This window comes from Cytobacillus oceanisediminis (assembly GCF_004366035.1).
GTDB lineage: Bacteria > Bacillota > Bacilli > Bacillales > Cytobacillaceae > Cytobacillus > Cytobacillus oceanisediminis_C.
The window spans coordinates 230,110-286,686 of sequence record NZ_SOEE01000006.1 but is presented as its reverse complement, the minus strand read 5'-3'; the positions used below and the strand labels follow the sequence as shown (position 1 = coordinate 286,686).

The following is a 56,577-nucleotide window of genomic DNA, read 5'->3' as shown; positions in this document are numbered from 1 at the left end:
GATAAAGCCGTTTTGTGCAAGCAAATTCAAAGCTTTGCGGATGGTTTCCCTTGAAGTGGAATACATCTCCGTCAATTCATGTTCAGATGGCAGAATGGATCTGGCGGGATACTTGCCTTCCTGAATTTTTTGGGCAAGCTCCTCATAAATCACTAAGTATTTATTATTTCTCATTTCAATCACCATTTCAGTCATGTTTTACACCATTCTACCATTTATTGTGACTGCTTTCATTTACCTGTTGGACAGCTGGATAAAATACCATCCTCCTTCGGTTATGACCGGCTTGAAGGTTTTTACTTTTAGCTTCAGCTCTTTAGCGATCTGATGTATATCCTCCTCGGTCGGGGTAGGATAGAGGTTTTCAAATGCAGAGAAGAAGCTGTTAAAAACACTTGAAAACTCTTCCCCTTTCTTCGAATGAAGAATGGGCGTGATAATAGTTATGGATCCTTTCCGGCTAAGCCATCTTTTCAAGCGGGATAGCAACTGCTTGCGATCCTCCGGCTGGATATAGTGCAGTAAATTATTGACCATAATTAAATCAGCCTGCTGATCAGGTGAGTATTCATGAACATCCGCTGTGACAATTTTAATGTTCGGAATATCTTTGCAATTGGTTCTGGCGGAATCTGCCACCTCTTCATTAATTTCAATGCCTGCCAGTTTTGCTTGGGGGAATTTTTGGCTGATTCTGCTTAAATAGCCGCCTTCCCCGCAGCCAATGTCGATGATCCTTTCCATTTTGTTTTTTTTTATGGTTTTCATCAGACGCGGCAGTGCAAGCTGTTCAAGCAGTGACGACGTTCTCGCTACGGTAGGTCCATGCTCTTCATGATCAAAAGTGTTTTTCTTATTGGAACGGAGCAGTTCTGGATAAGAGAGTAGAGTCGGGATATGCAATTCCATCATTTCCTTCAGGATGATTCCTGTAGATCGGGGGTTTTTCGGCGTGGACGGAAGGCTGAATTTAGATGCTGTCTTAATTTTATCCTTTCCTTTCTTTTTCAAATGGCGGATCGAAAGCCCCACCTCCACCCACCTTAAAAGCAGCTCCTCCTGAAGATTTCTGCTTGATGCCACCTCTTTTACCGTTTTCCAGCTGCGGAACTGGGAAAAAAGGTCAAGCTCGAAGCCTACATACGCATGCCAGCTGTACAAAAACGGCTGGTTCTTTTTCATCCAATTTCGTGCTTTTAGTAATCTCACATATTCATTTATCATACTGTTCAACCTTCTTCCAGGGATAGTCATCTTTTTCTGTATAAAAATAATGGCTTTTATCCGCCGCTGATAATTCTGGTCTTCTTGCCGGCAGCATACCTGCCTGAATCAATCGATCCCACAGGCTCTCTGGCCAATATCCGAGGCCTGAAACATTCAGCATTTGCTTATATTGCAGGGTTTTATCTCTTTCAATCTGCTTCAGGCCTTTACGGCGTATTCCAGTAATAACCCGGTTAGAATAGGAATACGCTATGGCGGATAAATGGCTGAGACTGATCATATTTTCAGCCCGGGGCTTCCGGACTTTTTCATACCACTTAAGCTTGTCCGGCGAAATTCTTCCGCTCGTATACATCTCAGCAAGCAATTCACCAAGTATATCCGCATCCTGAATCGCCATATTCATTCCTTCACCTGCCATCGGGTGGACCGTATGGGCCGCATCCCCCAAAATGGCGAGTCTTCCATCCACATATTTATCTGCATAAAAGGCTGTCGGAATCATCAGCTGAATATCCTTCCAGTTTTTCAGTCTGGTCACATACCCCTCCAATTCCGGCAAAAGCTCTAAATAGTTTTTATGGAAATGGTGAATTCCTTTCTGGAGATGTTTCTTATAAGTGCCCTCAGGAATTAAATAGACTGACCGTACTTTCGCATCCGGCAGTGGAAATAAGCCAAGGAACCGTTCATCCTTAGAAATGATCTTCCCTTCCTCCAGTGATTGAGGCCGGGGGAACGTGACAGTTAAAAATTGATGATTATACTCAATCTTTTTAATCTTACTGTTCATTACTTTTCTTGTTATGGAATTCCTTCCCTCAGCACCTATAAAAAAGTCAGCCTTCACTGTCAGCTGCTCCTTTACATCCTTCCGCTTAACTATTAATTCTCCATTGTCATATTCTTTTGCCAGGGTCCCTGACAAATAATGAAAGCTTGGATATCGAAGCGCTCTTTTGAGAAGGATTCCTTTCAGCTTTTCATGCTCGATCATGAGGGAGTAATCATACTCCCCCGGCAGAATGCTATAATCCATGGCAAACTCTTTTTCCCCTTCCTCAAACGCAATTCGGGAAAATGAAAACCCATTCTCGCGGATTACATCCAAAGCATCTAGCCGCTTAAAAATTTTCAGGCTCTTCGGCTGCAGGAGTTCTCCCTTATAAACGGAAGATGGGGCATCCAGCTTTTCCAGAACGAGGACTTCAATATTGGCTCGAGCCAGCTTCAATCCAAGCGTCAAACCGCCAATCCCTCCGCCCACAATTGCAATCTCTGTATTCATGGACATGGTTCCACCACCTTTGCCTTTTATTTAACCTCCTTTTTAAAAAGCAAAACCAATGGATATGCTGATATTACAATGTCTGGAAAAAATTATTAGAACAAACTTTTGAAAATAGGAGTATGATTGTGGGAGACACCTATATTTTTCAAAATCCTGTATAATAGAGAGAGTTAAATCAATTAACGTTCCTTTTAGGGCGATATATAGCAATATTTTTTGGAGGCATTAAAATGAGAGAAATAGCAGTAGAACAATATATCCAAATGGACAACGCAATTCCGGTCGATGTCAGGTCTCCAATTGAATTTGAGGAGTGCAGCATTCCCGGTGCTGTCAATGTGCCGCTTTTCACTAATGAAGAACGTGTGGAAATCGGAACACTATATAAAAAAGAAGGATCTGATGCGGCTAAGTGGAGAGCGATGGAAATCGTTTCACCTAAAATTCCGTCCATGATGCAGAAAATCAGAGACCTGAAAGATGATGGCTTCCAGCCTGTCATATACTGCTGGCGCGGCGGCATGCGCAGTAAAGCGGTCACTACTTTTATCACATATGCCGGTATTTCAATCCCTCGTTTAACTGGGGGCTATAGAGCGTACCGTCAATATATACTTGAAAACACAGCAGACTTGATTCCTGAAAAAGCAGTTGTTCTGCACGGTATGACCGGCGTCGGGAAAACGGATGTGCTGAAGGTGTTAAGCGAAAAAGGATATCCTGCTATTGATCTTGAAGAAATGGCAGGACATCGTGGTTCAATCTTCGGATCCTTTGGCATGGGAGACGGCAGTACCCAGAAAACATTTGATGCACTATTGTATCAAGCCCTTTCTGAGGTTAAAGGTTCCCCTTATATTATTATGGAAGCTGAAAGCAAGCGAATAGGAAAGGCTGTTCAGCCGGACGAGCTTCTTGATACCAAAAAAACTGGTATTCATATTGATATGTTTGCAAGCATGGAGTCCCGTGTGCAACGTATCCTCCGTGACTATGTGGAACCTTATCAAAGAGAAGAATGGTTCAAGCCGAAAGTGGATGAAAGCCTCGTGTTTATTAAAAAACGTCTGAAAGATACTGAAATCCGCGAGCAACTGGATGAATCAGCTGAAGCAGAAAACTACGAACTGTTTATCAAGCTTTTATTAGAACACTATTACGATCCGCGCTATGCCTTTAAACAGCATGACTATGAAGGCCAATTCCACCACGTAAATGCGGATGATGTGGAAGCAGCTGCACAACAAATTATTCATATTATTGAAAACCAAAATGCTCCCGTCCTCTGACGCGGAGCATTACTTTTTGCGAGCGACAAAAGATATATTTTTATAAAACATAGATAACTAACTATTTAATTCGGTTAACACTGTGGTATGATGATAATAATATTGAACAAATCGTTCTTAATATGGAACTAGATATATGATATAATCCTATTACATACAAAATAAGGTGTGTGGTATACGATGATCGGTGATCGTGTAAAAAAACTTCGCCAGGAAAAGAGAATGTCCTTATCCGAGCTTGCGGACCAGGCCGGTGTGGCAAAATCATATTTAAGTTCGCTTGAGCGCAATCTGCAAACCAACCCATCGATTCAATTTCTTGAAAAAATCGCGGGTGTTCTAAATGTTCCCGTGGACCATCTGATACATGAGCAGATCAACAAGGAAGATCTTGATTCTGAATGGATGAAAATTGTGAAGGAAGCGATGGAGTCTGGTGTTTCAAAGGAGCAATTTCGGGAGTTTCTGGATTTTAATAAGTGGAGAAGCGGACAAAAATCATAGATGCAATGAGCCTGAATGTACAGGCTTATTTTTTTTGGAAAAATAAAAAGCATTTCCATAAAGAGGTGCCCCTAACAGAAATACTTTACCCTTTACCATATGGATATTAAGTTTCGATCAGAACCTCATTGGCTCTGTTATTATGTAAAAACTCTCTAATTTCTTCCCTTTGCAGGCCTAAGTTCTTTGCTTCCATAATTAACTGCAGCCACTCCAAATCAATTCCTTCGACCTTTACATTTTGCTCTGTCAAAATTCTCCCCCCCAGGATACGTATCGTATTCCAGGCAACCCGGCCATCGTAGTATTATTTAATACCTTAGACCCGTGACTTTGCGTCCTCATCTTTCAATGAGTTTGCCTTTTTCTGTGCCTATCGTCTCAAAGAAATATTTTCCATAGATGTATTCTACTATGACCGTATTGCTAACGTTGTCATTTTTTGTAATTACAGTTAATTATTTTAATATTAAATTAATTTGTTTTTCGACAATATTCTTTTAAAACGGCCTCAGATTTAATACTTAATCAATTGTCCTTTTATTCGAGTAGTAAGAAAGGCCGATTCTTTTTCTATAATTCTTATATACTTGCTGAAGGGAATATGAGTGTGGAATCTTCTTTTTCTTGCAAATAATATGGACTGGTTCTCGTGTCATAGCATTAAGAAAAATTTCGCTCGTCAATTCATTTCCACAAACTGGGCACAGCCATTCTCCGGTTTCACTGCTACTGAAAGATGAGCTATTGCATTTTTTGCATTTTTTTTGATACATAGGAGTCCTCCAGCTAAGAATTGTATTAATACAGTATCCTAAATAGTTTCACTAATTGTAACGAATAATGAAGCAACCCAAGAAACTGAAGCAAGAATGCAAATGTGTACAAAATCGCAGCTCCAGCTGCCAGAAGGAAATCTTAGAAATCGAAGTAATAAATAAAGAAAATATGATTAGAAGCCTCGAAAGAATGATTCTGAGCAAAAGAAATAGTAAGAGATTATGGTCATAAAGATTGCGCATTAGTGGGTTGCATTCTTCTATTTCATTAAAGTCGTAGCCGATTGCAGTAAGGAATGTATCTAGTAACTTAATAAAAGCAAGATACTAAATCAGTGTTTCATAAAAACATCAAATTTTGTCTAATATATCTATTTACTAATTTTCGATCTAGACTCGCTTTTTTTGCGCTCACTATTCAATTCTAAAACATTTCCTAAACCTTTATATCCTACTATATGTAACAGGTTAATATTCATACTTTATAAAAAACTTTATTAATATAAATATAGGTCATCTGGATTATTATTTAAAATTGTAAATTCAGCCGTTTTTTCGTTTTAAAGAACACTTTTCGTTCTTTTTCTAAGAATATCTCGAGAATTCTCATTATTTTGTATTTTTTATTGAACAATTTGTTCTTTATAATGAAAATATCTTATATTTTATGATAAGGGAGTATTATGCCTATGATAGGTGGCCGGATTAAAACCTTAAGAATTAAGAAGGGATACTCAATTAATGAGCTTTCTGACAAAGCGGAGGTATCCAAATCGTATTTGAGCTACATTGAGAGAGGCATACAGGAGAATCCTTCATTGCAGGTTTTATCGCGAATCGCCAGGACACTGGATGCTAATCTTGAGGATCTGCTGGAAGAGAACAAAGATGAAATTACCGACTTGTCTAAGCTGGATGAGGAATGGGTTTCCCTTGTCAAAGAAGCTATTAGACAGGGAATCACGAAAGAGGACTTTGCCTATTATCTGGAGTTCATTAAATTTAAGAAGATGAAGGGAGGTAAAGCATAATTGAAGGTCAGAGGCCGTTTGCTGATTATTGCTGCCTCCTTCCTTATCCTAATCGGAGGCGAATTGGTCCTTTTCTCGCTGCAGGAACTGTATGCTCAGGAGAAAAAAAACAATGATTCCTTAGCCCAGGCACAAGAAAGAATTCAAAGAGAAATGAACAAAGAAAGCAAAAGCGTTCTCCAAACAGAACACCCAATTGATGTTTCCTTCGAGCAGGGTGAAGCCATTGGCATTTTTAAGATCCCCCGCTTGAAAGCTGAACTCCCGATTATAGAAGGAACAGATGAGGATGAGCTGGATAAAGGGGTCGGTCATTACTCCACAACTGTATTTCCAGGGCAGCATGATCAAATTTTATTATCAGGGCACCGAGATACGGTATTTCGCAGCCTCAGCGAACTGGAAATCGGGGATATTTTTCAAGTCAGCATGCCATATGGTGAGTTTACTTACGTAATTACAGATTCAAAGATTGTAGATCCGGATGATACCACCGTGATCCGTTCTACCGCTCCCGAAGAAATCCTTACCGTTTCCACCTGCTATCCATTCTCTTATGTGGGCAATGCCCCCTCCCGGTACATCCTGAATGCAAAGAACTCAAAATTAAGAGGCACTTCCAAAGGAAAGTGCCCTTTTTACTGCATATAGACAAACACCCTTCCCCCATATAAAAAACTGTACATATCCTTTACTATATGGGTTTCCAGAAGGGACAGATCCTAATAATCAATTTCTTAAGATTACTATTATATTTAGCCATTATCATCACAGCTATCATTCTATCAGTATAAAAAGCCAGACTCTTTGAGTCTGGCTTTCTCTTTACTTGTTCAAGCTAACAGCAATCTTAGAACCCACTTCGGCATTATGCTTCACTAATGCAATGTTCGCTGTCAAACTTCTTCCTTCTGTTAGTTCTTTTACCTTTCCTAGAAGGAATGGGGTTACCTTTTTGCCGGCGATATTGTTTTCTTTTGCTTCCTTTAGGGCAGATTCTATCACGTTTGTGATAAACGCTTCTTCCAGCGCATCTGTTTCAGGAATTGGGTTGGCAATGACAACGCCGCCTTTTAGGCCCAGTTCCCATTTAGTGCGGATCATTTCGGCCGCTTCTTCTGCATGGTCCACCCGGTAGTTCACGCTGAACGGACTTGTGCGTGTGTAAAAGGCAGGCAATACATCTGTTTCAAAGCCAACGACCGGAACCCCGTGCGTTTCTAAATATTCAAGCGTCAAACCGATATCCAGAATGGATTTCGCACCTGCGCAGATAACGGCAACATTGGTCATCGCAAGCTCTTGAAGGTCAGCCGAGATATCCATTGTAGTTTCAGCTTCACGGTGCACTCCGCCAATTCCGCCTGTGACAAAGACTTCAATGCCGGCAAGCTCTGCACAGATCATGGTCGCAGCAACGGTAGTCGCACCATTTTTCTTTTTCGCTACTAAATATGGAAGGTCACGGCGGCTTGCTTTTTCAACGTCCTTGCTTTGGGCCAGGAACTCCAGCTCCTCATCTGACAGGCCGATTTTAATTTTTCCGTTTATAATGGCAATCGTTGCAGGAACAGCACCGTTTTTGCGGATGATTTCCTCTACCTCTTTTGCTGTCTGAACATTTTGCGGGTATGGCATTCCATGTGAAATGATTGTGGATTCAAGGGCTACAACCGGTTTATTTGCTTTCTTTGCTTCTAATACTTCTTCTGAATACTCAAGCCATTTTTCTAACATGATGTCACTTCTCCTTAGTCGAAATATTGTTTGAATGTTTCCTGCAAGCGTGTGTTGTTTAGATTCGGGTTAACGGTTTCAAGGGACTGCAGAGCCAGCATGGAGCAGGACATGCCGATTTTACAGGCATCCTCTGTGCTCAGGCCCTTTAAATGGGCAAAAATAATTCCTGATACAAGCGAATCGCCCGCACCTGTCACATCAGCAATTTTCACCTTCGGAGGAAGCTGTACACCTGCTTCACCTGTGTTTGTAAAGTAAATCAGCCCTTTATCTCCCCGGCTGATGACGACTTTTTCAACACCTTTTTTCATAATTTTCTGTGCCGCTTTAAAGAAGTCTCCTTCATTGCTGATCTCTATCCCCGTTAGTGCTTCTGCCTCATTTTTGTTGGCAATCAGCCACGTAACACCCTTCATATCTTCCGGCAGATTTTTTATTTTTGGTGCTGAAACAGGCGTAATGCAAAGCGGAATGTTCTCTTCATAACACCTTGTAATAATCTGTTCTAAAACCTTTGGCGGGAAGTTTGTATCCAAGATCACCATTTCAGAAGATGCCAGGTAACCCCACTTTTTCTCGACAAATTCTCTGTTAACGCTTTCATAAATGGACATATCAGCGAGTGCTACAGCCATTTCTCCTTCAAGGTCAAGCACTGCTGTATAGGTACCGGTGGTGGACCCTGCCAGCGACTGTGAAGGAGTGACATCAGCAAAAGCTTTCGTATATTCAAGAAGCCATTCTCCTTCCGGATCATCACCCACTACTGTCATCAAACCTACATCACAGCCCAGCCTGCCAAGATTTTCAGCAATGTTGCGGGCCACTCCGCCGCAGGATTGGGAGCTTTCTGCAGGGTTCGATGTTCCGTATTGGAGCTGCCCTGTTGTCTGGATTTTTCTGTCCACATTGGCCCCTCCAACACAAAGCACTTCTTTCTTTTGCGGCAGGACATAAGCTCTGCCAAGAATTTTCCCCTGCTTGGTCAGTGAAGAGATATAGCCGGCTACAGCGGACCTGGAAAGTCCCGTTTTTTCAGCCAGCTCGTTTTGGGCAATAAAAGGATCCTCTTTAATCAGCTGCAAAATCAATATTTCTTTATCATTCATCATTGATCAGCCCTGTCTTTTTAAACTTTTGTCTATATTATAGACACTTGTTCAATTGTGTTGCAAGTATTATTTTTCTAAAAATTAACCTAATTTAGAAATCAATAAAAAAAGCCTCCCGCCATTAGCGGAAGACCAAACTTTACGCAGCATTATCATCTTTTTTAATATCCTTTAAATAATACTTTTCCGAAGTGAAAAACTCATTTTTCAGCTGTTTAACCTCTTTGCTTAGAAGGAGAACAGCCACGATGTTCGGTATCAAAATCATGGCAAGAGCCAGATCAAGGAACTGCCAGATTGTTTTTGCTGCTCCCACTGACCCAAGAACAATGGCAGCAATGTAAACGACTTTGATGGCTTTTCCGGCAAAAGAACCAAATAGGAACTCTGCCATTTTGGATCCATAAAAGACTACGACAATAATGGTTGAAATGACAAAGAATACCAGTGATACAGCAACAAGAATACCGCCGAATGATCCAAAATATTCCGTAAATGCCGCTGCTGTCAGGGCTGATGGATCTTCCATAGCTCCTTCCCTTGTCCACACTCCGGAGGATAGGACGACAAATGCTGTTGCAGTACAAACAATCAGCGTATCAACAACGATTCCAACAATTGCCCAAAATCCCTGGCGTACAGGGTGATCGGTTGTGGCTGCAGCATGGGCAATCGGAGCAGTTCCAAGTCCTGCCTCATTGGAATATAATCCTCGTGCAAATCCCCAGCGAATGATTTCGCCAATGGCCGCTCCGGCAAATCCGCCCATTGCAGACATTGGCTGAAACGCATAAGTGAAGATTAATTCCAACACTTCAGGAAGTTTGCCCAGATTCATCAATAAGACTACTAATGCCGCACCTACATAGATGAGAGCCATAAAAGGAACAAAGATTTCAGTGACCTTGCCGATTCTCTGAATCCCGCCAAACACAACTAAAGAAACAAGTACCGCTACAGCAATTCCGGTATACAATCCATCAATCTTAAATGTCTCTCCAACCGCAGCTGCTACTGCATTTCCCTGTACCATGATGCTTGGAATCAGTTCAATCATCAGCGCGAACGCAAAGATCACACCAAGCCACTTCATGTTAAGCCCTTTCGTCATGTAATACATAGGGCCGCCCACATATTCCCCATCTTCATTTTTTTCTCTGTACTTAATGGCTAATACACTTTCCGAGAACTTGATGGCCATTCCAATGAGCGCAATAACCCACATCCAGAATACGGCACCCGGACCGCCAAACATGATGGCTGCCGGTACACCTACAATATTTGCGGCACCAATGGTGGAAGCCAGCGCTGATGTGAGTGCCTGCAGCGGTGTAACGGTTCCTTTTCCCTTCGGCTTTTTAAAAACACTTCCAAATGTTTGCTTAAAAATATAAACCGGATAACGGAACTGGAAGAAACCAAGCAAAAAGGTTAAATACAGCCCGGTTCCGGCTAATAATAGGATGATGGGATATCCCCACAGCCATCCTGAAATATCTCCTACGACTTCTAATAACTTATCCAAAAAAATTTCCCCCTTATTGTTATGCACAGTTGCCCTTGTTACTCCATTCCCTTTCATTTGCCAGTTAAACACTTAGTTAGCAAAAGAATATGTAGGTAGACATATTCTTATTTTTCATGTATAGTTAGCTAGGTAATTAATTTAAGCAGGTGAATACAATGCACCCTAATCAAAGTGAATTTTTTCATTCCATTAACCAATTTACACGCCATTTTTCCAAAGTACTTAATGAAAGTTTAGTGCCGCTTGGTTTATATGCTGCTCAATGGACGATTATTTACCGTCTGAAAATTGGAGGCCCGAGCACTCAAAAAGAGATTTCTTCTTATCTGGGAGTTGAGGCTCCGACCATGACCAGGACATTAGCCCGTCTTGAGAAATCGGGCTGGATCACCAGAACAGCAGGAAAAGACAAACGTGAAAAATTGATTTCACTGACTGATGCAGCCATCCGGGAATACGACAATTGGCTTGCCTCCGTGCGATTAAGTGAAAGCAATGTCCTGCAGAATATTACGGAAGAAGAAATCAGCACGATGATCAGACTTATGGCAAAAATGAGAGAAAATATGGTACCAGGCACCTAGACCAGTTCACCAAATTGGTCTGAGTACCTGGTACTTCATTGTTAGGAGGACAACATGAAGAAACAGCCATTATGGACGAAGGATTTTTTGAGTATTTCTATTACGAGTTTTTTCTTATTTATGGGGTTTTATGTTTTGCTGACTACGCTACCTCTTTATATTTTGGATGATTTAAAAGGGGACGAAACACAGGTAGGCCTGATTATTTCGGTCTTTCTGATTGCTGCAGTAATCAGCCGGCCATTTACAGGGAAATGGATTGACGAGGTTGGACGCCGAAAGATCCTGCTGGCTTCCCTGATTGTGTTTGCCGTATCTTCCCTGCTTTATTTCTGGGCTGACTCTACACCTGCTCTTTTAGCACTGCGATTCCTGCACGGAGTTGGATTTGGCATGGCCACCACAGCTACTGGGGCTATCGTTGCTGATATTGTTCCGAATGAACGCAGAGGCGAAGGACTGGGCTATTATGCGATGTTCATGAATCTGGCCATGGTCATTGGCCCGTTTGCCGGTTTGACAATTGTTCAATATGCAAGCTTCACATGGATTTTTGCTTTATGTACCGTTTTATCTTTTATTGCTATAGTGCTGGGTGCTTTTGTTAAGATACCGCAAAAAGCAGAGAGTTCTGCGAAGCATCCAAAATTTACACTTTCAAGCTTATTTGAAAAAAATGCGGTTCCTGTGGCGATTTCGGCAGGCATCCTCGCTTTCGCTTACTCTGGAATTCTTTCCTTTATATCTGTTTATGCGAAAGAGCTTGATTTGCTTGAAGCTGCCAGCTTCTTTTTTGTGGTATATGCGGCATTCATTATTATGTCCCGCCCATTTACAGGCCGCTGGTTTGATGCGTACGGAGAAAATAAAGTGATCTATCCGGCCATTATTCTTTTTGCCGCAGGGTTATTTTTGCTCAGCCAGGCAAACAGCACCTTTGTGTTTCTGCTGTCAGGTGCGATAATCGGGTTGGGATATGGCACCATTGTTCCGAGTCTTCAAACGGTTGCAATCAAGCAGGCGGATCCCGCTAAACGCGGGCTTGCTACCTCGACCTTTTTCACACTCTTTGATACCGGAATTGGACTAGGATCCTATGTTCTTGGAATACTTGCTGTAGAAACAGGCTTCGCTTCACTTTATTTTATGCTTGCGGGCGTAGCACTGTTTGGATTGCTTGTTTACTACCTGCTTCATGGAAAAAAGACAGAGCCAAAAACCATTCATTCAGAAGCAAATCTTCCCTTTTAAGAGCCCATGTGCGGCTCTTTTCTTTTGGCAGTCTGAAATTATGTATATTTTCTGAATTTTTTTCGTCTTTTTTGTGAACCTTGGCATATAATGTAATTAATACCTTTTGGGAGGTTCGCTGATGACCATTGTTCATGTATTGAATTTTTCTATTCCAATTGCCTGTGTATTTCTATTTGGTGTAATGGTGGATCGCATGTGCAAACCGGATGGCACGGAACAGAAAGCAAATGAATAATTTTTTTCACTTCAAAGCGACTGGATCACAGCGCTTTTTTTATTTCACTGCAAAAAAAACCAGCCCGCTAAGGCTGATTTCCCGTTCTTGGCAATATTAAAATTTCTACCCGTCTGTTCTTTGCTCTGCCTTCCCTGGTATCATTTCCAGCAACCGGCTGGAATTCCCCAAACCCTTTGGCACTGAACCATTTAGGGTCCAGCTGGTCATTTTTCAGGATTATTTTCATAAAGTTGACTGCGCGCATCACACTGAGCTCCCAGTTGGACTCGAAGTTTGAGTTGCGGATCGGGACATTGTCTGTATGGCCGCTTATGATAATGTTTCTTGGCGGGTCCATGATGAGAAGCTCCGCGATTTCACTTGCCATATTTAAATCCTGCGCACGGACTTCTGCACTTCCTGAGCCGAACAGGACATTATCCCTGATAGACACAAGCAGTCCTTCTGTGGTTAAAGAGGTTTCCAGTTTATCCGCCAGGTTTTGATTTTCGATAAAAGCGTTGACTCTTTGCTGCAACTCTGCCAGTTCTTCCTGATCGGCAGCCTGCTTCAGCTTTTCTTTCTCTAATTCATCCAAAGCTGCCATCTCCTCCAGATCCTTGCTTGGCTTTTCGGACACCGCATCAGTGGATTGCATTTGGCCTTCTGGCATTGGACTTGGGAATTCAAATACCCCTGTTCCCCCTGAAAAGACATCGTTGAATGCCTTTGAGAGCTTCTGAAATTTCTGAGCATCTACGGAACTCATTGCGAATAGTACAATGAATAGGGCCAGAAGCAGTGTTAATAAATCAGCATACGGCAATAGCCACGATTCATCTACATGCTCCTCATGGTGCTGCTTCTTTTTCCGCCTACTCATCCTTTGCCACGCTGCTTTCCTCAAGGAATTTCCGGCGTTCACCAGCAGGAAGGTAGGAAGCAAGCTTTTGTTCTATTACCCGGGGAGCCTCCCCTTCTAATATTGAAAGAATTCCTTCGATCATCATGCTTTTAATCTTAGCTTCCTGCTTGGATTTTCTCTTTAGCTTATTGGCAAACGGATGCCAAAACACATAACCCGTGAAAATCCCCAGTAAAGTCGCTACGAATGCAGCACTGATGGCATGACCGAGACTGGTGGTGTCATCCATATTTCCCAGTGCTGCAATTAATCCAATTACTGCTCCCAGCACTCCAAGGGATGGGGCATAGGTGCCTGCCTGGCTGAAAATTTGGGCTCCGGCCTGATGTCTTTCTTCCATCGCTTCGATTTCTTCGCTTAATACATCACGTATATAATCGGCACTTTGCCCATCAACGGCCAGAGATAAGCCGTTCTTTAAAAAAGTATTTTCGACTTCGTTCGTTTTGACTTCGAGTGCAAGCAATCCTTCTTTTCTTGCCAGCTGGGCCCAATCCGAAAACATCTTAATCATCTCAGCCGGGTTCATCAGCTTTTCTTCTTTAAATAAAATGCCGAAAAGCTTGGGCACCCGTTTGATTTCATTTGTTGGAAATGCAATAGCCACTGCTGCTGCAGTTCCCAGGATAATGATCAAAATAGCGGCCGGATTAATCAGAACAGACGGGGAAACCCCTTTAAAAACCATCCCTACTCCAACTGCTATGATCCCTAAAATTACTCCTATAATCGTTGTTTTATCCATGCAAGCCACACCTTCTATGTAGTCTGAAAATCTCTATTCCCTTCTATTATTAATTTCGGATGATTTTTACAGTTCTTTAGGAATTTTTTCATATATAAAAGGCAGAGGTGCTTCCCCTGCCTTCGTTTTCATTGTTTTTAGATCCAGCGGCATCCGCAGAAACCTCTTCTTCTGCGGTCATCGTCATCTCGGCGGCGTCTGCATCCTCTTCCAGATCCAGCTAAATCTCTGTTGTGCCATAAGTCGCCAGCACCGCGTATATCATCGCGGCGATGCCTTCTGCGGTCGTCTTCTGATCCGCCCACACTGTCCCTTCTACAGCCGCAATGTCTTCCGCGATTATCTTCGATACCAAATACATCGTCATCACGGTGGTGCTTCCTGCGGCGGTCTTCTGCTCCTCCTACATCATCTCGGCGGTGCTTTCTTCGGCGGTCTTCTGCTCCTCCTACATCATCTCGGCGGTGCTTCCTGCGGCGGTCTTCCGCTCCACGTACATCATCTCGGCGGCGGTCATCATCTTCTTTTACAATAACTCTTTCGGCTCTGATTTCCACTTCATCTGCATTAATCTCAAATCTTCTTCTCCAATCTCTCGACATAAGTCTACCTCCTTTCTCATGGATACTATAGAATATGTGCCACAGATGGTTTTCGCATGGACAAATCCCCAATCGGAAAGAAAATGTGCCTGTTTAAAGAAAAAAAAAACCTGTCCTATTCAGGAGAGGAGTTTTGAGAAATTATATTTTTTGAAAGACGAGGCTATTTATTTTCATTAAATGCTTTAAGGCCGCCTGGAAAGTAGCATGTGTTTCAGCATTTAATTCAATGCCGGATAAAACGATTTCCTTTATCAGCTGCGGGGTCATTCCTACAAAGTAAGGCTTTACTCCCATGAGGTTAATGGAATCAGTCAGGTTGCGGATTTGCTGTCCAAGTTCGGAAAGGCACATCTGCTCTAATCGGTCGACTGTAATATCTGTAAAGTCTATGATGGCAAATTCAGTGTCATGCTCTTTAATATGATTCAGGACTTTAGCCGTAATTTTTTCGAATCTTTCTGCCATGAGCAGGCCTGTAATCGGCACCAGTATCGTCTGGGGAATGATCGATGGTATAATCGGTGCGGTCATATCCGCTATGGCTGCCTCATATTCTTCCACTCTTTTTTCAAGGACCTTTATATATTCATCTTTGTTCATGTATTCTCCTCAATTCCAACCATCTAATCCATTAGAATAATTTATTGTTAATTTTCTCTTCGTAGTTTTTAAAAAGGGATGAGTTGGTGTTTTGTCTTCTTTTCGAGATCATGCTGTTAAAGCGGAGCATCTTTTCGTTAAGCTTCTTCTGCAACGCTTTTTTCTCTTCCTGATCCTCACATTGTTTAATCAGATCTTCGATCGTCAGCATTTCCTTCTTCATTCGGTTTTCTTCATCAGTGAATCCTGCATTCTTCATGATGCGGTAGGCCATGCGCAAATTCTCAGGGACGGAAGACAGGTCATCGAACGGAAGCGGTTTCCCATAGCCTGGCAAATGATCAAACTCGCCATCCTTGTACGCTTTTTTGATGCGATCTTCAGACAGTATAGAAAAGAAGTCCAATCTCAAGTTCCCCCTTCACTTCATTTGTTACTTATTATTATATATTTTCAGCGCTGCTTATTAAAGTAATTATCTATATGATATGGAGGACTGCAGAAAAATCAAGAGAAAGCTTGCGCCTCCTCCCGTCAGATTTTGCCTATTAAGTTCGGATCCATGTTAATCCCGGTCTGGCCAGGCTGCCAATTGGCCGGCACACCTTTTCCTGTCTGCTGTGCATATTGAATTCCCTGCATGATTCTGACATGCTCATGCAGATTTCTGCCGACTTCTCCAGGGTAAATGAGCTTCGCCGCAATAATGCCATGAGGGTCGATAAAAACGGATGCCCTGATTGCCGCTCCTGAACTTTCGTCCAAAACCCTATAAGCTCTGCTTATTTGATGGGTTCGATCGCTTACCATTGGATAATTTACATTTTTCAAAGAGGGAGATGTTTCCTTAAATACTTTATGGGCGTATACACTATCCGTGCTGATGGACATTACTTCACAGTTTAAGGCTTTTAAGTATGGATTCACAGCGGCGACCGCCGCCAATTCTGTCGGTCAGACAAACGTGAAGTCACTCGGATAAAAAAACAGCAGCACCCATTTTCCAATATAATTCTCCAAAGTGACCTTTTTTATTTGATGATCAATGACAGCATCTGCCGTAAAAAAAGGAGCTCGGTCTCCCCGGCCCGCACAGAATACGGAACCATTCGGATCGTTCATGGCTATCCCCCTCCCTTCCACTTTTGTCTCTGCTATATATACTTATGCGAACAAAGGTAAAATTGAACGGAAAATATTGAGTGAAACAGCCGTACATAGTCCAGGTGTCAAAGGGAAAAATAGTGAAAGAATAATATTCAAGAATGAAAGGAGCATGATTATGTCACGCGGAGTCCATTTTAATCATAAGAGAAAACATCACCCCGGGGAATTTCCTGAACATACAATGGTCGAGCGCCACACTACTGAGGCACAGGAAGACGAAGAATTTATTGTGACTCAGGAAGCATTTAAAAACCGCTTTGAAGAAGATGAAGCAAAGGAACTTGAGGAAAGAGCCAAAGAATAAGAAAAGCGGAAGCCCCTTGCTCACCCCCGACACCTCGAGGGAGCAGGTGCTGGAGCTAGACTATTATCGACGTTCATAATTATTTCTTAATAAATTTTATAATAGGGGCCTGCATAACATTCAGGCCCCTGCTGCTTATATTGCGTCTACTTCCACTTCTTTCAGCCAGGACGCGCATGCTTCAATATCCTTTGAAAATACGCGGTCTTTTTTAATGGAAGGCACCACTTTTCTTGCTTCTTCGTAAAAACGTTTTGTTTTATCAGCCATTTTTTCTGAACCTCGGTATTCTGCTGCCTGCAGCGCGCAAATCAGTTCAATTGCAAGTACTTTATTAACATTTTGGATAATCTGATATGCATGTCTTGATCCGATGGTTCCCATGCTCACATGGTCTTCCTGATTCCCGGATGAAGGAATTGAATCCACACTTGCGGGATGGGCAAGTGTCTTATTCTCCGAAACAAGTGAAGCTGCAACATATTGGAGAATCATCGCACCAGACTGCAGTCCAGGTTCCGGGCTTAAAAATGGCGGCAAGTCACTCAGCTGCGGATTAACTAGCCTTTCAATCCGGCGCTCTGAAATATTGGCCAATTCCGCAACCGCAATTTTCATGAAGTCCATTGCAAGTGCGATTGGCTGCCCATGAAAGTTTCCGCCGGATATGACACTTTCCCCGTTTTCAAAAATCAGCGGGTTATCCGTGGCTGCGTTCATTTCAATTTCAAGCTTTTCTTTTACATAATCAAGCGCCTGCCAAGATGCTCCATGCACTTGCGGGATGCAGCGGATGGAATAGGCGTCCTGCACCCGGATTTCTCCCTGTCTTGTGATCAGGCTGCTGCCTGACAGGTATTCCCTCACTCTTCTTGCTGTATCGACCTGCTGCTGATAGCCTCTTGCCTGATGGATATTTTCATCAAACGCATCAATAATTCCGTTTAAGCCTTCCATTGTAACTGCAGCGATCAATTCACTTTGATAAGCGATTTTTTCCGCTTCCAGATAACCAATGACTCCCATTGCCGTCATCGCTTGAGTACCGTTAATCAGGGCAAGCCCTTCCTTCGCCTGTAATGTTAAAGGCTCGATTCCCTCCTGAACAAGCACTTCCAGCGCGGGTTTTCTTTCACCCTTAGAAAACACCTCCCCTTCTCCCATTAAAACTAATGCCAAATGGGAAAGAGGAGCCAAATCGCCGCTTGCTCCAAGCGATCCCTGCTGCGGGATAACAGGATGGATTTGTTTATTCACAAGCGCTAAAAGAGTTTCTATCACGACAGGACGGACCCCTGAGAATCCTTTCAATAAAGCATTTGCTCTTAATAAAAGCATGGCTCTCGAAACAGCCTGAGGGAATGGTTCCCCTACACCGCAGGCATGCGAGCGGATTAAATTCAACTGAAGATCCTCTACATCTCCCTGATCAATTCTTACATCGCTGAATTTGCCAAAGCCAGTGTTAATGCCGTAAATAACCTTTTCTTCACTTACAATTCTCTTAACGGCTTCACGGCTTTTTTTTACACGCAGCATGCTTTCCTCCGATGCTGCAGCCTTTACTCCTTCAAAAAGCACTCTTTTGACTTCAGACAAAGTAAGAGTATTTCCATTTAAAGTAACCACTTTGTTTTCCTCCCCGCGAGTTAAAGTCATCATCGAATCTGTCAATTTTTCCATTTCATATCCTCCCCGGTACGTTAGCGAGATAAAGAAAAGGCTGTATCTCAAACACAGGTTTGAAATACAGCCTTTTTAAAAAGATTATTTGCAGTATCAGTTTTTAGATGCCTCATCTTTATCACAGCCTAATTTTGATATATTTTCTGAATATAATTAATTCTATGTGCCATATGAGAGGATGTCAATTGATTTTTGCCATTTTTTAACAAGTTAGATTGTTAGAATGGTAACACAGTAAAGCGTTTTTATTTTAGCCATATAAAAAAGCCGGCATTTCTGCCAGCTAGGTTTCATTCAATGTCTTGTCTATTCAGTGCTTGCTTTAATGTACCGTAAGTATTAATGCCTGTGAAGTCCAGGCCAAGCTGAATGGAAGTCTGGGCAACTTCAGGGCTGATACCGGAGATGGTAGATTTTACCCCCAGCAGCTTTAAAGCTGTCGTTAAAGAGAATATTTGATGGGCAACCATCGTGTCGATGATGGCCACACCTGATAAATCAATGAATAGATGTTCCACATCTGCTTTTGCACATTTTTTCGGAATTTCCTCGAGCAGGATTCGTGCACGTTCCGTGTCAATATTGCCGATAAGCGGCAGTACAGCTGTATGGTCTTTTACAGGAATGACCGGAGTCCCAAGTTCATTAATCAGACTTTGCTGGGCAACAAGCCGATTGGTCGTCAGTTCATAATATTTCTCTGAAAATTTATTGATGAGCTTATCAAAAGCCTTGTTAATGATCGTGCTCCATTTCAATACATCATCTGCTGTGACCTCAGACTTGTTTTCGTTAATGAACTTTTCAACAAAATGCCAATAGGTTTCCCGCACATTGCTTAAAGCTTCCAGTACTTGAAAAATGGGCGTATTAGAATCCACTCTGCTCTCCGCTACTGTAATGGCCCATTCTTCCATATTCCTCTTAAATGTCTCCTCATCAATCAAAGCTGCTGAAACGGTGCGGTTGGTAAACGTATTTTGTTCTCTCAGGAGCTTCTCATAAGCGGGGTCTGCATCAGCAGAATAAATGGAGCCTTTCTGTTTATCCCTTAAAGACAGCCACGTATCTGTGATATTTATTGAATTCTCCTGAATGTAATCATAAAGAAGCCGATTTTTTGCATTCATTCATTTCACCTTGTCTCTTTCTATTTGTAAACAAACTGGTAAGTTCATTGTAGAATGATTTGTGACTAATGAAAAGCAATACAACTTAGGCAGTTATTCACTTCACTGCCCGGCAAAATTTATCCCATTACAAATATTGAAGATTTTCAGCTATACTTAGTTTGTACAGAAATGGATGAATGTAATTTGAAAGGAGTTCTTATGAAATCACTTGTTCTTGCTGAAAAGCCCAGTGTTGCCCGTGAAATTGCACGGGTTCTGGGATGCCGGCAATCTCATAAAAGCTATATGGAAGGCGATAAATATATCGTGACATGGGCTCTTGGCCATTTAATTGAGTTAAAGATGCCTGAGCATTATGACAGCAAATATAAAAACTGGAATCTGGAGGATCTGCCGATTATTCCTGACCAAATGGGCCTTAAGGTGATGAAGCAGACCAGCCACCAGTATAAAGCCATTGAGAACCTGGCAAAGAGGAAGGATATTAAAGAAATTATCATTGCTACTGATGCAGGACGCGAAGGGGAGCTTGTCGCACGCTGGATTTTGGAGAAAATCCGCTGGCGCAAGACAATCAAACGCTTATGGATATCTTCTGTAACGGACCGCGCCATCCGTGACGGCTTTCAAAACCTTAAGCCAGGAAAACAATTTGAAGATTTGTATGAATCGGCTGTTTGCCGTGCAGAGGCCGATTGGCTCATCGGGCTGAATGTCACAAGGGCTCTGACTACTAAATACAAGGATCCCCTATCCGCGGGCCGGGTGCAAACGCCGACACTGGCACTCGTGATGGAAAGGGAAACATTCATTCAAAAATTTGTTCCAAAAGAGTATTGGACGATTTACGCACAAATTGGCCCCCTGCAGGCTGACTGGGAGAAAAATGGTGAAAAGCGCATCTTTTCAAAAGAGGCAGCTGAAGGAGTCCTTTCTAAAGTGAAGGGGCAAAAAGCGGTTATCCAGTCCATTAACCGGAAGGAAAAAGCAGAGCCGCAGCCGCTTCCTTATGATTTGACTGAGCTGCAGCGTGACGCCAATAAGCGTTACGGCTTCTCCGCCAAGAAAACGTCAAATGTACTGCAGAAACTTTATGAGCAGCATAAGCTTGTCACCTATCCGCGGACAGACTCACGCTATTTGACAAAAGATATGGAAGCCACCATGATGGATCGTCTTCATGGCATTGCAGCTTCCTATAAGGACGAAGTGAAGCCGATCCTTGCGAATCAGGGCAAGGTCCTGGCAAAGCGAGTCTTTAATAATGAAAAAGTAACTGATCATCATGCAATTATTCCCACTGAAGAACGTGTACACCTCGGTGATTTGTCTGCTGATGAGCGAAAGCTGTACGAATTGATTCTGCGCAGATTTCTGGCCATCTTCCATAACCCTTATAAGTATGAAACCATCCATGCTTCGATTGATGTGAACGGTGAGACATTCACAGCTAAGGAAACAGCAGTTATCGACCTGGGTTATCGCAAGGTTGAACGAAGCAGTGATGAAGAAACAGGTAAACAGAACCTGAAGAACATCTCAAAAGGACAGAGCTTTACGGTACAAACGGCTGAATTGTCCGCCAAGCATACTGAACCTCCTCTTCGCTATTCCGAAGCTGACATTTTGACACAGATGGAAAAATACAGCCTGGGAACACCTGCGACAAGAGCGGAAATCATTGAACGGCTCCTTGATACGGAAGCGATTGAAAGGCAAAATGGACGTCTGTTCCCGACTAAAAAGGGCAAACAGCTGATGGACCTCGTGAATGAAGATCTGAAATCACCTGAACTGACTGCTAAATGGGAACAGGAATTGGAGAAAATCGCACGAGGAAAAGCAGATCCCAAAGAGTTTCTGCAGAATATCCGCAAGCAGACACGGACATTGGTTTCAGAAATTAAAAAGAGCGATAAATCTTACCGTGCCCACAATCTCACGGGCTCAAAATGTCCAGAATGCGATTCCTTCTTAAAAGAAAGGAATACCAAGGACGGAAAAATACTTGTCTGTTCTAATCTTGATTGCAATTTCCGAAAGCGCAAAGATCCAAAGCTTTCAAACCGCCGCTGCCCTCAGTGCCGCAAAAAAATGGAGATCCACCAGGGCAAAGCAGGAGCATACTTCCAGTGCCGGCCATGTAATGTGGTGGAAAAAGCCCAGGACAAAAAGAAAGCCGTCAACAAACGGGAAGAGCGAAAACTTGTTCAGAAATACACCCAGAAGGAAGATTCCTTTGGAACAAGTCTTGGTGATTTGCTTAAGGCTGCCATGGAAGATAAGGATTAATATATAGCCCTGGCTGATGCCAGGGCTCTTTCTGTATGAACAGTCATACTCAGCTTGTCCTCTCCATAGCATGTACTATACTGAAAGGAGAGTGATAAGATGTTAACCAGAGTGGCAGACCGTTTCTCCAAGCTTGTGGAAAGGTATCTCCCGGACGCCTTTGTCATTGCGGTATTAATGACTCTGTTTGTGTTTATTGCAGGGTTTTTCATGAAGCCTTCCGAACCTGTTGAGCTGTTTAAATCCTTCGGTGACGGCTTCTGGGTGTATCTTGCTTTTACTATGCAAATGGTGCTCCTCTTAATGACAGGCATGGCGCTTGCTTCTGTTCCTTCTGTACAGCGTATACTTGAAAAGCTGTCCTCCAAAGCGAAGACAGCCAACCAGGCCTACGTGCTGACTTTTCTCGTTTCATCTGCAGCTTATTATATTAACTGGGGCCTTGCTGTTGTCGTTGGCGCCATTATTGCCCGTGAAGTAGGGAAAAGAAATCAGAACGCACACTTCCCCCTATTAGTGGCTGCAGCCTATGCACCAACTGCTCTTTATACTGCTGGATTATCAAGCTCAATTGGTTTGACTGTTGCAACCAAGGGCCATTTTCTGGAGGAAGTGGCTGGCGTCATCCCAACTTCGGAGACCATTTTCCATCCTGGAACAATTGCTATTTTAATTGCTCTTGTTATTACTATGCCGATTTTCATTGTGCTGATGGCACCAAAAAAAGACATTATCTCATACGTTCCCCCTGAGGCACCCAAGCAGGAAGCTGAACAGAAGGAAGTTTTAAAAACTCCCGCCGGAAAGCTCGAAAGAACACCCTTTCTCGGGATCATTACCGGATTAATCGGGTTAATCTATGTCATATTTGAGTTTGTAAACGGGCGTGACCTTGACTTGAATATTATCAATATTGCCTTTCTATCGTTAGGACTCATCCTTCACAAATCGCTCGTACAATACGCCAATGCTTTTAAAGAAGCGGGTTCTGCCATTTCCCCTATCATTCTGCAATTCCCATTTTACGCCGGCATTATCGCCGTTCTCGGCAGCTCCGGGTTAGCAGAGTCTATAATTAATGGGATGGCATCTATAGCAAGTAAAGACACCTTTGATATATTCACCTATTGGGCCGCCGGTCTCGTTAATATTCTTGCTCCTTCAGGCGGCGGACAGTGGGCATTGCAGGGGCCGCTTCAAGTGCCTGCCGGTCTCCAGCTTGGTGTGGATCCCGCCATTACTGCTATGGCTGTAGGCTGGGGTGATGCCTGGACGAATCTGATCCAGCCTTTCTGGGCCCTTCCTATACTAAGTTTGGTCGGCCTCCATATTCGTCATATAATGGGCTACTGTGCATTGCTGGCCATATGGGTGGGCATTGTTACTACGATTTTGATGTTTTTTGTATATTGATTAAGAAAAGCCAAGCCTAATCAAGGTTTGGCTTTTTTGGAAAAAGTCTTCTTGTGTTTCTTACAATTTTGGTAGTATGATAGCGTTATTCTGAGATTGAAGTTGGGGAAACAGCATGAAAATAAAAGATTGGGATAAGAATTTAAAAGTAAGGTTATTTGGGGAAGCGCTTATGAATATTACATTCTGGATGTTCTTCCCGTTTTTAACGATTTATTTCGCGGATGAATTCGGAAAAGACAAGGCTGGCTTATTGCTCATTTTTTCTCAGGTATTCTCCGTACTTGCCAACTTAATGGGCGGTTACACAGCTGACCGCTTTGGCCGCAAGAAAATGATGGTTCTCTCTGCATTCGGACAGGGACTTTCATTTATCATTTTTGGATTTGCCAGTTCACCCTGGCTGAATTCTCCGGTGCTTGGATTTATCTGCTTTGCTTTTGTGGGAATATTCGGTTCATTTTATTGGCCGGCAAGCCAGGCAATGGTTGCCGATGTGGTGGAGGAAAAGGACAGAAGCCAGGTATTTGCTATTTTTTACACTTCAATTAATATTGCAGTTGTGGTGGGTCCCATTTTAGGAGCTATTTTCTATGTCCATTACCGTTTTCAGCTTCTTATGGCCGCCGGCATTATCTGTATTCTGTTATCTTTCATCCTTTTCCGGTGGACAAGGGAAACATTGCCAATACAAATACATACAGAAAGCGGAAATAGTAAATGGCATGCAGTTTTATTAAAGCAAACGAAAGATTATGGCATTATCTTCAGGGACAAAACCTTTCTCCTTTTTATCATAGCAGGTGTTCTGGCTGCACAGACTTTTATGCAGCTTGATCTATTAATACCTGTCTATACAAATGAAGCAGTTCATAATCAGTCTCTTTTTAAATGGAATGACTGGTCCTTTTCTGTTCAGGGAGAACAGGCTTTTGGCATTCTGCTGTCTGAGAACGGTTTCCTCGTAGCCTTATTTACCGTAGCCGTAACGAAAATGATGTTAAAGTACAAGGAAAGAAATGTCTTTATCTTATCATCTCTTACTTATGCAGCAGCCATCATCATGTTTGGGCAAACGCAATGGATATGGGGATTAATTCTGGCTATGGCCGTTTTCACTATGGGTGAATTAATGACAGCTGGCCTTCAGCAGAGCTATGTATCAAAAATTGCTCCAGATCATATGCGGGGTCAGTACTTTGCAGCTGCCTCCCTTCGATTCACAATCGGGAAAACCATTGCACCTATCTCCATTCCGCTTACAGTCTGGATCGGATATGACTGGACTTTCTTAATACTGGCGCTGCTGGCTGTTGTAAGTGCGTTTTTGTATTGGCTGATGTTTGCTTTACCTGAAAAAAATAATGCATTCCATGCCAAAAAGGAATCTGTATAAGGTTCCTTTTTAATTACGTCTCCATCCACAGATGGAGACCCAAGGTTCTTGGGCACGATTTTCAGTTCAATAGGTTTCTTTTTGCAAACAGAACAGCTACAATGAAAATGAAGATTCTGACAAAGGAGAATACATAATGAATCAATTTCAAACGAATTTAGAGAAATATGCAGAGCTTGCCGTAAAGGTCGGTGTAAATGTACAAAAAGGACAGACCCTTGTTATTAACACAACACTTGATGCAGCTGAACTGGTTCGTACAATTGTTAAAAAGGCCTATGAAGCGGGAGCTCATAACGTAGTTGTGAACTGGAGCGATGATGCAGTTACTCGCACAAAGTACGATTTGGCACCGGATGAGTCTTTCTCCGAATACCCGGAATGGCGTGCGAAGGAAGTCGAAGATTTAGCTGAAAAGGGTGCGGCATTCATGTCAATCGTTTCAGCAAGCCCAGATTTGCTGAAAGGCGTGAAATCAGAACGAATCGCAAGCTTCCAGAAAGCTGCAGGAAAGGCGCTTGCAAAATACCGAAAATTCATCCAGTCTGATAAAGTAAGCTGGACTGTCATTGCAGCTCCATCTCAAGCCTGGGCAAACATGGTATTCCCTGACGCACCGGAAGAATCGCGCGTAGAAATGCTTTGGGAAGCTATTTTCAAAGCAACTCGCGCTGATTTGGATAGCCCGGTTGAAGCCTGGAAAAAGCATGATGAAACACTTCATGAAAAAGTGGATTATTTGAACAGCAAGCGATATCAGAAGCTGCATTATAAAGCTCCAGGTACGGACCTGACAATCGAGCTTCCAAAAGGCCACTTATGGGTCGGAGCAGGCAGCATTAATGAACAGGGACACGAATTCATGGCTAACATGCCGACTGAGGAAGTGTTTACGGTACCTTACAAGACAGGTGTTAATGGCACGGTTTCCAGCACAAAGCCTTTAAGCTATGGCGGAAATATCATCGACAAATTCAGCCTGACATTTGAAAACGGCCGCATTATCGATGTGAAGGCCGAAGAAGGCGAAGAGATTCTTAAGCAGCTTGTTGAGACAGATGAAGGCTCCCACTATCTTGGTGAAGTGGCCCTGGTTCCTTTCAACTCGCCAATTTCACAGTCCAATCTGCTTTTCTATAATACTTTATTTGATGAAAATGCTTCAAACCACCTTGCCATTGGCAGTGCCTATGCATTCTGCATTGATGCGGGCAAGAAAATGTCCAGTGAAGAACTGGCTGAAAACGGCTTGAACGAAAGCTTAACACATGTTGACTTCATGATCGGTTCCGCTGAAATGGATATCGATGGAATTACTGAAGACGGCAAGGCTGAACCAGTGTTCAGGAAAGGTGATTGGGCATTTTAAAGCGGAAACGCCTTGCCCACCGAAGGAACGAAGACTAAGAACGCCACGACCTGTGGAAGGTCTGCATGCCCCACATCCTTCCAAAAGCTGTCGCTTTCGGTCGTGCGATGTCTATGCTGACGAAGTCTTCCCTGTCCTGGGGGCCTCAAGCACAAGACGAGCCTCCCGGAAAGGCGCCCTTTTCCATTTGGGTGGCTTGCCTGAAATGTAGAGGCGACTGCCCAGGGACGACAAGCATAAGTCGAGCCCTGCAAGAAGGGGTTCTTTCCTTCTGAAAGGGATTGGCTTATGTCTCGAGTCCCTAGGAGCCGCAACTAGACAAGCTTGTGACCTCGAGGGGGCAGGCTGCTTGCGCCAGACAGTTCTCGAAGTTCAAAATTTAATGCTTTTTATTTCAGAAAAAAATCATGCGGTTATTGTGCCGCATGATTTTTTGTTTTCATTAATACTATTTCACTAACGTTTCCTTCTAAATCAGAAATGATTTCGATAGTATATTTATCTGCCAGGTAGGAGGAAATGCTTTCGCCTGACAGCACCTCTTCCCTTACTTCAAGAGGAGTGCCAAACATAGCAGTAATCTCGTCAATGGAAGTTTTCACCCGCTGTCCAGGAATAGAAATTGCCGTAACATTGCCGGTTTCCCGTTCAAAATAATAGGTGATTTCAGGGTACATAACAAAAGGGCTGTCATTTTCAAACCCTTCCTTAATATAATTTGGATCTGACTTCTTAATTTCGGATATATTTGTGCCAATTGGATAAGGGCTTCCGAGCGGAATTCCCTGTTTGGCTTTTTCAATGGCATCCACGCTGAGTGCCAGGTTCTTAAAAGGATAGTAGAGGGCTTCCTCTTTTAACCACAGATCCATCCAGTCAATATTAGAATGATCCCCTTTGTTAAGCTCTATTCGGTCATGCAGGCTCATTAAAAGGGTTTCTTCATTAAATAGCCATGTTGAAATAACCCATCTATCATTCTTATTTTGGGCAGTTTGAAGAAACTTCTGATTAATATTTTTTATTTTCGCTTTGGAGGAAGTGATCACTTCTTTTTCTGTATTGATTTTCAGCACTTCTCCATCTTTAATAGCCAGCAGCTGGCCCTTAACCGCATTTTCTCCCTTGGACTGAAAAATCGAAATGATGGTTTTGTTCCTCATTTTCTGAGTGTAAACCTGCTCCTTCGAAGGGTTAAATGACAATTCAGCACTGTTATTCAAAGCTTCCTGTCTATAAGCCTCTTTCGAACCTTTCTCAGCCAGGAAAACTGAATAATGTCCTGTAAAATAAGAATCGCCTTTCTTCCCTTTCGCACTGTCCTCATCCAGAATAATTTTTCTTTCATCTTCAGCATATAGATAAACTGTATATTTCATTTTTCCATCTGCTGCGTCCACCTGGAATAGTGACTTTCCTTCAAGCCAAACAGTATCTTTTTTCTCTTTCCCGGCCTCTTGTACAGCTGCTGTATTCTGTTCAGCTTCCACTCTATCTTCTTTTTCAAATTCTAATTCTTCTGTATTTAAAGATGCATTTATTTCATTTGAACAGCCTGCTATAACGGATGACAGCATGGCAATCATGATCATATTTATAAAATTTTTCATTATATTCTCCCTAATGTTATAAAAACATTTCCATTTAAAGTCAAATGTTACAATTACGTTTCAACTAATTAAGTGTAACAAATAGGGATCGTTTCTACAAACCTATCAATATGCTCATTTTTTTACAAAAACAAGGGTTTTCTCCCGTTTCCTTAATATATGACTCTTCTCCTGCTTCACTCAAACGATTGAATGAAGCACCATATGCCTTATTTATCAGCGTTTTTCAGTAAGAGACAAAAGGCCCCGGAATAATTTCCGGAGCCGCTTGCTTATATTTCTGCTGGTGCAGGTGCTGATTTTTCGGTCAATAGACTTACAGATACGTAAGCCGCAAGTGACAAAGCAATAGGCAATACGACTGTATTCATGCCTAATGCATTTGGATAAAAAGTATGGAATAAAATATACGAGGCAGTTCCGGTTATCATCGAGGCCACTGCCCCAAATCTATTTCCCTTAGCCCAATAAAGGCCCAGCACAACAGGCCATATGAATGCTGCTTCAAGTCCCCCAAAAGAAAAGAGATTCAGCCAGATCAGCAAATCAGGCGGACTGAGAGCCATGATGCAAACCAGAATCCCAAGCAGGGCTGTAACCGCAAAACTCAGTTTCTTGATGGCAGCTTCTTTGGCATCAGGCTTAATGTAATTAATATAGACATCTTTCACAATCGCCGAGCTGACCAGAAGGAGCAGGGAATCCACTGTTGACATGATGGCAGCCATCGGTGCAGCCAGTACAATTCCCGCAAGCCATGGAGGAAGAACTTCCATGGCAATCATCGGCATAACTTTATCTCCCGCTTCAATCCCCGGAAGAATAGGCCGGGCAAATACCCCAATTAAATGCATGCCAAGCATGATAAAGCCGACTACTATTGTTCCGATTATAATTGCCCTATGCATGGCTCTGGCATTTTTATATGACATGGCCCTCACTGCAACCTGCGGAAGGCCTACAACTCCAACTCCCACCAAAATCCAGAATGAGGATACATATAAAGGAGTCAATCCGCCATCAAAGCCAAAAGGTGTAATCAGATTCGGGTTTTCTGCAGACAGGTCACTGATAATATTCGGTATTCCTCCACCTGCCACAACAACAGCTGCCAGAAGGATCATGGTGCCGATGAACATGATTCCGCCTTGGACAGCATCCGTTACGGCAACAGCACGGAACCCGCCGATCACCACGTAGACCATAACGGAAGCTGCAAAAATGAATAATGCAGATAAATAGCTTAATCCTGTCAGTGACTCAATTAATCTTGCTCCGCCAACCCATTGGGCAGCCATGGCAGAAAACAGGAAAATAATGATACTGAGAGATGATAGCCAGACAACCCATCTGCTGTTATATCTTTCTTTCAGAAAATCGATGAGCGTCACAGCATTATACTTTCTTGCTGTGATTGCAAACTTTTTCCCCAGAACCATGAGAACGAAATAACCAGTAACAACCTGTGACATCGCAAGCAGCACCCAGCCAAGCCCCTGTGTGTAGGCAACACCGGGACCTCCAATGAAACTGCTTGCACTTCCATAGGTTGCAATCATGGTCATAGCCAGAATAAAACCGCCCAGCTGCCTTCCTCCCAGAAAGTAATCCTGCAGGAATGAACTCCCGGTATCAATCTTTCTGCTGGACCATAACCCTACGAGAAAAATAAAAATTAAAAAGATGAGAAGAGGAAAAATAACCTGCCACTTCATTCAGATTCTCCTCCTTCCCCGTTTTCTTCAAACGGAACTTCTTTAAACATAAATTTTACAGCTGCTGTTACCAGAATCACCATTACGGCAAACCCTGCTACGCAGCTCCAGAAAAACCAGGCAGGCAACCCCCAAATATATGTATACTCACCAGCAGGCCCAGACCCCATCCCATAGGCAAACCCATACCACCATACAAAATTGAAGAGCACCAGACCAATGCCAATCCACGCCTCTCTCTCTGCGATTTTGAAGCGCGGATCTTTTTTATGTATGCCTTTCTTCATTTTGTCCCCCTTCAGAGCTTTATTATAGTAAACGTGCCATGAAATACAGAATATTCCCTAAATATAATCCCACTTATGTATATTTTCTGCAAGAACAAAGGCGGAAGCGCCTTGCTGAGATGAACTTCAACTAAAAAGCGCCAGTCCTGTGGCGAACCTTGAAGCCAGCACATCCTGTGCAGGTCTGACAGGCATAAGACGAATCACGCAGGAAACCTTCCAAAGCTCGCTTTGGTCGGGCGATATATCGCTGACGAAGCGTTCCTTTTCCTGATTTCCGGAGTGATTTGGCTTATGACAAGAGGGGCTAGGCGCTGGAGCTGGATGCAGATCATTTTTCATCAAAGTTATTCACATCGTAATATTTTATTAATTCCTAGACAACAAAAAAAGCAGATTGCTCTGCCTTTTTGATATTATTTTAAAATCGCACTTTAAGCAAGCTATGGTCTTAACGATTGTCAATTGTCTCCGGGTAAAGGTCATGGTTCATCAAACGGTAATCTGCCATTTTTTCATATTTCGTCCCCGGCTTGCCGTAGTTGCAATACGGATCGATGGAGATTCCGCCACGCGGCGTAAATTTGCCCCAAACCTCAATATAGCGCGGATCCATTAATTCAATAAGATCGTTCATAATGATATTCATGCAATCCTCATGGAAATCTCCATGATTTCTAAAGCTGAAAAGATATAGCTTTAATGACTTGCTCTCTACCATTTTCTGATCCGGAATATAACTGATATAGATGGTCGCAAAATCCGGCTGTCCCGTTTTCGGGCAAAGACTCGTAAACTCAGGGCAATTAAATTTTACAAAATAGTCGCGGTTTGGATGCTTATTGTCAAAAGCCTCCAGAATCTCAGGCGAGTATTCAAAAAGATATTTTGTACCCTGATTTCCCAATAGTGTAATATCCGTTAATTCCTCATCTTTTCTTCCTGACATAAAAAAAGCCTCCCTTTATATGATCCCGCTGATCCTAAGGAGAGGTCCAAAAAGTACAGCTTGAAAAAATAAAAACCATATCCTCTTATGGATATGGTTGATTATTATAATCAAAGCCATAGTTTTTTATAGAGGGTGAAGCTATGAACCTCTCCCGCTCACACGGGAATATTCGAAATATAATTGTCATTGTTACTATAGAGAAAAAGCATGTTTCTGTCAATAGGGGCTTCTTTATCTGGTTATCAATTAATCTACATAGTATAATTACGGTAATTTTCTAAGAAAGGTGACATGTTATGTGGAATGAGTTTAAAAAATTTGCCCTAAAGGGAAATGTGCTTGATTTGGCTGTCGGAGTTGTTATCGGAGCTGCCTTCGGAAAGATTGTATCTTCTCTTGTAGATGATATCATTATGCCGCTTGTAGGATTGCTGATGGGCGGAGTTGACTTTAGGGATCTGATGGTAAAGGTTGGAAGCGCTGAAGTCAAATACGGTCTATTCATACAGAATGTGGTTGATTTCTTCATTGTTGCATTCTCGATTTTCGTCTTTATCAGGATTATCAACAATCGTTTTAAAAAGAAAGAAGAAGCAAAGCCTGCACCAGCTGTGGATAAAAACATTGAGCTTTTAACGGAAATAAGAGACCTTTTAAAAACAAAATAAATAATGAAACTTAAACAATAGTTCTGACGTATATACATATACAAATGATTTTAGAGGAGAAATGAAAAAATGTATGTACAGCATACTGCAAATAACAGTTATTTGCCTTCTGTCTTACGGGCGTTTGCCTTATCATTGGGGATTGCTTTTATCGGAACAATGGCGGGTGTTTTCATCCCTCCAGCCCTGTTTTTGCCGCTCATGATTCTTGAACTGGGAATGCTGCTTTTCGCTTTCCTGCTTCGCCGCAAAAAGGCCATTGGGTATCCATTCCTGTATGTATTTACATTTATTTCAGGGATGACCACCTATCCGATTGTTGCCCATTACCTGGCTGCCATTGGCCCGAATCCCGTGCTGGTCGCACTTGCAGCGACAACGGTTGTATTCACAGGTTTGGCAGTTTACGCTACGACAACCAAGCGGGATTTATCTTTCCTTCGCGGCATGCTGATGGCAGCATTGCTTGCCCTTATTGCGATCTCAATTTTCAGCATCTTCTGGCCGTTAAGCTCTAATGCTATGCTGGCGTTTTCCTTCATCGGAGTGCTTGTATTCAGCGGATATGTGCTATTCGACTTTAACCGCATGAAGCATTATGGAGTATCACCGGAAGAAGTGCCTTTGATGGCTCTTAACCTATACCTTGATTTTATCAACCTGTTCATTAATATTCTTCGCATTTTTGGAATTTTGGGGAGCAGGGACTAAACAGGAGTGCGAACTCCTGTTTTTTTATGTGCAAGCCGCAATTCTTTATTCCTTCAAAAGAATTAGGTAAGATCAGGAGTAAATCCGAAAGGCGGGAAAATAATGAATTATATTTTAGAAACCCAGAATCCTGATAAAAATATTACGCTCGAACAGGCCATTAATGGCCAATATACAATGGCTGTTTTCGTCCGCCATCTTGGCTGACCGGTGTGCAGAGAATATCTTGCGCAGTTGCGCGAGCGCATTAGTGAATTGGATTCCAGAGGTTTTCAAGTCATTGTCATTGCTCCTTCCAAAGGAACATTCATCAATCAATTTCTTCAGCAATTCGGCCCGTTCCCTTTTCCAATCCTCGGTGATCCTTCCCGGGAAGCTTATAGAGGAATGGGACATAAAACCATGCCAAAATGGAAGCTTCTTTCAAAAGCAGCATTTGGATTTATAACCGGCCAAGTGAAAGGGTTTGTCCCTGATAATGAAAAACAGAAGGAGTTTGTCATGAAATCCATGAAAACCCAGGATGTCTACATTCAGGGCGGGACATGGCTTTTCTCGCCTCAGGGAAAGATATTATGGAAGCATATTGATGAATCCCCTGAAAATCACGCAAAGATTGGTGATGTTTTAATGAAAATGGATGAAGTGAACGCTTAAAAGGCAGTCAATTACTTGGCTGCCTTTCCTTTTGTGATCTCCCATATTTCACGCAAAACCGGCATCTCTTCCATTTCCTCCTCGGTTACAAGATCCCATTGAATGCCGTCCGGCTTTGGATATGGCGTATTTGTTCTGATCAGTTCCTTTTCGGTTGCAATCCAGTCGACAGTCAAATCAAATGGGTCCCTAGGGATATCAGCCTCTGTAACCTGGGCGCTGTTGACTGTTCCAATCACAGGAATTTCAGGATTTCCCAGCTCTCTGATGATGGCATATTCACGGTCGGCATAGCCCTCCCCTTTTCCGACACGCCGTCCATCCCGATGAAGACCCACTGATCCGGCAAAAAATAAATCAATTTTCGGCAATTCTCTGAGAGGAACTTCTTTACCATATGAGTGGATATGCTTAAGACTCACTGCTTTTCGCTCCTCTCCGGCTGGCACCCATTCCGGCTTTACCATAATAAATCCTGCTCTAAGCCTTGGAGTTGGAACCAGCAATGTCTTTCCATCCTTCAAAATTTGTGCGCGGACCGGCAGCTGCGGAGAATCAGGATTAACCTTAATTACCTTAGCCTCTTTATACTCAGGCATAGTAAAAACAAATGCAGCAGCTTTTTCAGCTCCTTTGAAATTAGGGATTCTATTTTTCAAAGGAAACGGAAAGCGGCCAAGCTTGTTCTCCTCAAGAAAATTCCATATGTACTCACGGATTTCTTTCTTCGTATTCATTACGTTTCACTTCCTTTCTTTTATTTTATCCATAAGGGATAAAACTGAATAGAAAAAGAACTTCATTTTTAAGAAATAGGTTTTAAGTCATTTTCTCGTGGTAAACAAATAATGCAAGGCCAATAACAAAACAGAAGGGACTGGTTGACGATGAAAAGCGCAACAGCGACTTCAAGGTTCGTCATTGGCATTGCAAGAAACCAAGGAGGGTTTGCAGAGCGTTCGAAAGGCACTCTCGTCTATAACCGATATATTTAAAATCGGTTCGGCCCTATGCAAATCATAATCCTCAGGTTGTCCGTCATCGGACTTAAAAAAGGTGCAGACCAATCGGTTTGCATCTTTTTTAATGCCTATAATCCTCTAAAACCCCTCTTCTTTTCTCCCTATCTCCTAAAAAAATTCCTAATCATTGTTTAGACATGTATTTTTTTCACCATAATGGCAAATAAAAGGAGGTTTCTAGATAAATGTCTGAACATGAACAAAAACAAGAATCAACCATGTCCCGGAGGAGATTCATCCGCAATTCCGGGTTAGTTGCCGGCGGTTTGGTAGGAGGCGGCATTCTTGGCGGCTTAATTGGTGCAAACATGAATAAAGACGGTACAGCAACGGAAGAGAATGCTCATACCAACGGGCATAATCAGGTTGCCTATCAGCAGTCACCTTTATATTTCACAAACCCCGAGATATTCGGAATCCTTCAAGCGGCCGTTGAGAGAATTTATCCAAAGGATGAAAATGGCCCTGGCGCTAATGATTTGGATGTTCCATTTTTTATCGACCACCAGCTTGCAGGTTCATGGGGAAACAATACAAGGGAATATATGCAGGGCCCATTCTTCCCAGGTTCAAACTTTCAGGGTTACCAATCCCCTTTAAAACGGCATGAAGTCTTTGATGTCGGCCTTGTTGCCCTGCAGACATACAGCAACGATAAGTTCAATAAGCCTTTTGCTGAACTGGAGGGCGAACAGCAGGATGAAATCCTTACTGCCTTTGAGGAGGATAAAGTAGAGCTTCGGGGTGTTACCTCCAGGACATTCTTTAATATTCTCCGGGCAGCAACTATTGAAGGCGTCTACGCAGATCCTGCCTATGCCGGAAACAAGAATATGGAAGGCTGGAAAATGAAGGACTTTCCTGGCCATCAGATGAGCTATATCAATCAAATTGAGTCTGAAAAATTTGTGAAAATTGAACCAAATAGCCTTCATTCGTATACGAAATAGTACTATCTCTTAAGGAAGTGGTAAAAATGGCTAAAACATTGCCAAAAACAGATGCAGTCATTGTAGGAGTTGGATGGGCCGGCGGAATCATTGCGGCTGAACTAGGGAAACAGGGATTAAAAGTGGTCGGCCTGGAGCGGGGAAAAGAGCGCGGCGTCAAGGACTACTATGTTGTCCATGATGAACTTCGCTATGGAATCCGCTATGAATTAATGCAGGATCTTTCAAAAGAAACGATTACCTTCCGCAACCAGGGGAAGGAAAGAGCTCTTCCAATGCGCCAGCTTGGTTCCTTTTTGCTTGGTGAAGGGTTAGGAGGATCCGGTGTCCACTGGAATGGACATACTTTCCGCTTTTTGCCTTATGACTTTGAAATTAAATCCCAGACGGTTAAAAAATATGGAGAAGCAAAGATTAAGGGTCTTCAAGTTCAGGATTGGGGCATTACATACGATGAATTGGAGCCTTATTTCTATGAATTTGAGAAAGCAGCAGGAATTGGCGGTGAAGAAGGTGAGCTAGGGCCAAAGAGAGCGAATCCGTTCCCAAATCCTCCAATGAAGGAAACACCCATTACAGCGCGATTTAAAGAGGCCGCGAAATCATTGGGTATGAAACCTTACCATATGCCATCCGGCAATATGAGCCAGGCTTATGAAAACCAATATGGCGCTAAGCTGGCTCCTTGTCAGTACTGTGCTTTTTGTGAACGTTTTGGCTGTGAATATGGAGCCAAGGCAGATCCAACCGTTGCCGTCATCCCGTTTGCCAAAGAAACTGGAAATGTGGATATCCGCAACTTTGCAAATGTAACAGAAATTATTCACGACGGCAAAAAAGCAACAGGAGTGCGCTATGTGGATGTGCAAACCAAGGAAGAATTCATCCAGCCGGCAGAAATGGTTATCCTGACAAGCTATGTCATGAATAACACCCGCCTGCTGCTGACATCCAAACTGGGGCGTCCATACAATCCTGATACAGGATCAGGGGTTATCGGAAAGAATTATTGCTACCAGATACTTCCCGGGTCAGCTGGATTTTTTGATGAAGAACAATTTAATACATTCATGGGTGCCGGTGCTCTTGGTGCAACGGTGGACGATTACAATGGAGACAATTTTGATCACTCGGATCTTGGCTTTATCCATGGCGGTTCCATTTCCCTCAACCAATCTGGATACCGTCCGATTCAATATAATATGGTTCCGACTGATACACCGAAATGGGGCAGCAAGTTCAAGGAGAATTCCATTAAGTACTTCACAAGGGCTTTAAGCATTGGGACACAGGGAGCTTCCATGCCTGTGCAGCACAATTATATGGACCTGGATCCTTCTTATAAAGATGCTTACGGGCTGCCGCTGCTTCGTCTGACATATGATTTTACCGAGCAGGATAAGAATCTTTATAACTATGTTGGAAAAATTACAGACAAAATCATGCAGGAGATGGGACCGGCAAAAATTAACGACCGGCAGCAGCTGGAGCACTATGACATCGTCCCTTATCAGACAACACACAATACCGGCGGCGTGATCATGGGGGCGGAGCCCGAAACATCAGCTGTAAACAACTATCTGCAGATGTGGGATGCGGAAAATGTATTTGTCATTGGTGCATCCGCTTTCCCTCACAACGGAGGTTATAATCCGACAGGAACAGTTGGTGCACTCGCCTACCGTGCTGCTGAAGGAATCATCAAATACAGCAAAGAAGGCGGCCTGCTTGCATAAGAAAGGAAAAGCGGAAGCGCCTTGCCCAGCCCCGACCTCGAGGGGGGCAGGCGCTCCTCCTAAAAGCTACCGCTTTTAGTCGTGCGATGACAAACCTGTCGAAGCGTTCCTTGTGGAGCTAGACAGGTCTCGAAGTTCAATTTAATACTTACTCACATGCTTAAAAAATCCACAAAAAGGAGTGAACATCATGGGGCTTTCAAATATCGGAATTCCCGGATTAATTATCATCCTCGTTATTACCTTAATAATCTTTGGGCCAAAAAAGCTTCCGGAAATCGGGTCTGCCTTTGGAAGGACCTTATCAGAATTCAAGAAATCAGCCAGAGAAATTATGAGTGACGATGAGGAAGCCGATTCAAAAACACGTTCAATCGAAACGGCTGACCGGAAGGATAAACCGCTTTAATAGGAGGGTTTAAATTGAAAACGGATGAACAAACCCTTGTAGAGCATTTAATAGATCTGAGAAAAGTGCTGATTCGATCACTGATTTTCTTTTTAGCCAGCTTTGCCCTTTGTCTGTTTTTCATCAACAGGCTGATACCCATGCTCGTGAATGATCATGAACTTGTCATGCTTGGACCGCTGGATGTGATTAAGCTGTACACGGGAATTGCAGGAAGCATCAGCCTTGGGCTTTCGCTTCCTTTTATTTCTTATCAGGTCTGGCTATTTGTGAAGCCTGCATTAACGGAAAAAGAAAGCAAAGTATCATTGATATTTTTTCCGGCTATTCTCTTCAGCTTTATCGGCGGCCTTTGCTTCGGCTTTTTTATTATATTCCCTGCTATTTATCAGTTTTTAATGCTATTGGGTGAATCACATTTTGCAATGATGATCACTGCCAGGGAGTATTTTTCTTTCCTGCTGATGTCGACCATTCCTTTTGGTTTTCTGTTTGAAGTGCCTTTGCTGTTATTGTTTCTGACAACAATTGGCATTGTCACCCCGGCCATGCTCAGCTCAATGCGGAAATACGCATACTTGATCATGGCTGTTGTATCAGCTCTAATTACACCTCCTGATTTATTTTCACAGATTCTTGTCCTTGTGCCCCTTATCGGGCTATATGAAATTGGCGTTATTATGTCAAAATTAAAATTCAAGAAACTGAAAACTGGTCAGGAATCTCCATCCAGCGAGATTTAAACAAGTTTAGGTTCGCCCTCAAAAGGATATTTAATAAGAAAACGTTCTTTTGGAGGTCTGTAAAATGAATGAACAGGATCATGTAATCAAACAAGATGGTGAATTGGATACAAAAAATATCAAGAATGCAATGGACAGGATGTCAAATGAAAGAGCCGAAGATATTTTAAGCAGTTTCGATGAATTTAAAAGCTATCTGGCTGAAAGAATCGAGCTGGGCAAAAAGCTGGGTTTAAATGAGGAACAGCTTGCGGTTACAGCGGAAAAAGTAGCTGGCTACCTGGCTGAAAATGTAGAGCCAAAAAATCGCGAGGAACAGCTTCTGAAAGAATTATGGAAGGCTGGCAATGATGAAGAAAAGCATAAGCTGGCCCATATGCTTATACGCCTGACCGAACAGGCTTAATAACAAAGCCGGAATTGTTGTATATGACAATTCCGGCTTTGTTACTTTTTCAGATCTCTATAAAGATTTATAAACTGGTTTGGCTCAGACTTTACTTGAAAAGAGAATAGTCCCCGATTGGTATGAAGATAGAGAAAACCAATTTCGCAATTGGAAGATCTGTATGACATATCCCAAACTTCATCAATGAGAAATTTATCAGTTGGGGAAAGAATGTGATCCTCAAATAAATGAAGATAAAGTTCCTTTTCAATGTATTGCTGCTGATTCCAGTCGATCTTCCGGCTGACTGTTATAAAAGGATGGGAAGCAATGATCCTCACATGGACCTCCATAAAAAAAATGATTTGCTTCCATTGAAACATAATGCGGATCGGGATTCAAATGGCTGAACCTTACCCTATATATTCCTCCCGTAAAATCGCATAATAAGTCAGGTCTACAGGCCTGCCATCTTTCATCGCATGCTGGCGCAAAGTTCCTTCATGCTTCATTCCTGACTTCTCCATAATCCTCCATGATCCAGGATTGTCTGTAAAAGCAAGGGCATAAATCCGGTTATGATTCAGCTCTTCGAATCCATATTTAATAACTGCTCTGGCTGCCTCTGTACCATACCCTTTTCCCCAGAACGGCTTGCCGATCCAATAGCCGATTTCTGCTCTCCTGTTTGCATTAGTGCCTGTAATATTGATGAGTCCTATCAAGCTATTATCCTCTTTTTTCGTAATGGCGAAAATGGCAATTTTACCGTCTCTCTCCGCTTCCTTGATGCTTGTAATAAACTCCCTTGCTCCCCCTTTTGGATAGGGATGGGGAATATTTAGTGTTGTTTTGGCCACATCATAATCACTGGCATATTCCTCCACCTCGGGTGCATCGTCAAGGGTAAGGCTGCGAAGAATTAGGCTGCTGGTTTCAAGGGGGTTCATCTCATTGCCTCCTTTTTTGTTTATCAGCAATATTTCTATTTTTCAAAAGAATATCCTTTATTTTTCCAGAAGATTTTCAGCTTATCCAGCAACTTATTATTTATATATCTAGTTATTTTTACGTTTATGTTGCAGGTTTTTAAATTAACATCGCTTAAGGTTTATCAGGCATATTTTAAAATATATCTTACATCTCACACAATAAAGAAAGCACACCACCTATTGGGGTATTGTGCCATTATCTTTTAATTATTCAACCGTCACAGCCAGTTCCCTGATTAATAGAGATGGCGAACCAATGTAGCCTGTGGCCATGAACCCCATCGAAAATTCCAGATCTGAGCCGATGGCTTCAATATTGTTCAATAGCTCATAGAAGTTTCCGGCAATCGTCATTTGGTTTACTGCATTTTGCACTTCTCCCTCTCTGACATAATAGCCATTAGCCGCAATGGAGAAGTCCCCTGATACGGTATTGGCACCTGAATGGAGGCCGGATAATTCGGTTATGATTATACCCTCTGAGAGAGATGACAACAGCTCGGCATAGCTTTGATCAGATGGAATAACATGAAGGTTCGTTGGAGCTACCGTTAAAGCGCCCTTATAAGAAGCCTTGTAGGCATTGCCCGTAGATTCCACACCATCTTTTTGAGCTGTTTTGCAGTTATGCATCAAGGTAACAAGCCTGCCGTCTTTCACAATAACTTTTCTGGCAGTGGCGACCCCTTCGCTGTCAAAATTTGAGCTTAGCAGACCTTCCTCTAAAAATGGATCATCTACTAAATTCAGTGACGCTGCAGCAATGATTTTACCTGTTTTGTCTTTTAAAGCCGATTGCCCTTTTTGGGTATTTTCCGCTGAGAAGATAGGGATGTATGTCTGAAGCAGGGCGCTGGCAGCATCATTTCTCAATAATACAGGATATTTCTTGCTTTCTGCACTTCTGGCATTAAGCTGAGATAATGCTTCTTCTGCTGCATGCATGGCAATTTCCTCAGGATTCAAGATGGAAAAGTCTCTCGTAAACTTAGAGTATTCACCATTTTTCACTAGATCTCCCTGCTTAACGATAACGGATACATAAATGCCTGCATGATTTTTCTTTTCACTGAGATTCAGGCCCTTGCTGTTGAGAAGAACCCTTTCCGTTTCACTGCTGCTCAGCATGAAGTAATCTGTTCCGGTTACCCGCTCATCATATGCATAGAGGTGCTTTTCTATTTCCTTAAGCAAATTTATTTTTTCAGGGATCGTAACTTCAGCAAGACTACTTGAATAATAGCTTCCTTCCTCATACCTTTCGCTGCCGGCAAAGATTTCTTCCTGTACTTCGTCTTCAATAAATTGAGAGTTTTCCTTCGCATTCTCGATCAGAAAAGACAAGGATTCCTCATCCAGTTTCTCCGTAAAAGCATAGCCCATTCTGCCTTCGTAAAGGCCTCGGAAGGAGGTTCCGAATACTTCGGAGGTATCGTAGGAGTCAATTTCCCCTTTGTAAAGCTCGCAGGCGAATTTTTCCTCTCTCTCATAATAAAGCTCCATATCTGTAAAACCCTGCTGCTCGCCAATATGAAATAGCTTTTCCTTAAATTCCTGCAGATTCATATCATTCGCCCCCCTTTGTTCCGCCAACAGTCATTTCGCTTACACGGATCATCGGCTGGCCAACATTGACAGGGATGCTTCCGCTTTGTGAACCGCACATGCCTGCTCCATGGTCCAAATTATTCCCCACCATATCAACCAGCTGGAGAGTTTTCGGTCCATTCCCTATTAAAGTAGCACCTTTTAACGGTTTGCCGATTTTTCCATCTTTCACAAGATATGCTTCCATGACGGCAAAATTATAATCACCAGTTGTTGTATTGACCTGGCCGCCGCCCATGTATTTTGTATAAATTCCGTACTCTGTTTTTGAAATGATTTCTTCAGGAGTGGATTTGCCGTTAGCAATATACGTATTGGTCATCCTCGAAGTCGGTGCAAAGCGGTAGGACTGCCGTCTTCCCGACCCTGTCGACTCCATGCCCATTCTGCGGCCGCCGAATTTATCAATCAAGTAACCTTTTAAAATCCCATTTTCAATCAGCACATTTTTACGGGCTTTTTCTCCTTCATCATCTATCGTTATCGATCCCCACTCATTGGCAAGCGTCCCGTCATCGATGTATGTAACGACATCTGAGGCCACTTTTTCGCCGATCCGGTTTGCAAAAACGGAGTTTTCCTTCGCCACAGATGTAGCTTCAAGGCCATGTCCACATGCTTCATGGAAAATAACGCCGCCGAATTCATTATCGATGATGACAGGAAATTTTCCGCTCGGGCATGGCTCTGCCCCAAGCATCGTAACCGCGATGCGGGAAGCTTCATTGGCATAATGCTCAAGATTCAGATTTTCCATGAATTCAAAGCCTTTATGAGCTCCAGGTCCATAAAATCCTGGCTGCATTTGGTTTCCTTCTGCAGCAATCGACTGAATGGCAAGACGGCTTCGCACCCGGCGGTCTTCTACAAATTTACCTTCCGAGTTGGCAATCAGCACATTCTGTTCTTCATCCAAATACCTGACCGTAACCTGCTGAATGCTGCTGTGATAGTTTTTCGCAATTTCATATGCCTTTTTCATCACATCTACTTTGCGAAGCTTCTCCACTTCGCGCGGATTCAGAGATATAGGATGTGCTGCCGGAATAATTTCCTTTTGCAGCTGTGCAGGCTGAATGATTTTCTCTCCTCTGACTGCTTGGGCAGCATTGCCCGCAGCTTTCAGCAAACCTTCCTTTGATCCATCCGTTGTGTATGCATAAACACTCTGCAGCCCCTTAAACACGCGAATGCCTATTCCATAATCCCTGCCAGATAAGCTGTTTTCAATTTTCCCGCCCTGAAGTGCGAGGTTATTCGTAAAACGATCCTCAACAAATACTTCCGCAAAATCCCCGCCAGTGGCCAGGGCTGCTGTAATTACATCATTAATGACTGATTGTGAAAGCATAAAAACACTCCCTCTTTCTAACTTTTCAAACTATTCTAATCATACCGTACTGATCTTTATTTTAGTATGATTTTTTCCTTTTTTGACCAATAAGGAGGATGATTATGCATCGGTCTGGAGACTTAAATGGGGTTATTTGCAAGTTTGGATTTCTATTTGCACAGGGGCTTTGTCTATTTGCAGGTTTACCTATTGATTTGCAAGTTCTGATGCTCTATTTGCTCATTCTGGTGCTCTATTTGCAGTCCACTTATTGATTTGCAAGTTCAACTGATTTATTTGCAATTTCACTTCTTTATTTGCAAGTTCAGCCGCTTTATTTGCAAAGCTGTTTTTCACAAAAAAAAGCGCCACATTCATGGCACTTTCTTTATAGGACCCCGGAAAACAGCCGGGCGAAGGATTCCTTCGATCTTTCCGCCAATCCGCGTTTATAATACTGGACAGGGCTTATCTTTTCGCTTTCTTCCAGATCCTCCTCATATTGGGCGACAAGGTCACGGATGGAGCTTGCACCGTATAGGAAGACGTTGACTTCAAAATTCAAATGGAAACTGCGCATATCCATGTTCGCAGTTCCTATTGAAGCCAGGATTCCGTCAACGATAATGATCTTCTGATGCAAGAAGCCTTTTTTATAGGAATATATCTCGACGCCATATCGAAGCAGTTCAGCAAAATAGGACCGGCTTGCGTATTGTGTCAGGAAGCTGTCATTGATCTCTGGGACCAGGATGCGCACTTCCACTCCTTTAGCCGCAGCCACCCTTAATGCAGTACGAATGGATTCATCGGGGACAAAATAAGGAGTGGCAATCCAAATGGATCTGGTCGCGCAGGATATCATTGAATAATATAAATCACTCATAATTCCCTGCTGAGTGTCGGGACCGCTGGCCACTACCTGCACCGCACCATCGAGCACATCATCATCTATCGGATATTTTACATTTCTGTATTCCTCCAGCACATCTTCCTTGCTTACATATTCCCAGTCCAAGAGAAAGACCGTATGCAGCGTGTACACAGCCTCCCCCTTCAGGAGCATATGAGTATCCCGCCAGAATCCGATTTTTTCATTTTCGCCCAGGTATTCAACGCCCACATTCAATCCGCCCACAAAGCCTACCTTTCCATCTATTACAACTATCTTGCGATGGTTTCTGAAGTTGAATTTCTGATTGAAAAAACCGTACTTCAGCGGAGAAAATGGCCTTACCTTAATACCTGCATCCTCCATGGACTGCAAATCCTCCAGGGTAATCCCCATGCTGCCTGCCGCATCAAAAATAAACAGCACTTCCACACCCTGCCTGGCTTTATCCATCAAGATATTGATGATTTCCTTGCCAAGTCTGTCAGAGCGGAAAATATAATACTCCATATGAATAAACTCTTCTGCCTCACGCAGCTTATTCTTGATTTCATTAAATGTCTCCTCGCCATTTTTAAGGATTTTGGCCCGTGAATTGGTGCTTAGCGGGGTCAATGCCACATTATTGGCGAATTTTGCAAAGCAGTGCTGGCTGTCCTGCAGGAATGATATATCAGGCGTGTCTTCTCTTTTCATCAGCCTTTTCCATTCATCCCTGTCTCTGCTTCTTTTGCTTTTAAACAGATAGCCTTTCAAATAAAGCTGCCCGGAAAACAAATAAAACAGATAGCCGGCAACCGGAAAAAACACCAGCACATACATCCACAGCAAGGTCTGGTTAGGACTGCGATTCTCGAGCATCAAGGAATAGCCGCTGATAAAAATAACAGCTGCATAAAGCAGGACAGCACCGATTTTTATTGGCAGGCCGGCATCCGTAAAAAACATCGTATACACTGATGCAATCAGGATAAAAACAAATAGGGATTCAACTCTTCTTTTTTTCATAGCCCACTTCTCCAAATCTAAAAAGGTTACAATATGTATGTATCCTTATACCCTTTTTGAAGCCCTATAGAAACCAGGCAATCTTAGCTTTTCCCATTTTCAGGAGAAGAAAGCATGATACGGAAAAAAAGAAGAGCCTTGCCGATAACGCAAAACTCCACGGTTATTGCCCGCCTCCAGTATAATGATTATCACCCATCGTATAATTCGTGCTTTCCCCCGGTTTATCACTTGGGCTAATTCCTTTTTGCATCGTATTATTTATCTTTTTCCTTCTTCGGTCGATCCAATAAGCGAAAGCCAGAGTCGCGATAATTAACCCAAACAGCACTCCCATTCTGCATCCCCCTTTTTATATGTATATTCAATATGAGTAAACCATTGCTTACATTCGGGGCGGAAATCTTTTTTCCTTTTTAAAAAGAGAGCTATTCTTCATAGCTCCCTCTTAAAATTATTTCCTCATATTCTCCTGGTCCTTCAAACGGTTTTGCTGATCCGGCTTACGCTCCTGATCCTTTAATGACTGTTCTTGTTTCTGCCCGGAATTCTGCCCTTTTACAATATCTTTTAAGTCCTTGCTGTTTTCCTGAGACATTCAAATCCCTCCTGTACTTTTTTTATCCTGTTCCCTAATACAATCAGAAAAAAACTTTTCTTAGAAAAATGTTAAAGGAGTTTGTCCTGTTAACTAGAATCTAAGTGTTAGGAAAAAATAAAGGAGTGTCCAGGATGGAAATTAGGCTTCTGCGTCCAGATGATGCTGAAATCTACAAAGAGATAAGATTAGAAGGATTAAAAATGAATCCGGAAGCATTTGGTTCAAGTTATGAAGAGGAAGCCGGCAGGCCTCCTGAAGTATATGGAGAAAGATTTAAGGCAGATAACTCCTTTCACTTCGGCGCATTTGAAAATGGAAAACTTATAGGTGTAGTCAGTTTAGTACGGGAGACCGGATTGAAAGTGAATCATCGAACCAATATTTATGCGATGTACGTTACAGAGTCCGGTCGTCAGAACGGCGTTGGCAAGGGCCTGGTCGGCAAAGCGTTGGAAAAAGCCCGCTCATGGGACGGGGTTGAACAAATCCACCTGGCTGTAATGTCTGAAAATATCCCTGCTAAAAAGCTTTATGCTTCTTTCGGCTTCGAGGTTTACGGAAAGGAGAGGCACGCGCTGAAGATTGATGGAAAGTACTATGATGAAGACCTGATGGCACTGTTTTTATCATAAAATAAGGCAGCTTCCTGTTTTAGGGGCTGCCTTATTATCATTGATATTTCTTTACAATTTCCTGCAGCTTCAGGGCAAGCCCCATTTTGCCGTCTACTTTCAGGCTGCCTGTCATAAATGCCATGGTCGTGTTGAGATCATCTTTTAATAACTTAGAAAAGTTTTTCTCTGACAGTCCTAATGTTACTTCAGGCTCATGTGGAGCACCATCTTCCACTATGACTTTTCCCTCCTTTAATAAAATCTGAATAGGGCCGCTTTCTTCAAGGTCCACCTGAAATACCCGATTTTTCTCATCCTTGATATGTACCGGATCAGCGTTCATTTTATCTGCCAGCTGGTTTAATTCATCTTTAACTGCCATGGTAGGTTCCTCCTTCTTTAATGAATGCCTCCATAAATTATATTTCAACAAACAAACATACATTCCTGCTGATAAATGAATCACTATTCATTTCCTGTCAGAAGAATAGCACCTTACTGACAAGGTGCTATTCTCGCATATCCTATTTACTTTTCCCTTTTTCCTTTTAAGTCAACACCAATGGCAGCACCATTACGGCTTGAATCTGCCACACCTTTGAAAATTCCTTTGTCACGGTCGATCAAAATACTTTGGACGTTTCCAATCGTGGTCGGACTCGGACCGAATCTATGCCCCATCCCTTTAAGCCTATTAATAACTTCTGAAGGAATGCCCTCTTCATAGCGGTAGGAATTCAGGCTATTTGTATAGATTCGAGGTTCTTCTACCGCTGCTTTTAGCTCCATATCATATTCAATGGCATAAAGGATCGTCTGCAGCACTGATGTAATAATCGTTGGGCCTCCTGGTGAACCCACTGTCAGAACAGGTTCTCCATCTTCAAAGACAATCGTCGGTGTCATCGAGCTTAAAGGCCGCTTGTTAGGCTGGACTTCATTTGCCCCGCCTGGTACTGCATCAAAATCTGTCAGCTCATTATTCAGCATCAGCCCATAGCCTGGAACCATGATTCCTGTTCCGAATACCTGTTCAATCGTTGTGGTATAAGAGACAACATTTCCCCATCTGTCCGTTACGGAAAAATGGGTAGTCTCACCGTATTGGCGGTCGTTCGGCTGTTCAGCTGCTTCATAATTGGCTTCACTGTTCTCATATTTCCAAGGATCTCCCGCTTCCGGGCTTGGATTCACTTCATTCAGGCTGATCAGTTCCTGGCGCTCCTTAATATAATCAGGGTGAAGGAGCCCATTGACCGGGACATTTACAAACTCAGGATCCCCTGCATATACGGCGCGGTCTGCATAGGCAAGATGCATGGTCTCAGCAAGCAGGTGATATTTCTCCCAGGATTTTAAATCATATTGTGATAGATTAAAATCATCCAAAATCTTCAGCATCTGCAGCAAAAAGACTCCTCCAGAGCTTGGAGGCGGCATGCTCGCAATTTCATATCCCTGGTAATCTCCCCAAATAGGCTCGTCAATAGTCACATCATATCCCGCAAGGTCTTCAGGTGTCATCGATCCGCCAAAATCCTGCACCACACCAGCAAGAGCTTCTGCCATTTTCCCATTATAAAAAGCGTCCGTCCCGCCAGCACGTATCATCTTCAGGGTTTTTGCAAGATCCTTCTGTACTAGAAGGTCCCCTTCTTCAAGAGGTTCACCATTAGGCAAAAACACTTTTCCGGCAGCCGTTCTGCCAAGCTTGTCCTGATTATCGGCAATCGCATCGGCTAATACAGATTCTATCGGAAATCCTTTGTCTGCAAGCTTAATTGCAGGGCTGATCAGCTGCTGCATAGGGCGTGTTCCCCATTTTTCAAGAGCCGTTTCCAATCCTTTTAATGTGCCTGGCACACCGACTGCCGTACCGCCAGTTGAACGCTCCGCAAATGGAATCGGCTTTCCGTTTTCATCCAGGAACATATCTGGTGCGGCACCTGCTGGAGCGCGCTCACGACTGTTAATAATGGTGGTTTCTTTCGTTTTGCCATCATAGACCATCATGAAACCACCCCCGCCAATGCCGGACATCATTGGTTCCACAACATTAAGGGCGAATTGGACTGCGACAGCCGCATCGATAGCATTACCGCCCTTTTTCAAGACATCTGCCCCAATTTTTGATGCCAGCGGATGGGCTGAAGCCACCATTCCGTCCTTGCCTACATCAACCTGGCTATACCCGCCATAGCCATCATCAGGCTTCGGCTTTTTTGCCTGCCCTGTTAAAGGCATGGTTCCGGCAACTAGTAAAATACTTAAAAGCATTAGGACACTAGCTTTCAAAACTCTTCTCATATTCATCCTCCTTCAGTTATGTTCTACACGTCTAACTTAAGAGGAAGGAAAAGGATTATCAAGAAATAAGAGTTAATATTCTGAAAGTTAAAACTATTTTACTAGATTATGTAATACAAGCTAGGAAGATATGAGGAGTTAATTTTTTAAATGTGAGAGTTTCTTTAACTCTGCAATCCCCAGTTCTACAGAGGTTTCAACATATCCGACAATCTGCTGAAATGTAAACACTTCAAGGGGCTTCTCAGCATCCTTTTTATCGTATTCAAAATCGTTTAAAACAAATGGAAGAAATAAGTTGACTTGTTCGGAAGAAATTTCATCTAAGTCTGGCAGGTTCCTGTCATTCCTCTCAAATTTCACAGGGCCGTAATGTTCAGACAGCTTTGCATTACACAGGCTAAAATCATTATGATAACGGGTAAAGACCTCGTCATCTTTTTCCATTCTGTTTTTCAGCCAGGGAAGATAGAAGCCTGTCAGCCAGACATGGTCTGCAATTAAGTGAGTGTAATAACCGAGGATGTAAGGTGAATGGCTGATGCTCCTGTATTTATCAAGGAAGCTCTTATAATCTATTCTTCGCGTGTAAGCATCCGTATCCCCTTTATAAAAATGGGAAAGATCTTTGGGAGAAACAGCGTCAGGCGCTATTCCCCCCAGTAAAAAAGTCCTCTATTTTCATTCTGGATGCAATTTCATTGTTGATTATGCTATGCATCACTCTGGAACCCATTCTTCTCCCCCTATTTACCAGGGCAGACCTGTACCGTATTTCTTTGCCCTGGCTTCACTGTCCTTTCTCCGTTTTTTGCGAATTTCCGCACGTTCTTTTGCTGATTCATATAAGCTCTTTTCTTCATCTGTCTCAGGAACAACCGTCGGCACCGGGGTCGGCTTTCCATTCTCGTCAACCGCAACCATTGTCAAAAAGGACATAGCACACACATTTCGGTCCCCGGTCAGCAGGTCTTCTGCAATTACTTTTACGAAGATCTCCATCGATGTCCGGCCTGTATAGGTCACAAAGGCCTCCAGGCAGACTGAGTTGCCTTCATAAACCGGATGAAGAAAGTCAACAGAATCTGTAGAAGCGGTTACGACATTTCTTCTCCCGTGCCTCATCGCCGCGATGGCTGCCACATCATCAATATAAGCCATTAGCTTGCCGCCGAATAGTGTTCCGTATGTATTCGTGTCTGGCGGAAGCACGATGCTTGTTTTTACCGTAAAAGATTCTCTGCATGTTTTGGTTTCATTCATGTTGTTCCCTCCTGTTTTAGTAAAGCATATCAAAAGCTGTTGGCTAATAAAAATAATTTGGATAGATAGTAAAAAAACATTGCCAAAAATATCCTCTTCATCATATAATCTTATTGACCAGCGTTCAATAAGAAAGGTGATTCCATGAGTCCAAGAAAATCAGCCCATGACGAACTAACAAAAGAAGCAATTATTTCTGTAGCACGTAACCTGTTTGTTCAGGAAGGATATGCCGCAGCATCCATGAGAAAAATTGCGGACACCCTTCAGTGCAGCCATGGTGCTATCTATTATCATTTCAAAAATAAGGCTCATTTATTTTATGAAATTATTGAAGCCGATTTTCAAAAACTCGATCAAGTTCTCGACAGTGTCCTGAGGGAATCTGCAGAAAACAACGAACACAAGCTTTTCAGCATTTTTTACCGTTATATACAATTTGGCCTGACCCATCAAAAGCATTATGAGCTGATGTTTTTAATTCATGATGATGATGTGAAAGGCTATCTAAATGAAGGACCAAATAAAAGCTACCTGCATTTTGCGCAAGCGGTTAATTCACTCGCTCCAAAATCTCTCTCCATAAAGGATATTTGGTCTGTTTTTCTAAGTTTGCATGGCTTTGTCACACATTATTGCAGGACGGAAACAACATTTGAAGAAGTGAAGGAACTCGCCTCTTCACATGCCCAATTTTTAATAAAAGCAACTTGTTAAAGAAATGTTATCGCATCGCATTTCTTTCATTTTTCTTCTCAATTGAACAGTGGTCAATTAAATGAAAAGGATGATAAAAAATGATAAAGACAGCTGCAGTATTAGGAGCAACAGGCGGAATGGGCTATGCTTTGACAGAGGCATTATGCCGCAGAAATATTAAAACTATCGCTTTTGCAAGGTCTGAAGAAAACCTGCTTAACTTCAAAAAAAGCTGGGGACAAAATGCTGTTATCCATTCTGGTGATGCCTTGAATCCAGATGATGTTGAGGAAGCAGTGTCCGAAGCAGATGCTGTTTTTCATGCCATCAATATCCCTTATCCGGGCTGGGATCCCACACTCTCAATTATCTTAAATAATATCCTGCAGGCTTGCAGCAAACATCATAAGCCTTTTGTATATACTGATAATATATACTCCTATGGTCTTCAATCCAGCCCTGCAAACGAAATTTCTCCCAAGAATCCGCACACAAAAAAAGGCAAGCTTCGCCAAACCTTAATTGAGGCGATAAAAAACTCAGGTGTGCCATACATCATTGCCCACTTCCCTGACTTTTACGGCCCTCATACAGGAAACACACTCCTACACTATACTCTAAGCCAGATTATTGAAAAGAATAAGGGTATGTTTGTCGGCAAAACCAATATACCGAGAGAATTCATTTTCATTAAAGATGGAGCAGAAGCATTAGCCGAGCTTGCCTTGAATGAAAACTCATACGGTGAAGCCTGGAATATCCCTGGAGCAGGAACCATTACCGGAGAAGAAATAGCCAGTATTGTTTCTCAGCATCTTAGCAGAGGCGTTACCTTCAGACCTGTCCATAAATGGATGATTCGTGCCATCGGTGTTTTTGATCCCATGATGAGGGAATATACAGAATTGATGTATTTGAATCAGACGCCTGTTATATTGGATGGCAGTAAATATGAAGCGAGAATTGGCACTCTCCCTAAAACACCATACGAGGCTGGGATTAAAGTGACACTGGATCATATATTGAACGAAAGGAATGCCGCATTCTAACGGCATTCCTTTATTTAAAGAATGAGTTCTTCTTTTTTCCCCTTAGGATATCACCCATCCAGCCTTTTTTAACAAGCATAATATAGAGGGCTGCTGTAGAAGCAATAATAATGATAATGGAGAATAAATAACCGTACTTCCATTCCAGTTCGGGCATAATTTTGAAGTTCATGCCCCAGAGCGCTCCCCAGGTTGCGATCGGAGTCATAAGGGTGGTAATGACCGTGAGCGTCTTCACGATTTCGTTTCCCCGGTGCATGGATACCATTTCTTCGAAATTAACCAGATCATCAATTTCCTGCTGATACTCCCGGACCAGCGTATATCCCCTTTCAATTCGCTTGCAGGTTCTTTTAAATTCAGTTCCTTCTGTAACACCTTCACCAAACGTTTCTTCGACTCCAAGCCTGATTTCCTTAACTGGAATCATGATATTTTTCCAAACGAGGATCTGGTGACGGAGCTCATAAATTTCCTCCAGGCGGTTAATATTGTTTTTCTCTTTTATTTTCCATAACAGCTCATTTAACCGTACTTCAAACTTATCAATCTTCTGGATGTTATCACTTAGAACCTCGCCCAAAATAACGAAAAATCCATCTATCGCACTATGAGTATCATCCATTTTTTTCAAAAGTATAGAATTATCAGACTGAATGACAGACGAATCAAAGCTGACGGTGATGAGAAACTCCCTTGTCAGAAAATAGTGAAACAAACTATTTTCATGCTGCTCCTTTGTTTTCTGCTGATAAATGAGCGAACCGCTAATAAATTCCTTATCGCGGACTGAAGTATCAATTTTCATTACATTTGTTTTATTCTCGGACGTATTCTTGGCCCATTCCTTTAAGACATCTTTATAGTCGCCAGCCTTCTGGTAATCTATTTCCTCCAAATGATCGTAGCGGAACCAGTTCCAGTTATCTTCGCTATATTCTTTTTCCATCCCCATCTACCTTCCTGACATCGTATCCTTTTTATATTTAATACATAATTCCCTTCTTTCCGCCTGAATAAAACCATTCATAAGGTGTAAATATTTCTAGCACTGGAAACAATGTAATAAATACTAAATGTTTGCATTTAATTATGCCGGGTAAATATAGAACAAGAAATACAAATCAAATTGGTTAAAGGAGGAGCATAATCATGGATTCTCGTCCATTAAATCCATATCTGTTAGCAGGCGTTGGCATTACGAGCATATTATTATTGGCAAGCAAAAACAATCGAAATAAAGTTCAGTCTCTTGCAGTTAAAATGAAGGGCATGCTTCCTGACCGCTTCCTAAATGATACAGTGCCATCAGAAAAGCTTGGCCATCTGGACCCGCATAATATTGAAGATAATAAGATGGTTGACGAAGGTGCCATGTATTCAGTGAATTACTATAACGAAACCGTACAGCAATGACCTAAGGACTGGCTTCCTTAGGTTTTTTACATAATTTTAAATTTTTGGAGGAAGCAAGATGGGTGTTCTATTCATCCTGATTTATTTGGGAATCGTTTTGGCTGTTATCGAAATTAATACGCTGATTTTTACATACACAGGGCTTGATAGGAATATTGCAAGATTCCAGGTTATCAGCATGCTTACAGGAACGGGATTTACTACAGGTGAATCGGAGCTGATTATTGACCATCCAATCCGCAGGAGAGTTGGCGCTTTTTTAATTTTGTTTGGGGCATTCTCATTGGCGGTGATCATATCAGCCATAAGCAACCTTCTTTCAGATGCATTCTATACGGCCAAGATTTCTATTGCAGCCGGTGTCCTTATAATCATTATTTTTCTATTAAAAATGCCAAAGGTTAAAGATTATCTTTCAGAGAAACTGGAGCATGAACTCGAAGAACATTTTGATTTTCGCGATCTCCCGATAAGAGAAGCACTGCTCACGGATGATACTGATCATGTCTTGGACTATACCATCAATGAATCATGCGATTTCATTGATAAAGAATTAAGGGAATTGATTGAAGAAGACGAAGATATCAATGTGCTGTATATCCAAAGAGGTGAAATAAAGATCAGAAAGGACCGGCTTGTTACGGACCTCCAAGAGGGTGATCATATTATCCTGTACGGAGATGAACAAACGATTGAGAGCAAATTCGGGAAAAAAATTGAGGAAAAAGAATAAAGCATCTGCCCATACAGGAGATGCTTTCTCATTTTCAGTTAAACTGCTTGGCTGGCGAAAGATAGAGTGTCAGGCCAATTTTTCTGCATACTGTTACATAATGCATCATGGCCAGGAGGACAGCTCCCATATTCATGCCCATTATAATCCCGTCCATCTGCAGGCTGTGCATCGAACCAAGCACGAACATGGCTGTAAATGAAACAACGGTTGACCAGACTGAATGATAGAACGCATCTTTCATCAGACCCAGGCCGATTAAATAGGCCTGCATCGGAATAATGAAAAAGTGGAGCAGAAAAAATGGCCACAGCAGCTGCAAATACACGGCTGCATCTGTGGAGTGGAAAAACACCTCGGTCAGCGGCCGTGCAAAAAAATAGAATAAAATGACCGATGGAATCCCGTATAAAAAGGTGACAAAGAATACCTGCTGAAGAAGTCTCCGAAGTTCCTCCAGATTTTCATCCGCATATTCTTTAGAGACTGTCGGAATCAGCATGATTAAAAACGAATGGGCAATGAAGGATGGAAAAAAACCAATCGTCATGGCCACACCAGCAAGCATTCCAAAATGTTCTGTTGCAATTTCTCCCGGCACTCCTGCCTTTAAAAGCGCCCCCTTAATCAAGAATGGCTGAACAGCATGTGTCAGGGCATGGAAAACTCTCAAAGCAGTCGTCGGCACTGAGACAGAGATTAGGTTCTGCCTCACACTTCTTCCGCTTACAAACTCAGATGGCTCTTTTTTAATGCGCTGATACTGGATAATAAACATGTTCAGCAAATAGAGAAAAACAACAATCTCACTTCCTACAAACGTACAAAATGCAATAAAAACTGCTGTATTGACATCAAATTGAAAGGCCTGATAAAGAACCACGAGCAGCAGAAGCTGAACGGATTTGCGCAGAAAATTGGAGGCTGCAATTTTCCCCATCTGATGCTTCCCCATGAAAAAGCCTCTGGCAATCGAGGAAAATGACACGATTGGGATGAACCCAATCACCACCCACCTCAGCAGCGGGTGGTACTCATTAAAGACACTGACAACTGGAATGATTGCCGCTGCAATCGGAACCAACACCGCTGTAAAGATAATGGTCAGCTTGATGACATGATGGAGCATGCTGAGATGAAACCTTTTATCCTTTTCAGCTATGAACTTGGAAATAGAGATCGGAAGCTCAAAACTAGCCAGCAGCACTATCAAAAATATGGTCGGCAAAATCGACATGTACATGCCCAGTCCCCTCTCCCCAAGTTCCCGGGCGAGCACCATATTCACCACAAACTCTATACATTCGCTTGCAAAAGCAGCCAGTGCAAGCAATATGACTCCTTTGAAGAATTTACTCATTACGCCTCTCCTTATATAATGCAGATTCTAATATAAGATATGAGACATGCCCCGTAAATATATTGCCCTTTTGGAACTTTTAAGAAAATTAATATAACGAAAAGGAGGGCTGGCTATATGCCGCCCTCCTTTCAACTAAAATACAAAAATATGTGCAATCAGTACAATAACAGGTAAAGTAATAACCGTTCTTTCAATAAAAATGACGAATAAATCCAAAAAGCTCAGCGGAATGTTTGAACGCAGGATCAGGATCCCGATTTCAGACATGTATACTAATTGTGTTAATGACAGGCCAGCAACGACAAATCTTGTCAGCTCGCTCTCAATCCCGCTTCCGATGACGGCCGGAAGGAACATATCAGCAAAGCCAACAAGCATGGTTTGTGCTGCTGCTCCTGCTTCCGGCAATTGCATAAACTCCAAAACAGGAATGAGCGGGTATGAAATAAACTCAAATGCAGGCGTGTATTCCGCAATGATCAGGGCTGCTGCTCCCAGGCTCATAACAAGCGGAATCAGGCCCATCCAAATATCCAAAACGGTTTCAATGCCATTGGTTAATAGCTTTTTGGGACCTGGGGCATTCCTGGCTTTATCAATTGCCTGCTCCAATCCCCATTTCAATTTCGAAACCCCTTCTGGAATGGTTTCATCAATCTGCTGTCCTACTGGCTCATAATAAGTATCCGGCTTCCGGGATAATGGCGGAATTCTTGGCATAATCAATGCTGCCACGACACATGCAGCAGATACGGTTAAGTAAAAAGGGATGAATAAATGGCCAAGGCCAACCACATTCGCAACGACAAGGCTGAAAGCAACAGATGCAATCGAAAAGGTTGTTGCAATGACCGCCGCTTCTCTTTTTGTGTAAAACCCTTCATCATATTGCTTCGTTGTAACTAAAACACCTACTGTTCCGGCACCCATCCAGGAAGCAAGGCAATCGATGGAGGACCGTCCGGGAAGTGTAAAAAATGGCCTCATAAACTTTTGGACAAGTGCCCCAATGAACTCCATTAATCCAAATTCAACTAAAAGCGGCAGAAGGATGCCGGCAAACAGGAACCACGTAAGCAAAACGGGAGCCAGGTCGTAAAGTACCACCCCGCCTGTATTCCGTGACCAGATAAATTCAGGCCCGACCTCAAACAAAGTCATGATTCCTACTGCAAATCCAAGGATTCTCATGGTTAATCCAAAAATGCCGGTATCAAATAATCCTTTTAAAAACTTATTATCCAGTATAAATGCCGGTTTTGCTGCTTTTGTCAGGGTGGAAAAAATAACCGATATTCCTAAAATGAAAATGATAATGGCAGGCATCTGTTCACTGAACGCATTGCCTAATAGTGATGCTAAAATCCCAACACCAATCGTTACGTCTCCCTGAAATTTAACTGGAACCAGAAATAGGAGCGACCCAATTAATGATGGAATGATAAATTTCCAATACTCTCCTGTGGCAGCCTGGGGCTTAATCCTTGTCTCAGCTTTCATTCTTATACCTCCTTATGAATTGAAAACAACTGCTTCATGCTCTGAAAGTGCTTCTTCCAATACTTTCAGTCCCTGGTCGATTTGCTCTTTTGTCACGATAAGCGGCGGAATCATCCGAATCACTTCCCCCAAATTTCCGCAGAGATAGAAGAGGACGCCTTTATCAAGCGAAGAGTTCAGAATATCCATTACCGCTTTTCCATCCGGTTTTCCGGTTTGCGGATCGATTATTTCAATGCCAATCATCAGTCCCAGCCCTCTGACACTGCCAATTGAAGGATGTTCGGACTTTAAATTCTGTAATTTCTTAAATGCATACTCTCCCATTTGCTTTGCGTTTTCCAAAAGATTCTCCGTTTTTAGTACTTCAAGAGAAGCCAAAGCAGCAGAGCAGGCAATCGGATTTCCGCCGAAGGTTGTTCCATGAGCACCCAGCGGCCATTTTTCCATCAGTTCCTTTGAAGCTGCAGTTGCGCTTAACGGAAGTCCGGCCGCGATTCCTTTTGCAATCGCCATGATGTCCGGCACAACATCAAAAGCCTGAGCGGCAAACCATTCTCCAGTACGCCCAAAGCCGGTTTGGACTTCATCAAATATCAGCAGGATTCCATGCCGATCACAGATTTCCCTGATCTTCTGCATCCATTTCTTAGGAGGAATGATATAGCCTCCTTCTCCTAGAACCGGTTCAATGATCATGCAGGCAACCTCTTCAGGGTCCACCTGATGCTTGAACAGTGTTTCAGCATCCTTTTCCAGTTTTCTAGGGAAGTATACCTCAGGGTCTTCACCATAAGGGCAATCCCGCTCATCCGCATATGGAAGCTGATAGGTCAGCCATGACGGCTGCTGAAACTTGCGGTATTTGCTCTTCGAAGTTGATACACTGAGTGCCCCCATCGACCTTCCATGGAAACAGCCTGTGAAGGAGACAACATAGGGTCTCCGCGTAACATACTTTGCAAGCTTAATAGCTCCTTCGATTGCCTCAGTCCCGCTGTTCGCAAAGAAAAAGCAATCCAGATTTCCCGGGGTAATTCTTCCAAGCTCATCTGCGAGCCGCAAAATCGATTCATAGATAATAACGCCTGACGGACCGTGCACCAACTGGTCTGCACTGTCTTTAATGGCCTGTACAACCTTTGGATGGCGATGTCCGA

The 56,577-nt window shown here is 42.6% G+C and carries 61 protein-coding genes and 2 riboswitches (2 of these 63 cut by a window edge); of the genes, 25 read left to right on the top strand and 36 right to left on the bottom strand.

Annotation, left to right across the window (positions count from 1 at the left end; translation table 11 throughout):
• The 3 genes in view from treR to DFO72_RS16905 are tightly spaced (at most 39 nt apart) and all read right to left on the bottom strand, a layout consistent with a single transcriptional unit that may run on beyond the window.
• A protein-coding gene (gene treR / locus DFO72_RS16915; protein ID WP_113883123.1) for a trehalose operon repressor crosses the window boundary here: on the bottom strand, positions 1-195 show its 5' portion. Its footprint begins 555 nt before the window's first position; only the first 195 of its 750 coding nucleotides appear in the window; its start codon is at positions 193-195; its stop codon lies off the left edge, out of view.
• Positions 196-234: 39 nt separating this feature from the next.
• Complete coding sequence (locus DFO72_RS16910) at positions 235-1,224, bottom strand: class I SAM-dependent methyltransferase (RefSeq protein ID WP_113883122.1); 990 nt, start codon at positions 1,222-1,224, stop codon at positions 235-237.
• Complete coding sequence (locus tag DFO72_RS16905) at positions 1,214-2,521, bottom strand: FAD-dependent oxidoreductase (RefSeq protein ID WP_113883121.1); 1,308 nt, start codon at positions 2,519-2,521, stop codon at positions 1,214-1,216. The genes DFO72_RS16910 and DFO72_RS16905 overlap by 11 nt, the downstream gene beginning before the upstream one ends.
• 227 nt (positions 2,522-2,748) lie before the next feature.
• On the opposite strand from DFO72_RS16905, the gene mnmH reads away from it, so the two are divergent.
• Positions 2,749-3,807 (top strand): tRNA 2-selenouridine(34) synthase MnmH, encoded by a 1,059-nt coding sequence (gene mnmH / locus DFO72_RS16900; RefSeq protein ID WP_113883120.1) that lies wholly within the window; start codon positions 2,749-2,751, stop codon positions 3,805-3,807.
• A 180-nt stretch (positions 3,808-3,987) separates the two neighbouring features.
• Positions 3,988-4,311 carry a helix-turn-helix domain-containing protein gene (locus tag DFO72_RS16895; RefSeq protein ID WP_113883119.1) on the top strand — a complete coding sequence of 108 codons (324 nt, stop codon included), beginning with the start codon at positions 3,988-3,990 and terminating at the stop codon, positions 4,309-4,311.
• Between the two features lie 106 nt (positions 4,312-4,417).
• On the opposite strand, the gene DFO72_RS16890 is transcribed toward DFO72_RS16895, so the two are convergent.
• Positions 4,418-4,564, bottom strand: coding sequence for an anti-repressor SinI family protein (locus DFO72_RS16890; RefSeq protein WP_113883118.1), 147 nt, complete (start codon positions 4,562-4,564; stop codon positions 4,418-4,420).
• Between the two features lie 30 nt (positions 4,565-4,594).
• Positions 4,595-4,683: riboswitch (cyclic di-GMP riboswitch) on the bottom strand.
• 455 nt (positions 4,684-5,138) lie between these two features.
• Positions 5,139-5,405 (bottom strand): DUF5658 family protein, encoded by a 267-nt coding sequence (locus tag DFO72_RS30730; RefSeq protein WP_220182006.1) that lies wholly within the window; start codon positions 5,403-5,405, stop codon positions 5,139-5,141.
• 374 nt (positions 5,406-5,779) lie between these two features.
• On the opposite strand from DFO72_RS30730, the gene DFO72_RS16885 reads away from it, so the two are divergent.
• Complete coding sequence (locus tag DFO72_RS16885) at positions 5,780-6,121, top strand: helix-turn-helix domain-containing protein (protein WP_113883116.1); 342 nt, start codon at positions 5,780-5,782, stop codon at positions 6,119-6,121.
• A complete protein-coding gene (locus DFO72_RS16880; protein WP_113883115.1) occupies positions 6,122-6,772 on the top strand; it encodes a class D sortase in 651 nt (216 codons plus the stop codon). It abuts the gene before it with no gap.
• Positions 6,773-6,946: 174 nt separating this feature from the next.
• On the opposite strand, the gene DFO72_RS16875 is transcribed toward DFO72_RS16880, so the two are convergent.
• The 3 genes from DFO72_RS16875 to DFO72_RS16865 all read right to left on the bottom strand — a co-directional run bounded on the left by DFO72_RS16875 (position 6,947) and on the right by DFO72_RS16865 (position 10,498).
• A complete protein-coding gene (locus DFO72_RS16875; RefSeq protein WP_113883114.1) occupies positions 6,947-7,858 on the bottom strand; it encodes a pseudouridine-5'-phosphate glycosidase in 912 nt (303 codons plus the stop codon).
• A 14-nt stretch (positions 7,859-7,872) separates the two neighbouring features.
• A complete protein-coding gene (locus DFO72_RS16870) occupies positions 7,873-8,973 on the bottom strand; it encodes a carbohydrate kinase (protein ID WP_395858185.1) in 1,101 nt (366 codons plus the stop codon).
• A 139-nt stretch (positions 8,974-9,112) separates the two neighbouring features.
• Complete coding sequence (locus tag DFO72_RS16865) at positions 9,113-10,498, bottom strand: alanine/glycine:cation symporter family protein (RefSeq protein WP_113883113.1); 1,386 nt, start codon at positions 10,496-10,498, stop codon at positions 9,113-9,115.
• Positions 10,499-10,656: 158 nt separating this feature from the next.
• Here DFO72_RS16865 and DFO72_RS16860 point away from each other — a divergent pair, with 158 nt between their 5' ends.
• Positions 10,657-11,085: a MarR family winged helix-turn-helix transcriptional regulator gene (locus DFO72_RS16860; protein ID WP_113883112.1), complete on the top strand. Its 429-nt coding sequence runs from the start codon at positions 10,657-10,659 to the stop codon at positions 11,083-11,085.
• Positions 11,086-11,139: 54 nt separating this feature from the next.
• Complete coding sequence (locus tag DFO72_RS16855; protein WP_113883111.1) at positions 11,140-12,336, top strand: MFS transporter; 1,197 nt, start codon at positions 11,140-11,142, stop codon at positions 12,334-12,336.
• Positions 12,337-12,641: 305 nt separating this feature from the next.
• Here DFO72_RS16855 and motB read toward each other — a convergent pair whose 3' ends face one another.
• The 6 genes from motB to DFO72_RS16825 form a co-directional block, all read right to left on the bottom strand.
• On the bottom strand, positions 12,642-13,439 hold the full coding sequence (motB, locus tag DFO72_RS16850; protein WP_113883110.1) for a flagellar motor protein MotB: 798 nt from the start codon (positions 13,437-13,439) through the stop codon (positions 12,642-12,644).
• A complete protein-coding gene (motA, locus tag DFO72_RS16845) occupies positions 13,432-14,226 on the bottom strand; it encodes a flagellar motor stator protein MotA (RefSeq protein WP_113883109.1) in 795 nt (264 codons plus the stop codon). Before motA ends, motB begins: the two co-directional genes overlap by 8 nt.
• 137 nt (positions 14,227-14,363) lie before the next feature.
• On the bottom strand, positions 14,364-14,828 hold the full coding sequence (locus tag DFO72_RS16840) for a hypothetical protein (protein ID WP_113883108.1): 465 nt from the start codon (positions 14,826-14,828) through the stop codon (positions 14,364-14,366).
• A 141-nt stretch (positions 14,829-14,969) separates the two neighbouring features.
• Complete coding sequence (locus DFO72_RS16835) at positions 14,970-15,431, bottom strand: STAS domain-containing protein (RefSeq protein ID WP_113883107.1); 462 nt, start codon at positions 15,429-15,431, stop codon at positions 14,970-14,972.
• 31 nt (positions 15,432-15,462) lie between these two features.
• Entirely contained in the window at positions 15,463-15,837 is a 375-nt protein-coding gene (locus DFO72_RS16830; RefSeq protein ID WP_113883106.1) for a DnaJ family domain-containing protein, read from the bottom strand.
• A gap of 128 nt (positions 15,838-15,965) precedes the next feature.
• The gene (locus DFO72_RS16825; RefSeq protein ID WP_243856192.1) at positions 15,966-16,553 is read right to left on the bottom strand and encodes a peroxiredoxin; all 588 of its coding nucleotides are present in this window, start codon (positions 16,551-16,553) and stop codon (positions 15,966-15,968) included.
• Positions 16,554-16,713: 160 nt separating this feature from the next.
• Here DFO72_RS16825 and DFO72_RS16815 point away from each other — a divergent pair, with 160 nt between their 5' ends.
• A complete protein-coding gene (locus DFO72_RS16815; RefSeq protein ID WP_113883103.1) occupies positions 16,714-16,902 on the top strand; it encodes a hypothetical protein in 189 nt (62 codons plus the stop codon).
• 135 nt (positions 16,903-17,037) lie between these two features.
• On the opposite strand, the gene hutH is transcribed toward DFO72_RS16815, so the two are convergent.
• Both hutH and DFO72_RS16805 read right to left on the bottom strand, forming a co-directional pair.
• Positions 17,038-18,531 carry a histidine ammonia-lyase gene (gene hutH, locus DFO72_RS16810; RefSeq protein WP_166672514.1) on the bottom strand — a complete coding sequence of 498 codons (1,494 nt, stop codon included), beginning with the start codon at positions 18,529-18,531 and terminating at the stop codon, positions 17,038-17,040.
• Positions 18,532-18,878: 347 nt separating this feature from the next.
• Positions 18,879-19,718 carry an STAS domain-containing protein gene (locus DFO72_RS16805; protein WP_113883101.1) on the bottom strand — a complete coding sequence of 280 codons (840 nt, stop codon included), beginning with the start codon at positions 19,716-19,718 and terminating at the stop codon, positions 18,879-18,881.
• A 201-nt stretch (positions 19,719-19,919) separates the two neighbouring features.
• On the opposite strand from DFO72_RS16805, the gene DFO72_RS16800 reads away from it, so the two are divergent.
• From DFO72_RS16800 to DFO72_RS16785, 4 genes are all read left to right on the top strand, one after another.
• Positions 19,920-22,013 carry a DNA topoisomerase III gene (locus DFO72_RS16800; RefSeq protein ID WP_113883100.1) on the top strand — a complete coding sequence of 698 codons (2,094 nt, stop codon included), beginning with the start codon at positions 19,920-19,922 and terminating at the stop codon, positions 22,011-22,013.
• A gap of 99 nt (positions 22,014-22,112) precedes the next feature.
• Positions 22,113-23,426, top strand: a complete 1,314-nt coding sequence (locus tag DFO72_RS16795) for a short-chain fatty acid transporter (protein ID WP_113883099.1) — start codon at positions 22,113-22,115, stop codon at positions 23,424-23,426.
• A gap of 115 nt (positions 23,427-23,541) precedes the next feature.
• Positions 23,542-24,822, top strand: a complete 1,281-nt coding sequence (locus DFO72_RS16790; protein ID WP_113883098.1) for an MDR family MFS transporter — start codon at positions 23,542-23,544, stop codon at positions 24,820-24,822.
• A 136-nt stretch (positions 24,823-24,958) separates the two neighbouring features.
• Positions 24,959-26,191: an aminopeptidase gene (locus tag DFO72_RS16785; RefSeq protein WP_113883097.1), complete on the top strand. Its 1,233-nt coding sequence runs from the start codon at positions 24,959-24,961 to the stop codon at positions 26,189-26,191.
• Positions 26,192-26,604: 413 nt separating this feature from the next.
• On the opposite strand, the gene DFO72_RS16780 is transcribed toward DFO72_RS16785, so the two are convergent.
• The 4 genes from DFO72_RS16780 to queF form a co-directional block, all read right to left on the bottom strand.
• Entirely contained in the window at positions 26,605-27,801 is a 1,197-nt protein-coding gene (locus tag DFO72_RS16780) for a hypothetical protein (RefSeq protein ID WP_113883096.1), read from the bottom strand.
• A 272-nt stretch (positions 27,802-28,073) separates the two neighbouring features.
• Positions 28,074-29,516: a sodium/pantothenate symporter gene (gene panF / locus DFO72_RS16775; RefSeq protein WP_113883095.1), complete on the bottom strand. Its 1,443-nt coding sequence runs from the start codon at positions 29,514-29,516 to the stop codon at positions 28,074-28,076.
• Positions 29,513-29,803: a YhdT family protein gene (locus DFO72_RS16770; protein WP_113883094.1), complete on the bottom strand. Its 291-nt coding sequence runs from the start codon at positions 29,801-29,803 to the stop codon at positions 29,513-29,515. Before DFO72_RS16770 ends, panF begins: the two co-directional genes overlap by 4 nt.
• 451 nt (positions 29,804-30,254) lie before the next feature.
• Positions 30,255-30,752 carry a preQ(1) synthase gene (gene queF / locus DFO72_RS16765; RefSeq protein WP_026584082.1) on the bottom strand — a complete coding sequence of 166 codons (498 nt, stop codon included), beginning with the start codon at positions 30,750-30,752 and terminating at the stop codon, positions 30,255-30,257.
• A gap of 112 nt (positions 30,753-30,864) precedes the next feature.
• Positions 30,865-30,910, bottom strand: a riboswitch (PreQ1 riboswitch).
• A gap of 141 nt (positions 30,911-31,051) precedes the next feature.
• Between queF and mscL the strand changes: the two genes are divergently transcribed.
• From mscL to DFO72_RS16750, 3 genes are all read left to right on the top strand, one after another.
• On the top strand, positions 31,052-31,423 hold the full coding sequence (gene mscL / locus DFO72_RS16760) for a large conductance mechanosensitive channel protein MscL (protein WP_113883093.1): 372 nt from the start codon (positions 31,052-31,054) through the stop codon (positions 31,421-31,423).
• 69 nt (positions 31,424-31,492) lie between these two features.
• Positions 31,493-32,134 (top strand): Bax inhibitor-1/YccA family protein, encoded by a 642-nt coding sequence (locus DFO72_RS16755; protein WP_113883092.1) that lies wholly within the window; start codon positions 31,493-31,495, stop codon positions 32,132-32,134.
• A 210-nt stretch (positions 32,135-32,344) separates the two neighbouring features.
• Entirely contained in the window at positions 32,345-32,791 is a 447-nt protein-coding gene (locus tag DFO72_RS16750) for a peroxiredoxin-like family protein (protein ID WP_113883091.1), read from the top strand.
• Between the two features lie 11 nt (positions 32,792-32,802).
• Here DFO72_RS16750 and DFO72_RS16745 read toward each other — a convergent pair whose 3' ends face one another.
• On the bottom strand, positions 32,803-33,528 hold the full coding sequence (locus tag DFO72_RS16745; protein ID WP_113883090.1) for a 5-formyltetrahydrofolate cyclo-ligase: 726 nt from the start codon (positions 33,526-33,528) through the stop codon (positions 32,803-32,805).
• Between the two features lie 470 nt (positions 33,529-33,998).
• Between DFO72_RS16745 and DFO72_RS16740 the strand changes: the two genes are divergently transcribed.
• The 5 genes from DFO72_RS16740 (at position 33,999) to DFO72_RS16720 (ending at position 38,057) form a co-directional block, all read left to right on the top strand.
• The gene (locus DFO72_RS16740; protein WP_113883089.1) at positions 33,999-34,763 is read left to right on the top strand and encodes a gluconate 2-dehydrogenase subunit 3 family protein; all 765 of its coding nucleotides are present in this window, start codon (positions 33,999-34,001) and stop codon (positions 34,761-34,763) included.
• A gap of 26 nt (positions 34,764-34,789) precedes the next feature.
• Positions 34,790-36,499 carry a GMC family oxidoreductase gene (locus DFO72_RS16735; protein ID WP_113883088.1) on the top strand — a complete coding sequence of 570 codons (1,710 nt, stop codon included), beginning with the start codon at positions 34,790-34,792 and terminating at the stop codon, positions 36,497-36,499.
• Positions 36,500-36,689: 190 nt separating this feature from the next.
• The gene (tatA, locus tag DFO72_RS16730) at positions 36,690-36,908 is read left to right on the top strand and encodes a twin-arginine translocase TatA/TatE family subunit (RefSeq protein ID WP_113883087.1); all 219 of its coding nucleotides are present in this window, start codon (positions 36,690-36,692) and stop codon (positions 36,906-36,908) included.
• A 14-nt stretch (positions 36,909-36,922) separates the two neighbouring features.
• Positions 36,923-37,651 carry a twin-arginine translocase subunit TatC gene (tatC, locus tag DFO72_RS16725; protein ID WP_113883086.1) on the top strand — a complete coding sequence of 243 codons (729 nt, stop codon included), beginning with the start codon at positions 36,923-36,925 and terminating at the stop codon, positions 37,649-37,651.
• A gap of 64 nt (positions 37,652-37,715) precedes the next feature.
• Positions 37,716-38,057, top strand: a complete 342-nt coding sequence (locus DFO72_RS16720) for a DUF3243 domain-containing protein (protein WP_113883085.1) — start codon at positions 37,716-37,718, stop codon at positions 38,055-38,057.
• 41 nt (positions 38,058-38,098) lie between these two features.
• On the opposite strand, the gene DFO72_RS16715 is transcribed toward DFO72_RS16720, so the two are convergent.
• The 4 genes from DFO72_RS16715 to DFO72_RS16700 form a co-directional block, all read right to left on the bottom strand.
• A complete protein-coding gene (locus DFO72_RS16715) occupies positions 38,099-38,380 on the bottom strand; it encodes a hypothetical protein (protein ID WP_243856190.1) in 282 nt (93 codons plus the stop codon).
• Positions 38,381-38,452: 72 nt separating this feature from the next.
• Entirely contained in the window at positions 38,453-38,989 is a 537-nt protein-coding gene (locus tag DFO72_RS16710; RefSeq protein ID WP_113883083.1) for a GNAT family N-acetyltransferase, read from the bottom strand.
• A gap of 249 nt (positions 38,990-39,238) precedes the next feature.
• Positions 39,239-40,597, bottom strand: a complete 1,359-nt coding sequence (locus DFO72_RS16705; RefSeq protein WP_113883082.1) for a TldD/PmbA family protein — start codon at positions 40,595-40,597, stop codon at positions 39,239-39,241.
• 1 nt (position 40,598) lies between these two features.
• Positions 40,599-41,990 carry a TldD/PmbA family protein gene (locus DFO72_RS16700; protein ID WP_113883081.1) on the bottom strand — a complete coding sequence of 464 codons (1,392 nt, stop codon included), beginning with the start codon at positions 41,988-41,990 and terminating at the stop codon, positions 40,599-40,601.
• Between the two features lie 104 nt (positions 41,991-42,094).
• On the opposite strand from DFO72_RS16700, the gene DFO72_RS29560 reads away from it, so the two are divergent.
• Complete coding sequence (locus tag DFO72_RS29560; RefSeq protein WP_166672511.1) at positions 42,095-42,247, top strand: hypothetical protein; 153 nt, start codon at positions 42,095-42,097, stop codon at positions 42,245-42,247.
• Positions 42,248-42,360: 113 nt separating this feature from the next.
• Here the strand turns inward: DFO72_RS29560 and cls are convergent, their stop codons facing one another.
• From cls to DFO72_RS29550, 3 genes are all read right to left on the bottom strand, one after another.
• Entirely contained in the window at positions 42,361-43,872 is a 1,512-nt protein-coding gene (cls, locus tag DFO72_RS16695; protein WP_113883080.1) for a cardiolipin synthase, read from the bottom strand.
• 163 nt (positions 43,873-44,035) lie between these two features.
• Positions 44,036-44,209 (bottom strand): hypothetical protein, encoded by a 174-nt coding sequence (locus DFO72_RS29555; protein WP_166672510.1) that lies wholly within the window; start codon positions 44,207-44,209, stop codon positions 44,036-44,038.
• 117 nt (positions 44,210-44,326) lie between these two features.
• Entirely contained in the window at positions 44,327-44,470 is a 144-nt protein-coding gene (locus DFO72_RS29550; protein WP_166672509.1) for a hypothetical protein, read from the bottom strand.
• A 134-nt stretch (positions 44,471-44,604) separates the two neighbouring features.
• On the opposite strand from DFO72_RS29550, the gene DFO72_RS16690 reads away from it, so the two are divergent.
• Positions 44,605-45,105 carry a GNAT family N-acetyltransferase gene (locus tag DFO72_RS16690; RefSeq protein WP_113883079.1) on the top strand — a complete coding sequence of 167 codons (501 nt, stop codon included), beginning with the start codon at positions 44,605-44,607 and terminating at the stop codon, positions 45,103-45,105.
• Positions 45,106-45,142: 37 nt separating this feature from the next.
• On the opposite strand, the gene DFO72_RS16685 is transcribed toward DFO72_RS16690, so the two are convergent.
• The 4 genes from DFO72_RS16685 to DFO72_RS16670 form a co-directional block, all read right to left on the bottom strand.
• The gene (locus tag DFO72_RS16685; RefSeq protein WP_113883078.1) at positions 45,143-45,469 is read right to left on the bottom strand and encodes an SCP2 sterol-binding domain-containing protein; all 327 of its coding nucleotides are present in this window, start codon (positions 45,467-45,469) and stop codon (positions 45,143-45,145) included.
• 146 nt (positions 45,470-45,615) lie between these two features.
• Positions 45,616-47,394, bottom strand: coding sequence for a gamma-glutamyltransferase (gene ggt / locus DFO72_RS16680; RefSeq protein ID WP_113883077.1), 1,779 nt, complete (start codon positions 47,392-47,394; stop codon positions 45,616-45,618).
• A 138-nt stretch (positions 47,395-47,532) separates the two neighbouring features.
• A complete protein-coding gene (locus tag DFO72_RS30585; protein ID WP_309472964.1) occupies positions 47,533-47,841 on the bottom strand; it encodes a hypothetical protein in 309 nt (102 codons plus the stop codon).
• 303 nt (positions 47,842-48,144) lie between these two features.
• The gene (locus tag DFO72_RS16670; RefSeq protein WP_113883076.1) at positions 48,145-48,657 is read right to left on the bottom strand and encodes an acyl-CoA thioesterase; all 513 of its coding nucleotides are present in this window, start codon (positions 48,655-48,657) and stop codon (positions 48,145-48,147) included.
• 144 nt (positions 48,658-48,801) lie between these two features.
• Between DFO72_RS16670 and DFO72_RS16665 the strand changes: the two genes are divergently transcribed.
• Together DFO72_RS16665 and DFO72_RS16660 are read left to right on the top strand one after the other, a co-directional pair.
• The gene (locus DFO72_RS16665) at positions 48,802-49,374 is read left to right on the top strand and encodes a TetR/AcrR family transcriptional regulator (protein WP_113883075.1); all 573 of its coding nucleotides are present in this window, start codon (positions 48,802-48,804) and stop codon (positions 49,372-49,374) included.
• A gap of 80 nt (positions 49,375-49,454) precedes the next feature.
• Positions 49,455-50,405 carry an SDR family NAD(P)-dependent oxidoreductase gene (locus tag DFO72_RS16660; protein WP_113883074.1) on the top strand — a complete coding sequence of 317 codons (951 nt, stop codon included), beginning with the start codon at positions 49,455-49,457 and terminating at the stop codon, positions 50,403-50,405.
• A 10-nt stretch (positions 50,406-50,415) separates the two neighbouring features.
• On the opposite strand, the gene DFO72_RS16655 is transcribed toward DFO72_RS16660, so the two are convergent.
• Entirely contained in the window at positions 50,416-51,354 is a 939-nt protein-coding gene (locus tag DFO72_RS16655; RefSeq protein ID WP_113883232.1) for a magnesium transporter CorA family protein, read from the bottom strand.
• Between the two features lie 203 nt (positions 51,355-51,557).
• Between DFO72_RS16655 and DFO72_RS16650 the strand changes: the two genes are divergently transcribed.
• Complete coding sequence (locus tag DFO72_RS16650) at positions 51,558-51,821, top strand: hypothetical protein (RefSeq protein WP_113883073.1); 264 nt, start codon at positions 51,558-51,560, stop codon at positions 51,819-51,821.
• Between the two features lie 58 nt (positions 51,822-51,879).
• A complete protein-coding gene (locus tag DFO72_RS16645; RefSeq protein ID WP_113883072.1) occupies positions 51,880-52,554 on the top strand; it encodes a TrkA C-terminal domain-containing protein in 675 nt (224 codons plus the stop codon).
• A gap of 34 nt (positions 52,555-52,588) precedes the next feature.
• Here the strand turns inward: DFO72_RS16645 and DFO72_RS16640 are convergent, their stop codons facing one another.
• From DFO72_RS16640 to DFO72_RS16630, 3 genes are all read right to left on the bottom strand, one after another.
• A complete protein-coding gene (locus DFO72_RS16640; RefSeq protein ID WP_113883071.1) occupies positions 52,589-53,914 on the bottom strand; it encodes a polysaccharide biosynthesis protein in 1,326 nt (441 codons plus the stop codon).
• Positions 53,915-54,049: 135 nt separating this feature from the next.
• Positions 54,050-55,417, bottom strand: coding sequence for a YjiH family protein (locus DFO72_RS16635; RefSeq protein ID WP_113883070.1), 1,368 nt, complete (start codon positions 55,415-55,417; stop codon positions 54,050-54,052).
• A 12-nt stretch (positions 55,418-55,429) separates the two neighbouring features.
• Positions 55,430-56,577: the 3' portion of an aspartate aminotransferase family protein gene (locus DFO72_RS16630; protein ID WP_113883069.1), read on the bottom strand. Its footprint extends 172 nt past the window's final position; 1,148 of the gene's 1,320 nt are visible here — the last part of the coding sequence; its start codon lies off the right edge, out of view; its stop codon occupies positions 55,430-55,432.

Excerpts from the sequence above, each read along its gene's own strand:
- DFO72_RS16885 (WP_113883116.1), top strand. The coding sequence starts at position 5,780 with ATGATAGGTGGCCGGATTAAAACCTTAAGAATTAAGAAGGGATACTCA.
- DFO72_RS16645 (WP_113883072.1), top strand. The coding sequence starts at position 51,880 with ATGGGTGTTCTATTCATCCTGATTTATTTGGGAATCGTTTTGGCTGTT.
- DFO72_RS16840 (WP_113883108.1), bottom strand. The coding sequence starts at position 14,828 with ATGTCGAGAGATTGGAGAAGAAGATTTGAGATTAATGCAGATGAAGTG.
- DFO72_RS16790 (WP_113883098.1), top strand. The coding sequence starts at position 23,542 with ATGAAAATAAAAGATTGGGATAAGAATTTAAAAGTAAGGTTATTTGGG.
- tatA (WP_113883087.1), top strand. The coding sequence starts at position 36,690 with ATGGGGCTTTCAAATATCGGAATTCCCGGATTAATTATCATCCTCGTT.
- DFO72_RS16910 (WP_113883122.1), bottom strand. The coding sequence starts at position 1,224 with ATGATAAATGAATATGTGAGATTACTAAAAGCACGAAATTGGATGAAA.
- DFO72_RS16685 (WP_113883078.1), bottom strand. The coding sequence starts at position 45,469 with ATGGCAGTTAAAGATGAATTAAACCAGCTGGCAGATAAAATGAACGCT.
- motA (WP_113883109.1), bottom strand. The coding sequence starts at position 14,226 with ATGGATAAAACAACGATTATAGGAGTAATTTTAGGGATCATAGCAGTT.
- DFO72_RS16670 (WP_113883076.1), bottom strand. The coding sequence starts at position 48,657 with ATGAATGAAACCAAAACATGCAGAGAATCTTTTACGGTAAAAACAAGC.
- DFO72_RS16690 (WP_113883079.1), top strand. The coding sequence starts at position 44,605 with ATGGAAATTAGGCTTCTGCGTCCAGATGATGCTGAAATCTACAAAGAG.
- DFO72_RS16875 (WP_113883114.1), bottom strand. The coding sequence starts at position 7,858 with ATGTTAGAAAAATGGCTTGAGTATTCAGAAGAAGTATTAGAAGCAAAG.
- DFO72_RS16700 (WP_113883081.1), bottom strand. The coding sequence starts at position 41,990 with ATGCTTTCACAATCAGTCATTAATGATGTAATTACAGCAGCCCTGGCC.
- DFO72_RS16740 (WP_113883089.1), top strand. The coding sequence starts at position 33,999 with ATGTCTGAACATGAACAAAAACAAGAATCAACCATGTCCCGGAGGAGA.
- queF (WP_026584082.1), bottom strand. The coding sequence starts at position 30,752 with ATGTCAGGAAGAAAAGATGAGGAATTAACGGATATTACACTATTGGGA.
- DFO72_RS16785 (WP_113883097.1), top strand. The coding sequence starts at position 24,959 with ATGAATCAATTTCAAACGAATTTAGAGAAATATGCAGAGCTTGCCGTA.
- DFO72_RS16650 (WP_113883073.1), top strand. The coding sequence starts at position 51,558 with ATGGATTCTCGTCCATTAAATCCATATCTGTTAGCAGGCGTTGGCATT.
- DFO72_RS16895 (WP_113883119.1), top strand. The coding sequence starts at position 3,988 with ATGATCGGTGATCGTGTAAAAAAACTTCGCCAGGAAAAGAGAATGTCC.
- DFO72_RS29560 (WP_166672511.1), top strand. The coding sequence starts at position 42,095 with ATGCATCGGTCTGGAGACTTAAATGGGGTTATTTGCAAGTTTGGATTT.
- DFO72_RS16860 (WP_113883112.1), top strand. The coding sequence starts at position 10,657 with ATGCACCCTAATCAAAGTGAATTTTTTCATTCCATTAACCAATTTACA.
- DFO72_RS16710 (WP_113883083.1), bottom strand. The coding sequence starts at position 38,989 with ATGAACCCCCTTGAAACCAGCAGCCTAATTCTTCGCAGCCTTACCCTT.
- DFO72_RS16770 (WP_113883094.1), bottom strand. The coding sequence starts at position 29,803 with ATGAAGAAAGGCATACATAAAAAAGATCCGCGCTTCAAAATCGCAGAG.
- DFO72_RS16660 (WP_113883074.1), top strand. The coding sequence starts at position 49,455 with ATGATAAAGACAGCTGCAGTATTAGGAGCAACAGGCGGAATGGGCTAT.
- DFO72_RS16705 (WP_113883082.1), bottom strand. The coding sequence starts at position 40,597 with ATGAATCTGCAGGAATTTAAGGAAAAGCTATTTCATATTGGCGAGCAG.
- DFO72_RS16755 (WP_113883092.1), top strand. The coding sequence starts at position 31,493 with ATGTATGTACAGCATACTGCAAATAACAGTTATTTGCCTTCTGTCTTA.
- DFO72_RS16905 (WP_113883121.1), bottom strand. The coding sequence starts at position 2,521 with ATGTCCATGAATACAGAGATTGCAATTGTGGGCGGAGGGATTGGCGGT.
- DFO72_RS16795 (WP_113883099.1), top strand. The coding sequence starts at position 22,113 with ATGTTAACCAGAGTGGCAGACCGTTTCTCCAAGCTTGTGGAAAGGTAT.
- DFO72_RS16805 (WP_113883101.1), bottom strand. The coding sequence starts at position 19,718 with ATGAATGCAAAAAATCGGCTTCTTTATGATTACATTCAGGAGAATTCA.
- cls (WP_113883080.1), bottom strand. The coding sequence starts at position 43,872 with ATGAAAAAAAGAAGAGTTGAATCCCTATTTGTTTTTATCCTGATTGCA.
- DFO72_RS29555 (WP_166672510.1), bottom strand. The coding sequence starts at position 44,209 with ATGGGAGTGCTGTTTGGGTTAATTATCGCGACTCTGGCTTTCGCTTAT.
- DFO72_RS16855 (WP_113883111.1), top strand. The coding sequence starts at position 11,140 with ATGAAGAAACAGCCATTATGGACGAAGGATTTTTTGAGTATTTCTATT.
- DFO72_RS16720 (WP_113883085.1), top strand. The coding sequence starts at position 37,716 with ATGAATGAACAGGATCATGTAATCAAACAAGATGGTGAATTGGATACA.
- DFO72_RS16745 (WP_113883090.1), bottom strand. The coding sequence starts at position 33,528 with ATGAATACGAAGAAAGAAATCCGTGAGTACATATGGAATTTTCTTGAG.
- DFO72_RS16835 (WP_113883107.1), bottom strand. The coding sequence starts at position 15,431 with ATGAACAAAGATGAATATATAAAGGTCCTTGAAAAAAGAGTGGAAGAA.
- mnmH (WP_113883120.1), top strand. The coding sequence starts at position 2,749 with ATGAGAGAAATAGCAGTAGAACAATATATCCAAATGGACAACGCAATT.
- DFO72_RS16635 (WP_113883070.1), bottom strand. The coding sequence starts at position 55,417 with ATGAAAGCTGAGACAAGGATTAAGCCCCAGGCTGCCACAGGAGAGTAT.
- DFO72_RS16800 (WP_113883100.1), top strand. The coding sequence starts at position 19,920 with ATGAAATCACTTGTTCTTGCTGAAAAGCCCAGTGTTGCCCGTGAAATT.
- DFO72_RS16655 (WP_113883232.1), bottom strand. The coding sequence starts at position 51,354 with ATGGAAAAAGAATATAGCGAAGATAACTGGAACTGGTTCCGCTACGAT.
- DFO72_RS16665 (WP_113883075.1), top strand. The coding sequence starts at position 48,802 with ATGAGTCCAAGAAAATCAGCCCATGACGAACTAACAAAAGAAGCAATT.
- DFO72_RS16780 (WP_113883096.1), bottom strand. The coding sequence starts at position 27,801 with ATGAAAAATTTTATAAATATGATCATGATTGCCATGCTGTCATCCGTT.
- panF (WP_113883095.1), bottom strand. The coding sequence starts at position 29,516 with ATGAAGTGGCAGGTTATTTTTCCTCTTCTCATCTTTTTAATTTTTATT.
- DFO72_RS29550 (WP_166672509.1), bottom strand. The coding sequence starts at position 44,470 with ATGTCTCAGGAAAACAGCAAGGACTTAAAAGATATTGTAAAAGGGCAG.
- DFO72_RS30585 (WP_309472964.1), bottom strand. The coding sequence starts at position 47,841 with ATGGAAAAAGATGACGAGGTCTTTACCCGTTATCATAATGATTTTAGC.
- DFO72_RS16640 (WP_113883071.1), bottom strand. The coding sequence starts at position 53,914 with ATGAGTAAATTCTTCAAAGGAGTCATATTGCTTGCACTGGCTGCTTTT.
- DFO72_RS16870 (WP_395858185.1), bottom strand. The coding sequence starts at position 8,973 with ATGATGAATGATAAAGAAATATTGATTTTGCAGCTGATTAAAGAGGAT.
- DFO72_RS16735 (WP_113883088.1), top strand. The coding sequence starts at position 34,790 with ATGGCTAAAACATTGCCAAAAACAGATGCAGTCATTGTAGGAGTTGGA.
- DFO72_RS16815 (WP_113883103.1), top strand. The coding sequence starts at position 16,714 with ATGTCACGCGGAGTCCATTTTAATCATAAGAGAAAACATCACCCCGGG.
- mscL (WP_113883093.1), top strand. The coding sequence starts at position 31,052 with ATGTGGAATGAGTTTAAAAAATTTGCCCTAAAGGGAAATGTGCTTGAT.
- motB (WP_113883110.1), bottom strand. The coding sequence starts at position 13,439 with ATGAGTAGGCGGAAAAAGAAGCAGCACCATGAGGAGCATGTAGATGAA.
- ggt (WP_113883077.1), bottom strand. The coding sequence starts at position 47,394 with ATGAGAAGAGTTTTGAAAGCTAGTGTCCTAATGCTTTTAAGTATTTTA.